The 57,671-nt window shown below is 45.8% G+C and carries 44 protein-coding genes and 2 tRNA genes (1 of these 46 running past the window's edge); 35 read left to right on the plus strand and 11 right to left on the minus strand.

Annotation, left to right across the window (positions count from 1 at the left end; translation table 11 throughout):
- Window positions 1-804, plus strand: the 3' portion of a protein-coding gene (gene pstB / locus GZK95_RS03175) for a phosphate ABC transporter ATP-binding protein PstB (protein ID WP_075710083.1). It extends 15 nt beyond the left edge of the window; only the last 804 of its 819 coding nucleotides appear in the window; its start codon lies off the left edge, out of view; the stop codon is at window positions 802-804.
- Window positions 805-870: 66 nt separating this feature from the next.
- Window positions 871-1,569 (plus strand): phosphate signaling complex protein PhoU, encoded by a 699-nt coding sequence (gene phoU, locus GZK95_RS03180; RefSeq protein WP_075710085.1) that lies wholly within the window; start codon window positions 871-873, stop codon window positions 1,567-1,569.
- A gap of 60 nt (window positions 1,570-1,629) precedes the next feature.
- Here the strand turns inward: phoU and GZK95_RS03185 are convergent, their stop codons facing one another.
- The 3 genes from GZK95_RS03185 to GZK95_RS03195 all read right to left on the minus strand — a co-directional run bounded on the left by GZK95_RS03185 (window position 1,630) and on the right by GZK95_RS03195 (window position 2,820).
- Entirely contained in the window at window positions 1,630-2,382 is a 753-nt protein-coding gene (locus GZK95_RS03185) for a copper homeostasis protein CutC (RefSeq protein ID WP_075713637.1), read from the minus strand.
- A gap of 188 nt (window positions 2,383-2,570) precedes the next feature.
- Window positions 2,571-2,655: transfer RNA gene (locus tag GZK95_RS03190), tRNA-Tyr, on the minus strand.
- A gap of 80 nt (window positions 2,656-2,735) precedes the next feature.
- Window positions 2,736-2,820: transfer RNA gene (locus tag GZK95_RS03195), tRNA-Tyr, on the minus strand.
- Window positions 2,821-3,228: 408 nt separating this feature from the next.
- Here GZK95_RS03195 and GZK95_RS03200 point away from each other — a divergent pair.
- The 5 genes from GZK95_RS03200 to GZK95_RS03220 are packed head-to-tail and all read left to right on the plus strand — an operon-like array spanning window position 3,229 to window position 6,801.
- Complete coding sequence (locus GZK95_RS03200) at window positions 3,229-3,621, plus strand: PTS sugar transporter subunit IIA (RefSeq protein ID WP_075706249.1); 393 nt, start codon at window positions 3,229-3,231, stop codon at window positions 3,619-3,621.
- Window positions 3,622-3,639: 18 nt separating this feature from the next.
- Window positions 3,640-4,110 carry a PTS system mannose/fructose/N-acetylgalactosamine-transporter subunit IIB gene (locus GZK95_RS03205; protein WP_075714946.1) on the plus strand — a complete coding sequence of 157 codons (471 nt, stop codon included), beginning with the start codon at window positions 3,640-3,642 and terminating at the stop codon, window positions 4,108-4,110.
- Between the two features lie 11 nt (window positions 4,111-4,121).
- A complete protein-coding gene (locus GZK95_RS03210) occupies window positions 4,122-4,916 on the plus strand; it encodes a PTS mannose/fructose/sorbose/N-acetylgalactosamine transporter subunit IIC (protein ID WP_075706251.1) in 795 nt (264 codons plus the stop codon).
- Complete coding sequence (locus GZK95_RS03215; protein ID WP_083626211.1) at window positions 4,909-5,757, plus strand: PTS system mannose/fructose/sorbose family transporter subunit IID; 849 nt, start codon at window positions 4,909-4,911, stop codon at window positions 5,755-5,757. The genes GZK95_RS03210 and GZK95_RS03215 overlap by 8 nt, the downstream gene beginning before the upstream one ends.
- Before the next feature lie 21 nt (window positions 5,758-5,778).
- Entirely contained in the window at window positions 5,779-6,801 is a 1,023-nt protein-coding gene (locus tag GZK95_RS03220) for an SIS domain-containing protein (protein WP_139315058.1), read from the plus strand.
- 72 nt (window positions 6,802-6,873) lie between these two features.
- Here the strand turns inward: GZK95_RS03220 and GZK95_RS03225 are convergent, their stop codons facing one another.
- Window positions 6,874-7,599 (minus strand): GntR family transcriptional regulator, encoded by a 726-nt coding sequence (locus GZK95_RS03225; protein ID WP_083626209.1) that lies wholly within the window; start codon window positions 7,597-7,599, stop codon window positions 6,874-6,876.
- A 180-nt stretch (window positions 7,600-7,779) separates the two neighbouring features.
- Here GZK95_RS03225 and GZK95_RS03230 point away from each other — a divergent pair, with 180 nt between their 5' ends.
- Window positions 7,780-8,832: an efflux RND transporter periplasmic adaptor subunit gene (locus GZK95_RS03230; RefSeq protein ID WP_075714942.1), complete on the plus strand. Its 1,053-nt coding sequence runs from the start codon at window positions 7,780-7,782 to the stop codon at window positions 8,830-8,832.
- A complete protein-coding gene (vexH, locus tag GZK95_RS03235; RefSeq protein WP_075706254.1) occupies window positions 8,832-11,951 on the plus strand; it encodes a vibriobactin export RND transporter permease subunit VexH in 3,120 nt (1,039 codons plus the stop codon). Before GZK95_RS03230 ends, vexH begins: the two co-directional genes overlap by 1 nt.
- A 61-nt stretch (window positions 11,952-12,012) precedes the next feature.
- Here vexH and GZK95_RS03240 read toward each other — a convergent pair whose 3' ends face one another.
- Together GZK95_RS03240 and GZK95_RS03245 are read right to left on the minus strand one after the other, a co-directional pair.
- Entirely contained in the window at window positions 12,013-12,318 is a 306-nt protein-coding gene (locus GZK95_RS03240) for a YebG family protein (protein ID WP_075706255.1), read from the minus strand.
- 127 nt (window positions 12,319-12,445) lie between these two features.
- On the minus strand, window positions 12,446-13,336 hold the full coding sequence (locus GZK95_RS03245) for a LysR family transcriptional regulator (RefSeq protein WP_075714940.1): 891 nt from the start codon (window positions 13,334-13,336) through the stop codon (window positions 12,446-12,448).
- Between the two features lie 109 nt (window positions 13,337-13,445).
- Between GZK95_RS03245 and GZK95_RS03250 the strand changes: the two genes are divergently transcribed.
- From GZK95_RS03250 to GZK95_RS03265, 4 genes are all read left to right on the plus strand, one after another.
- Complete coding sequence (locus tag GZK95_RS03250) at window positions 13,446-14,420, plus strand: TDT family transporter (RefSeq protein ID WP_075706257.1); 975 nt, start codon at window positions 13,446-13,448, stop codon at window positions 14,418-14,420.
- Window positions 14,421-14,751: 331 nt separating this feature from the next.
- A complete protein-coding gene (locus GZK95_RS03255; RefSeq protein ID WP_075706258.1) occupies window positions 14,752-15,951 on the plus strand; it encodes an MFS transporter in 1,200 nt (399 codons plus the stop codon).
- A gap of 20 nt (window positions 15,952-15,971) precedes the next feature.
- The gene (locus tag GZK95_RS03260) at window positions 15,972-17,762 is read left to right on the plus strand and encodes an ABC transporter ATP-binding protein (protein ID WP_225624000.1); all 1,791 of its coding nucleotides are present in this window, start codon (window positions 15,972-15,974) and stop codon (window positions 17,760-17,762) included.
- Window positions 17,759-19,546, plus strand: coding sequence for an ABC transporter ATP-binding protein (locus GZK95_RS03265; RefSeq protein WP_075714938.1), 1,788 nt, complete (start codon window positions 17,759-17,761; stop codon window positions 19,544-19,546). The genes GZK95_RS03260 and GZK95_RS03265 overlap by 4 nt, the downstream gene beginning before the upstream one ends.
- A 13-nt stretch (window positions 19,547-19,559) precedes the next feature.
- Here GZK95_RS03265 and GZK95_RS03270 read toward each other — a convergent pair whose 3' ends face one another.
- The gene (locus tag GZK95_RS03270; protein WP_075706261.1) at window positions 19,560-20,576 is read right to left on the minus strand and encodes a helix-turn-helix transcriptional regulator; all 1,017 of its coding nucleotides are present in this window, start codon (window positions 20,574-20,576) and stop codon (window positions 19,560-19,562) included.
- A gap of 279 nt (window positions 20,577-20,855) precedes the next feature.
- Here GZK95_RS03270 and recC point away from each other — a divergent pair, with 279 nt between their 5' ends.
- The 3 genes from recC (at window position 20,856) to recD (ending at window position 30,408) form a co-directional block, all read left to right on the plus strand.
- Entirely contained in the window at window positions 20,856-24,332 is a 3,477-nt protein-coding gene (gene recC, locus GZK95_RS03275; protein ID WP_075714934.1) for an exodeoxyribonuclease V subunit gamma, read from the plus strand.
- 290 nt (window positions 24,333-24,622) lie between these two features.
- The gene (recB, locus tag GZK95_RS03280) at window positions 24,623-28,240 is read left to right on the plus strand and encodes an exodeoxyribonuclease V subunit beta (RefSeq protein ID WP_075714932.1); all 3,618 of its coding nucleotides are present in this window, start codon (window positions 24,623-24,625) and stop codon (window positions 28,238-28,240) included.
- On the plus strand, window positions 28,237-30,408 hold the full coding sequence (gene recD / locus GZK95_RS03285) for an exodeoxyribonuclease V subunit alpha (protein ID WP_225623999.1): 2,172 nt from the start codon (window positions 28,237-28,239) through the stop codon (window positions 30,406-30,408). Before recB ends, recD begins: the two co-directional genes overlap by 4 nt.
- 175 nt (window positions 30,409-30,583) lie before the next feature.
- Here recD and GZK95_RS03290 read toward each other — a convergent pair whose 3' ends face one another.
- The gene (locus GZK95_RS03290) at window positions 30,584-30,763 is read right to left on the minus strand and encodes a hypothetical protein (protein WP_075706264.1); all 180 of its coding nucleotides are present in this window, start codon (window positions 30,761-30,763) and stop codon (window positions 30,584-30,586) included.
- A gap of 232 nt (window positions 30,764-30,995) precedes the next feature.
- The gene (argA, locus tag GZK95_RS03295; protein ID WP_075714930.1) at window positions 30,996-32,333 is read right to left on the minus strand and encodes an amino-acid N-acetyltransferase; all 1,338 of its coding nucleotides are present in this window, start codon (window positions 32,331-32,333) and stop codon (window positions 30,996-30,998) included.
- 208 nt (window positions 32,334-32,541) lie between these two features.
- On the opposite strand from argA, the gene GZK95_RS03300 reads away from it, so the two are divergent.
- The 13 genes from GZK95_RS03300 to GZK95_RS03360 all read left to right on the plus strand — a co-directional run bounded on the left by GZK95_RS03300 (window position 32,542) and on the right by GZK95_RS03360 (window position 45,667).
- Window positions 32,542-32,961, plus strand: a complete 420-nt coding sequence (locus tag GZK95_RS03300; RefSeq protein WP_083626207.1) for a DUF2850 domain-containing protein — start codon at window positions 32,542-32,544, stop codon at window positions 32,959-32,961.
- Between the two features lie 83 nt (window positions 32,962-33,044).
- Complete coding sequence (mltA, locus tag GZK95_RS03305) at window positions 33,045-34,145, plus strand: murein transglycosylase A (protein ID WP_083626205.1); 1,101 nt, start codon at window positions 33,045-33,047, stop codon at window positions 34,143-34,145.
- A 112-nt stretch (window positions 34,146-34,257) separates the two neighbouring features.
- Window positions 34,258-35,067 (plus strand): tRNA cyclic N6-threonylcarbamoyladenosine(37) synthase TcdA, encoded by an 810-nt coding sequence (tcdA, locus tag GZK95_RS03310; RefSeq protein ID WP_075714928.1) that lies wholly within the window; start codon window positions 34,258-34,260, stop codon window positions 35,065-35,067.
- A gap of 9 nt (window positions 35,068-35,076) precedes the next feature.
- Window positions 35,077-35,505, plus strand: coding sequence for a cysteine desulfurase sulfur acceptor subunit CsdE (csdE, locus tag GZK95_RS03315; protein WP_075714926.1), 429 nt, complete (start codon window positions 35,077-35,079; stop codon window positions 35,503-35,505).
- A 184-nt stretch (window positions 35,506-35,689) separates the two neighbouring features.
- A complete protein-coding gene (locus GZK95_RS03320; RefSeq protein WP_075706269.1) occupies window positions 35,690-36,814 on the plus strand; it encodes a bifunctional tRNA (adenosine(37)-C2)-methyltransferase TrmG/ribosomal RNA large subunit methyltransferase RlmN in 1,125 nt (374 codons plus the stop codon).
- A gap of 440 nt (window positions 36,815-37,254) precedes the next feature.
- Window positions 37,255-38,223, plus strand: coding sequence for a cytoskeleton protein RodZ (gene rodZ / locus GZK95_RS03325; protein ID WP_075714924.1), 969 nt, complete (start codon window positions 37,255-37,257; stop codon window positions 38,221-38,223).
- An 8-nt stretch (window positions 38,224-38,231) separates the two neighbouring features.
- Complete coding sequence (ispG, locus tag GZK95_RS03330) at window positions 38,232-39,350, plus strand: flavodoxin-dependent (E)-4-hydroxy-3-methylbut-2-enyl-diphosphate synthase (RefSeq protein ID WP_075706271.1); 1,119 nt, start codon at window positions 38,232-38,234, stop codon at window positions 39,348-39,350.
- A 35-nt stretch (window positions 39,351-39,385) separates the two neighbouring features.
- Window positions 39,386-40,654 carry a histidine--tRNA ligase gene (gene hisS / locus GZK95_RS03335; RefSeq protein ID WP_075714922.1) on the plus strand — a complete coding sequence of 423 codons (1,269 nt, stop codon included), beginning with the start codon at window positions 39,386-39,388 and terminating at the stop codon, window positions 40,652-40,654.
- A 66-nt stretch (window positions 40,655-40,720) separates the two neighbouring features.
- On the plus strand, window positions 40,721-41,335 hold the full coding sequence (locus tag GZK95_RS03340) for a YfgM family protein (protein ID WP_075706273.1): 615 nt from the start codon (window positions 40,721-40,723) through the stop codon (window positions 41,333-41,335).
- 11 nt (window positions 41,336-41,346) lie between these two features.
- Complete coding sequence (gene bamB, locus GZK95_RS03345; RefSeq protein WP_075706274.1) at window positions 41,347-42,507, plus strand: outer membrane protein assembly factor BamB; 1,161 nt, start codon at window positions 41,347-41,349, stop codon at window positions 42,505-42,507.
- Window positions 42,508-42,682: 175 nt separating this feature from the next.
- Entirely contained in the window at window positions 42,683-44,170 is a 1,488-nt protein-coding gene (der, locus tag GZK95_RS03350; protein WP_075714920.1) for a ribosome biogenesis GTPase Der, read from the plus strand.
- Between the two features lie 79 nt (window positions 44,171-44,249).
- A complete protein-coding gene (locus GZK95_RS03355; protein WP_075714918.1) occupies window positions 44,250-45,137 on the plus strand; it encodes a metal-dependent hydrolase in 888 nt (295 codons plus the stop codon).
- 302 nt (window positions 45,138-45,439) lie between these two features.
- Window positions 45,440-45,667, plus strand: coding sequence for a zinc ribbon domain-containing protein (locus GZK95_RS03360; RefSeq protein ID WP_075714916.1), 228 nt, complete (start codon window positions 45,440-45,442; stop codon window positions 45,665-45,667).
- On the opposite strand, the gene xseA is transcribed toward GZK95_RS03360, so the two are convergent.
- The gene (gene xseA, locus GZK95_RS03365) at window positions 45,664-46,995 is read right to left on the minus strand and encodes an exodeoxyribonuclease VII large subunit (protein ID WP_075714914.1); all 1,332 of its coding nucleotides are present in this window, start codon (window positions 46,993-46,995) and stop codon (window positions 45,664-45,666) included. The genes GZK95_RS03360 and xseA overlap by 4 nt on opposite strands.
- A gap of 229 nt (window positions 46,996-47,224) precedes the next feature.
- Between xseA and guaB the strand changes: the two genes are divergently transcribed.
- The 3 genes from guaB (at window position 47,225) to GZK95_RS03380 (ending at window position 51,368) form a co-directional block, all read left to right on the plus strand.
- Window positions 47,225-48,688: an IMP dehydrogenase gene (guaB, locus tag GZK95_RS03370; RefSeq protein WP_075706279.1), complete on the plus strand. Its 1,464-nt coding sequence runs from the start codon at window positions 47,225-47,227 to the stop codon at window positions 48,686-48,688.
- 223 nt (window positions 48,689-48,911) lie between these two features.
- Window positions 48,912-50,465: a glutamine-hydrolyzing GMP synthase gene (gene guaA / locus GZK95_RS03375; RefSeq protein ID WP_075714912.1), complete on the plus strand. Its 1,554-nt coding sequence runs from the start codon at window positions 48,912-48,914 to the stop codon at window positions 50,463-50,465.
- A 303-nt stretch (window positions 50,466-50,768) separates the two neighbouring features.
- Window positions 50,769-51,368 (plus strand): acetate uptake transporter, encoded by a 600-nt coding sequence (locus tag GZK95_RS03380; protein ID WP_075706281.1) that lies wholly within the window; start codon window positions 50,769-50,771, stop codon window positions 51,366-51,368.
- 116 nt (window positions 51,369-51,484) lie between these two features.
- Here the strand turns inward: GZK95_RS03380 and GZK95_RS03385 are convergent, their stop codons facing one another.
- Window positions 51,485-53,035, minus strand: coding sequence for an alanine/glycine:cation symporter family protein (locus GZK95_RS03385; RefSeq protein WP_075706282.1), 1,551 nt, complete (start codon window positions 53,033-53,035; stop codon window positions 51,485-51,487).
- A 448-nt stretch (window positions 53,036-53,483) separates the two neighbouring features.
- Here GZK95_RS03385 and GZK95_RS03390 point away from each other — a divergent pair, with 448 nt between their 5' ends.
- The 3 genes from GZK95_RS03390 (at window position 53,484) to GZK95_RS03400 (ending at window position 57,644) form a co-directional block, all read left to right on the plus strand.
- A complete protein-coding gene (locus tag GZK95_RS03390; protein WP_075706283.1) occupies window positions 53,484-54,752 on the plus strand; it encodes an O-acetylhomoserine aminocarboxypropyltransferase/cysteine synthase family protein in 1,269 nt (422 codons plus the stop codon).
- A 219-nt stretch (window positions 54,753-54,971) separates the two neighbouring features.
- Window positions 54,972-55,886, plus strand: a complete 915-nt coding sequence (locus GZK95_RS03395) for a DUF808 domain-containing protein (RefSeq protein ID WP_075716230.1) — start codon at window positions 54,972-54,974, stop codon at window positions 55,884-55,886.
- Window positions 55,887-56,132: 246 nt separating this feature from the next.
- Complete coding sequence (locus GZK95_RS03400; protein ID WP_083626402.1) at window positions 56,133-57,644, plus strand: PTS transporter subunit EIIC; 1,512 nt, start codon at window positions 56,133-56,135, stop codon at window positions 57,642-57,644.
- Window positions 57,645-57,671 lie beyond the last annotated feature (27 nt).

The following is a 57,671-nucleotide window of genomic DNA, read 5'->3' on the forward strand; positions in this document are numbered from 1 at the left end:
CAAACATTGGGCTACCCAGCTCCATTAGATGTGAACAATCTAAGTGATGAGCAAACTGCTATCGCCATTGAAGGGCTGAATCTGTTCTATCAAAACAGCCAAGCATTGAGTGATATTTCGATGCGAATTCCGAAAGGTCAAGTGACGGCCTTTATCGGTCCGTCTGGTTGTGGAAAGTCGACATTGTTACGCTGCATTAATCGTATGAATGATTTGGTGGAAGGTTGTCGAGTGACGGGGGAAGTGAAGTTACACGGCAAAAATGTGTACCAGCCAGATGTCGATGTAGCAACCTTGAGACGCCGTGTCGGTATGGTGTTTCAACGTCCGAATCCATTTCCTAAATCGATCTATGAAAACGTGGTGTATGGCTTGCGATTGCAAGGAATTAAAAACAGCCGCGTACTCGATGATGCCGCAGAAAGTGCGTTGCGTGCTGCGGCACTTTGGGATGAAGTGAAAGATCGAATGCATGAAAATGCCTTTGGGCTTTCCGGTGGTCAGCAGCAGCGTTTGGTGATTGCTCGGGCGATTGCGATCGAGCCTGAAGTTCTGCTACTTGATGAGCCCACCTCGGCACTGGATCCCATCTCTACTCTCACGATTGAAGAGTTGATTAACGAGCTTAAAACGCAATATACGGTTGTTATTGTCACCCATAACATGCAACAAGCAGCTCGTGTGAGCGATCACACCGCGTTTATTCATATGGGCAAATTGATCGAGTACTCAGATACCGATTCTATTTTTACTTCCCCATTGAAAAAACAGACAGAAGACTATATTACAGGACGATATGGTTAACGTTTCCTGCGCTATGCGGAATCGTTCTATCTCGATTGCAATCTACAAGGGAGTCACACTTTATTCATGAACTTTGGACGCCACATTTCAGGCCAGTTTAACGTCGAACTTGAGTCGATTCGTACTCATGTCTTAACCATGGGTGGCTTGGTAGAGCAACAGCTTTCCTTTGCTATGCAGGCACTGCACAAAGATGATATTGAGTTGGCGCGTAAAGTGGTGCGTGATGATCATAAAGTGAACTCAATGGAAGTGTCGATTGATGAAGCGTGCACACGTATTATCGCGAAACGTCAACCGACCGCCAAAGATCTGCGTTTGATTATGGCGATCATCAAAACTATCACCGACCTTGAGCGTATTGGTGATGTTGCGACTCGCATTGCCAGAGTGGCGATTGAGAACCCATCGTCGAAAGATAAACCCTTCAATGTCTCTTTAGAGCCCCTTTGCCGCCAAGCCGTTAATATGTTGCATCAAGTGCTTGATGCTTTTGCTCGGATGGATGTGGATGCAGCCGCAGCGGTCTATAAGATGGATGATCGCCTTGATGCTGAGTATGAGGCGGTGATTCGTCAATTGATGACGTATATGATGGAAGATCCAAAAAATATCCCGCAGATCTTACAGGTAATGTGGTCTGCCCGTGCGATTGAGCGTGTTGGCGACCGTTGTCAAAACATCTGTGAGTACATTATCTACTTTGTTAAGGGCAAAGATGTGCGTCACCTTGGTGAGCAGAGTATTGATGACGCACTGCGTTAAAGAGAAAGGGCGTAGGGAACTACGCCTTTTTTGTGCGTAAATAGCACCACTTTGGCGATATTAACTCAGCGATTTTAGTGCTGTGACTACCTGAGCAATTGTTGCAGTTGCGGTCACCGGCACGATGAAATCATCCAGATCTTGATTGCCCATTTTCGCTTGTTCGGCGATAAGCTTCATACCACTGGCGCGCGTAGTTTTACCCGATAAATGCAGTTGAGTGACACCTGTCGTTGTCGCAATGGTTTGGGCATTGTCTGGGGTCACACCTGCGCCAGCCATAATCGCGAAGCGGCCATTGGCAAGCTCAACCATCTGTTTTAGTACCGCAATGCCTTGTTCTGCGTTGGGGGCGAGTCCTGAAGTTAGAATACGTTCACAACCTAGCTCGGCAATGAGCTCAATCGCTTGGGCAAAATCGCGGCACTGATCGATCGCACGGTGGAAGGTAATGCCTAAATTGTGTTGATGGGCACGCTCAGCCAATCGCTTGGCGTGAGTCATATCAATATCACCCATTGCGGTTAATGTTCCAAACACCACGCCCTGAAGACCAGCTTGGGCGGCGGCATCAATATCAAGCAGCATGGATTCAATCTCTTCCTCACTATAAAGGAAGTCGCCTTGACGAGGGCGAATCATGGCATAAACCGGAATCTTAGAAACTCTGCTTGCTTGTTGCATAAAACCAAAACTGGGTGTTAAACCACCTAGGGCAAGCGAAGAGCACAGCTCAATACGATCTGCTCCTCCTGCCATTGCATAGTGCAGAGACTCTAGGTTATCGATACACACTTCGACTTGGAATGTCATGACTTATTCTCGTATAGATATGGACAAGACTATTCTAGCTGACTGGGTTGTGCAGAATAGGGTAAAAATCACGAGATTGTTTTCCACGATTGGTGAAATGACTCTGCGCTGGGTAGGAAAATAGGCGCAGAGAGTAACATGGAGCTTAGAAACGAAAAAAGCCAGCTCGATGAGCTGGCTTTTCAATATGGTGGAGGGGGACGGATTCGAACCATCGAAGGCGGAGCCGGCAGATTTACAGTCTGCTCCCTTTGGCCACTCGGGAACCCCTCCAGGGTGTTTTTATACTTAAGTGATGTTTTCCCAACACAGAACTCAAGTTGTTTCTCACGATAATCTCGTAAGAAGAAAGATGGTGGAGGGGGACGGATTCGAACCATCGAAGGCGGAGCCGGCAGATTTACAGTCTGCTCCCTTTGGCCACTCGGGAACCCCTCCAGGGTATTTTTATACTTAAGTGATGTTTTCCCAACTCATCCCTCAAGTGCGGAGCGCATCATAGCAAACTCATAAACACTGTAAAGAGTTTTTCTTCTAATTTTGAGTTGAATGGTGTCTTTTTGGACAAAGAGCTTTGTAATTAATCATTTTAAGGCAGATTTGGGCGCTTCTTATTACGCCAGTCCCCTCTTTTGACTTCGCAAATCACGGCAATGGCAACGGTCAGCTAAACCTACCGCCAAACATAATTACTTTTATTGAGCTAAATGTCGATACGATCACTTTTTAACTTTGCATTGTGGTTAATTCGTGAACGTTATCACTTTCAAATTAGGTTTATTTTACTAATATGCTCTCAACCTGTACATACAGATGCAGGTTGTGTACAGGTTTGTGAGGAATAGCATGATTGGAATTATCGTTACAGGTCATATTCATTTCGCTTCAGGAATGAAAAGTGCAGTTGAAGCAATTGTCGGTCAACAGCAAGATATTGAATATATAGACTTTATTGAAGGTACGTCTCGAGAAGATTTAGAGGCGTTGTTAATCGAAGCCTATCAAAAAGTTGATCAAGGTGATGGCGTGCTGTTTTGTACAGATGTGCCATCAGGAACCCCATTCCAAGTTTCTGCGCAAATCTGTACAGATAGAAAACCATCGGCTGCATTGACAGGGTCCAACATCAGTATTCTTACAGAAGCGGCGATGGAGAGAGACTCGTTCACAAATGTTGCGGATTTGGTGTGTCATCTCACTGAGGTGGGTAAGTTGGCGATTCAGAGTATTTCATTTTAGAAAATTACGGAGCTCAATATGATTAAACATTTACGCATTGATCATAGGTTACTACATGGTCAAGTTGTCTACTCGTGGCTTAAAACGATTGATTGCAATGCCATTATTATCGCCAATGATCTTGTCTCGGAAGATGAAACTCGTTCGAAATTATTAATGATGTCGGCACCTTCTGATAAGAAAACCATCATTCGTCCCGTTGAAGCGACAGCAAAAATACTCAATGACGAACGCAATGAGAAAGTGAAGTTCTTTGTTATCGTCGAAACGTTAGCGGATGCCGCTAAATTGGCGGAACTCGTCCCATCGGTAAGCAGTATTAACGTAGGCTCAATTCGTAAAACCGACGGTGCAGAAGCCATCAATAATGCGGTGTTCTTGAACAGTGAACATAAGGACATGCTGCGCAGCTTGGCGGAAAGAGGCGTGGAAATAGAAGCGCGTCAAATTGCTGATGATGTGAAGATTGACCTGACTACCAAGTTATAGGGGAGAGAATTATGGACGCAGTAACGTTACCTCTTTGGCCCGCATTTTTAGTTTCATTGGTTACCTTGTTTGGTTACATGGATTACATGTTTGGTTCTCCAATGATCAACCGCCCTATTGTTCTCGCGCCTCTCGTAGGTTTGGCATTGGGGGATATCGAAACAGGTATTTTGATGGGCGCGGCACTTGAACTCGTGTTTATGGGCGTGGTCACTATTGGCTCGGCAACGCCACCCGATACGGTGACAGGTTCTGTGATGGGCACTGCTTTGGCGATGATGACCGGTCAAGGCGTCGAAATTGCCTTAGCGTTGGCACTGCCGATTGCGATGTTAACGCAGTCGCTAAAAATTACCGTTAACACAGTCAGAGCGACTCGGATGCCGAAGGCTATGGAACTGGCTGAAAAAGGGGATACAAAAGCACTGGGAAGGCTGCACTGGTTCCTTTTCACTTGGATGGCTATTCCAATGATGTTCGTGACTTTTATATCGGTATTGGTTGGTGTTGATGCCGTTAAAGGTGCGATTGAAGTGATTCCACAAGTCGTTCTGGATGGTATCGCGGTATCGGCAAAAATATTGCCTGCAGTTGGTTTCGCACTATTGCTTAAGTTGTTGTGGAACCGAGAAATAAAAGTCTTCTTCTACTTAGGTTTCTTGTTGGCAACATTGTTCAAACTATCGATTCTAGGTATCGCGCTATTAGGAGCAATCATTGCGCTGGTGCTGACTGAACGCATGAACTCAAACAATAGCAATAATAGTGACGATAGTGACTCTGATGAGGTGGTGATTTATGAGTAGTTTTCAAGCAACAAATCCATTGAGCCCAAGTGAAGCTATCGATCAAATTGATAAGCAGGTGCTACGCGATATTTTCCTTCGCTCAAATACGTTGGAGTTGTCCTTCAACTACGAAAAAATGCAGGCTCTAGGCTTTTGTTATTCAATCACGCCTGCGCTAGAAGCCTATTATCGTGATTCGAAGCCGCAGTTGTCAGATGCCTTAGTGCGAAATATGGCGTTATTTAATATTACGCCGGCTATGTCGCCATTTGTTCTAGGCGTGGCGGCTTCGTTGGAAAAAGAAGTCAGTAAAAACCCTAAAATGCAATCAAGCATGGTGAACAACATCAAGTCTTCATTGATGGCGCCGTTGTCAGGGATTGGTGATTCATTCTTCTGGGGAACATTCCGCATTATCGCCGCTGGTATTGGTATTAGTATGGCTCAACAAGGCTCAATTATGGGTATGTTGATGTTTCTACTTTTGTTCAATATTCCTAACTATGGTGTGCGTTGGTTTGGTCTTAATTTAGGTTTTAAGTTAGGTACAAAACTTATTGACCAAATGGCTTCAGGTAACGTGATTGACCGGATAAACAAGATCTTCGGTATTGTTGGTTTAATGTGTGTGGGTGGTATGACCGCCACAATGGTTAAACTCAACTTAGCCACTGAAATAGAAGTGTCCGGTGCGATTGTTAACTTCCAAAATATTCTAGACCAAATATTACCGAATATCTTGCCGTTAGGGGCAACGCTGCTGTGTTATAAGCTGATTCAAAATGGACACTCAGTAAATAAGATTTTGGTTGGAATTATTGTTGCCAGCATTGCTGGTAAAGCAGTTGGTTTATTGTAGAGGGATTTTCCAGTGAATAATATGATGACATATATCAATCAGCAGCCTGAGATTTTGAGCTTAATCGCTTCGGGTGAAAATTTGCCTAGTATTCGAGCGGCTCTGGCAAAAGTGCTTTCTGGTCAGGTTGCGCAATTGAAAGTAGTTATGGTCGCTTCAGGGACTTCTTTAAATGCGGCTCGTGTTGCGGCTGAGCATTTTCCTTGTCCGGTTGAGTATTATTATCCCTATGACTTTACCACCTACAATAATCTGGCATCTTATGATGAAAACACATTATTTATCTTTATTTCTCAAGGTGGTTCGAGCCTGTCTACCTATGCGGCATTGCAACATGTTAAAGGTAAGTTTAAGACACTGGCGTTAGTCGGTGACGCAACAAAACCTATTGCATTAGAAGCTGATGCAGCGATTGAGTTTGGCTGCGGGTTAGAAACGGTCATCTACCGAACGAAAGGCTATACATCCTCACTGCTAACTCTGTGTTCTGTTGCTGCAGAACTCGCGGGTAGTGGCAAATTAGAGCCTTATCAACAACAAGCACAAAGTCTTCCATCGTTTATGCGTTCTAGCGAAGCATTTGTTGAAACACATTTGTGCGAAATGTCGGAGTGCTCTGCTTGGATGGTTGCGGGTTCAGGTATCAACAATGTTACTGCTGTAGAAGGGGCTTTAAAGATCATTGAAACGATTCGAGTTCCCTCCATGGCATTTGACTTGGAAGAGTTCATTCATGGTGCACAAAACTCAATCGTTGATACGACTCGAGTGGTGGTGATTGAAAACTTTGATGATCAGGAAAATAAAGCATTCAACTTGTTTAGAGCATTACGCTTAATCGGTATTAAAGCTTATTTAATCGCCGCTAAACCTCATCAAGAGTTGCAAGAATTTATATTAGTTCGACCTGAGCACCTGATCGATGAAGTGACAGCAGTAATACCACTACAACATATTAGCTTCTTAGTTTCTCAAGCTAGAGGGGTTGATTTAACTAAGCCGGGGTTGCCTAAGTTATCAGAGCATCTGGCTAAGTCATTATAATATCCGACACCCCCTGTAGGATATTTAGGAGCCTTACATTAAGTACGGCTCCTTTTTTTGTATTTTAAGCGGCTATTCTGAGCGTTTAGCGACTTGATTAATTTCAATCAATTTCGAATTGGAGATAGAGGTGTTTACTTCAAACGGCGTTCCGTCTTTAAGGTATGTCACTTCTCGTACACACATTACGGGTTGGTTTGGTGCTAAGTCTAATAAATTACGTACGTTTTCATCTTCGACAATGATAGGTTTGAGTTGTTGCAAACTCTCATTCACTTTTTGTTTTGTCGTGGTTTCGACGTACTTGTATTTAGATTTTTCAAGGATCGATACGTTTAAATTAGGAAACATAGAGACAGGCATGAAAAAGTCTTCAAGCGTAATAGGGATACTGTCAAACTGCATTAAACGAACAATATGATAAACATAATCTGATGTCTTAATATGCAGTTCCTGAGCAATTTGCTCGTCAGGTTTCTCAATATTTATCGATATGACTTTTCGCTTTGCCAACATCCCTTGCTGTTTTGCGCGTTCGTTAAACGAGGTCAGTTCATGATAATGGGTTTGTTTGACTAATTTAGGTTCGCCAACAAATAGCCCAGAGCCATTTACGCGATAAATTAAACCTTCATCAATCAGCGTTCGAGTCGCTTCTCGAATTGTCATCCGGCTCATATTAAATTGCTTAGCGAGCGCACTTTCAGAGCCGAGCTTATCTCCTTTGCGAAGTTGATTGTTCTTAATAAATCGAACAATGTGTTCGCAAACCTCTTGCTTCTTCGTTTTTGCCATCATCAGAACTGCTAGTAACCTGTATAGACATATTATGAGGCAATCGAGGATCACCTTGCAACTCTATCCACAGTGTTACTCCGTATTAAAAGGAGAATCGAATCTAGGATTTACATTCCTTGACGTTATTCGAGGATTTTTGAGGTTAAAATATCGGTAGATATAAATGGATGACTACAAACGATGAAAAACAAACTGATTTTAAGCTTACTGACGGTTGCCATATTGAGTGCATCGCCGGCTGTTTTGGCGAAACGCCCGCAGGGTCCTCAAGCAGTCACTGTCGTGACTGAGCAAGTTCAAACTCACCAAGTCTCTCAATCGCTCTCATTGGTGGGTAAGTTGGAAGCGGCACAATCGGTGATGGTTTCACCTGAAACGACAGGTAAAGTCGAGCAAATTGCTGTTTCGGCTAATCAAACGGTGAAAAAAGGGCAGTTGCTGATCCAGCTAAATGATGACAAGGCGCGTGCTGCGGTGAAAGAAGCTAACGCTTATCTGAAGGATGAACAGCGCAAGTTGAAAGAGTTTGAACGTCTTGTTACTCGTAATGCGATCACCCAAACTGAAATTGACGCGCAAAAAGCCAGTGTCGAAATTGCCCAAGCTCGTTTAGACGCCGCGAACGCCGACCTTAAAGATCTTCATATTAGTGCACCTTTTGCTGGTACGGTCGGCTTTATTGATTTTAGCCGCGGAAAAATGGTTTCTGCTGGCACAGAACTGCTGTCATTAGATGACCTCTCAGTGATGGAGTTGGATCTGCAAGTCCCTGAGCGTTATTTATCGCAAATCTCTAAGGGGATGGAAGTAACGGCGACGACCAGTGCTTGGGATGACGTTGTTTTCAGTGGTGAGGTGATTGGCATCGATTCTCGTATTAACCAAGAGACACTGAATTTACGCGTGAGAATTCATTTTTCCAATCAAGACCTTAAGCTAAAGCCGGGGATGCTTGTGCTCGCGGATATGGACTTCCCAGCTATTAATGCCCCGATTATTCCGGTCCAAGCTTTGGAATACTCAGGAACTAAGCGTTATGTGTACGTCATCGGAGATGATAATGTTGCGCAGCGTACTGAAGTGATTCTTGGTGCCCGAGTGGAAAATCAAGTGGTGATCAATAAAGGCTTAAAGATTGGTCAGCGTATTGTTGTGCAAGGTATCGTTAACATGCGTGATGGCGCGAATGTCATCGAGCAGGGCAGCAAGCCAGCGGTAAAAGGTGACAAGTAATGTGGTTATCTGATGTATCGGTGAAGCGACCGGTCTCAGCGTTGGTGCTGAGTTTGCTGCTGTGTGTGTTTGGTATTGTTTCCTTTTCGAAACTCGCTGTGCGTGAAATGCCAGATATCGAAAGCCCAGTGGTCTCGGTAAGCACTCGCTATGAGGGCGCGTCAGCGACCATTATCGAAAGCCAAATTACCTCGGCATTGGAAGAGCAACTGTCGGGCATCAGTGGTATCGATGAAATTACCTCTACCACGCGCAATAGCATGTCGCGTATTACCATTACCTTCGAACTTGGCTACGACTTAAACACCGGTGTCAGCGACGTTCGTGATGCGGTGGCTCGTGCTCAACGCTCGCTACCGGAAGAAGCTGATGATCCGATTGTTTATAAAAACAATGGTTCGGGTGAAGCCTCACTTTACATCAATCTAAGTTCGTCAGAGATGGACCGTACGCAATTAACGGACTATGTCGAACGCGTATTAATCGACCGTTTTAGCCTTCTAACTGGCATCAGTTCTGTTGATATCTCCGGTGGGTTGTACAAAGTTATGTACGTGAAACTCAAACCGGATTTGATGGCAGGGCGTGGCGTAACAACCGCCGATATTACTCAAGCCTTGCGCAGTGAAAACCTCGAAAGTCCTGGAGGACAGGTTCGTAATGACCAAACGGTGATGTCGGTGCGCACTGCTCGTACTTATCAGGATGTAGAAGACTTTGAATATTTGGTTGTGCGCCGCGCCAGTGACGGCACGCCGCTCTACCTGAAAGATGTCGCCGACGTGTACATTGGTGCTGAAAACGAAAACTCGACGTTTAAAAGCGATGGTGTGGTCAACGTTAGCTTAGGTATTGTTCCGCAGTCAGATGCCAACCCGCTAGAGGTGGCGAAACTGGTACATGCTGAAGTAGATAAGATTCAAAAATTCTTACCCAAGGGCACTCGCTTGGCGATCGATTACGACTCAACCGTATTTATTGAGCGTTCGATAGAAGAAGTCTACAGCACTTTATTTGTTACCGGTGGCTTGGTCATTCTGGTTCTGTATGTGTTTATTGGGCAGGCTCGTGCAACGTTGATTCCTGCCGTTACCGTGCCGGTTTCTTTGATTTCAGCCTTTATCGCCGCGTACTTTTTTGGTTTCTCGATTAACTTGATCACCCTAATGGCATTGATTCTATCCATCGGTCTGGTGGTGGATGATGCCATCGTGGTGGTAGAGAATATTTTCCACCATATTGAACGGGGCGAGAAGCCGTTGCTGGCAGCCTATAAAGGGACGCGAGAAGTTGGATTTGCGGTTATCGCAACCACCTTGGTTCTTGTGATGGTGTTCCTGCCGATTTCATTTATGGACGGTATGGTTGGCTTATTGTTCACCGAGTTTTCTGTACTGCTTGCGATGTCAGTGATTTTCTCATCGCTTGTTGCGTTGACCTTAACGCCTGTACTGGGTAGCAAACTGCTTAAAGCCAATGTAAAGCGTGGGCGTTTCAACCTGTTTGTTGAACGAATCTTCCAACGTTTGGAAGGTGGATATCGCAAACTGCTTGGCTATGCACTTAAAGCCAAGTGGGCGGCACCCTTAGTGATTCTCGCTTGTCTGGGTGGTAGCTATGGATTGATGCAGCAAGTGCCAACACAATTGGCTCCAAGTGAAGACCGCGGGGTAATTTTTGCCTTTGTTCGTGGTGCTGATGCGACTAGTTACAACCGTATGGCTGCCAATATGGATGAAGTGGAAGAGCGTTTAATGCCTTTACTTGGGCAAGGCTTCCTAAAATCATTCTCGATGCAATCTCCGGCCTTTGGCGGTATGGCGGGTGACCAAACTGGCTTTGTGATTATGATTCTAGATGACTGGAATGATCGCAGTGTGACGGCACAGCAAGCGCTTGGTGAGGTGCGTAAAGCGCTAAACGGGATGGCCGATGTTCGTGTATTCCCATTTATGCCAGGTTTTAGAGGGGGCTCTAGCGAACCTGTACAATTTGTGCTTGGCGGCTCAGATTACCAAGAGTTAAAAGGTTGGGCTGAGAAGCTGCAACTATTGGCTGAAGAATCTCCTTATATGGAAGGGGCGGAGATTGATTACTCGGAGAAAACCCCTGAACTTCTCGTCACTGTTGATAAGCAACGCGCTGCCGAGTTGGGGATTAGCGTGGCTGATATTTCTGATACATTGGAGATTATGCTAGGCGGTAAACGTGAAACGACCTTTGTTGAGCGTGGTGAAGAGTATGATGTTTACTTACGTGGTGATGAGAACAGCTTCAATAACGCGGCTGACTTAACTCAGATCTATATGCGTACCGCTTCTGGTGAGTTGGTTACCTTAGATGCCATCACCAAGATTGAAGAAGTGGCCTCAGCGGTGCGTCTATCGCATTACAACAAGCAAAAATCGGTAACTGTGTCGGCCAACTTGTCAGATGGTTATACCTTAGGTGAGGCATTGGATTACCTCGACCAACAGGCCATTGATAATTTACCGAGTGATATCAGCGTGAGCTACTCCGGTGAATCAAAAGATTATAAGGAAAACCAGTCAAGCGTGCTGGTGGTGTTCGCATTGGCACTCTTGGTGGCATACCTAGTATTGGCAGCGCAGTTTGAAAGCTTTATTAACCCACTGGTGGTCATGCTGACTGTACCTATGGGCGTGTTCGGTGGTTTCCTTGGTTTGTTTGTGATGGAACAAGGTTTCAACGTCTACAGTCAGATCGGTATGATTATGCTAATCGGTATGGTGACCAAAAACGGTATCTTAATCGTGGAGTTTGCCAACCAACTGCGTGACCGTGGTTTAGAGTTTGAAAAAGCAATTATCGATGCGTCTGCGCGTCGTCTGCGTCCAATTATGATGACAGCGTTTACCACACTCGCAGGAGCTATTCCGTTGATCATCTCGACAGGAGCAGGCTATGAAGGGCGTGTTGCGGTTGGTACAGTGATTTTCTTTGGTATGGGCTTTGCCACCTTAGTGACGCTGTTTGTGATTCCAGCGATGTATCGATTGATTTCAGGCAGTACGCAAGCTCCGGGGCATGTTGAAGCAGAGCTGAAACGTGAGCTTGAACATGATGTGAAAGGGCGAATCTCTCACGGAGAGATGTAACAACAAAAACCGAGGCAATAGCCTCGGTTTTCTTTGAGCGGTCAAACAAGAATGGGCTAGCTTATGCCGCGTCTTCTTGTTGCTCTTCAGCGTTGTCGGTAACCGCTTCGACTTTTTTCGCTTTCTTCGGAGCTGGGCGACGTTTTGCGCCGAGAGCGTAAAGTACTTCTTCTTTGTTCTGTGCCAAGAACATTGCCAAGTCTTCTTGCTTCGCTTCGTCTTCTAATAATTCGCTTTTACCTAGCAGTCCGAATAGTTCGTCTGCCATATCCAGCATTTTGTCGTATGCGTCAGCGTCCGCTTTAGAGGTAAAAGTCATTTTCTCTTCTCCGTTGCGTTCTACCACGTACTTAACGATTACAGCCATGGTTATTCCTCTAGCTCGAATGAATAATTAATCACTGGCTTTTTATACAGTTTTTGAGCGAGCAAGTCTAGGACGGGCAGCAAAACTGCGACCCGAGTGCTCAGTGAGTATCCTCTCTTCACCCAATTTATTGCTGCCACTGATAGCAAAATTTGATAAACGCTTTTAGTAACGGGCTCTGATATTTCTCTTTGTGTACCAGCAACCAAAAACGACGTTTCATATCGAGGGGGAGTTCGATGGTGACAACCCGTCCATCTCTTATCGCAGGTGCCGCTGCTAAGCGTGATAAACAGCCAAGTCCTAACCCTGCGGAAACACAGTTGATGAGAGCTTCGGTGGTATTGAGCTGAAATGCCTCATGCCAATGTTCTATACGTGGCGCGATAGCTCGGAGGAAAAATTCGCGAGAACCAGAGCCTGCTTCACGTAAGATCCACTCACTGGCTTCCAAATCGCCTACTTTGGGCGAAACTAAGCTAGCTAATGGTGAGTTTGGACTACAGATAATGCACATTTCATCTTGGCTGAACTGAGTTGAGATCAGTTCTGGGTGTAGTGTTTTCCCTTCAATCAGAGCGATATCCAGTTCATAGTCGACCAGTTTTTGGCAAATGAGTGCCGAGTTGGAGATGAATAAGCTCTGTGCATGGTGAGCAGTTTGTTGTCGAAAGTCACTCAGTAAGTAAGGTGCGACTTGATTACCAATGGTATCACTCGCCCCGATTCGCAACTGTCCCGTGAGAGTAGAATCATCATCAAGCAGCAGTTCAATGTCTTCCACTCGATGCAGTAACTCATCCACCAATGGCAACAGCTTTTGCCCTTCTTGATTGAGTATTAGGCGTTTATTGACGCGATCGAAGAGCGAGTGACCCAGCTGTTTTTCTAACTCCGCAAGCGCCATACTGACTGCCGCTTTGGATAGAAACAGAGCCTCAGCCGCTTCGGTTAATGTATCGTAGTGATTAATAGTGGCAAAAACTTTGAGTTGTTTAAGTGAGATGTTCACGGCGATAAGGTTGTTTTATTTTATTGAACTAATGTTCTAAATAATTAGATATAACTAAACAAAGTGCAAGAGTAGAATCATTGCCAGAACAGAAAGAAAGTAAAGAGTGTGAACCATGATCAAAGCAACTAAAGCAAAAGTATTCGGCGCGCCAACACCAATGGCTGGTCTTGCGCTTGGTATTGCCAGTCTTGGCTGGTGCTGGGAGAACGGTGCAGCGCTAAATGGTTATGGACAAATGTTCGGAGCAGTGATCGCTTCAGTGCTGCTGGTTATCTTAAGTGTTAAATTTCTATTTCATCGTCATCTATTAGCGCAAGATTTAGCGCACCCTGTGGTGGGTAGTGTCGTTCCGACTTTTGCGATGGCGACGATGGTGGTGTCCAACTGTTTGGGTAAATGGTCAGCCCTCGTTGGGGATACGTTGTGGCTGGTTGCGGTTGTCTTGCATATTAGCTTCCTAGCCAGCTTTGTTTACCACCGTGCGAAAAGTTTTGAACTGTCGCATATGGTTCCAAGTTGGTTTGTTCCACCTGTGGGTATTGTTGTTGCCGATGTGTCATTTTCTGGCAATCCACAGCTTGCATGGATTGCACAAGCGACTTTAATTTTTGGTTTGGTTGCTTATGCGGTAATGCTTCCTGCGATGATTTACCGTTTGATCTTTGCCGGTGAGATCCCTGATGCAGCAAAACCAACGTTAGCAATTATGGCTGCGCCAGCTAGCCTTTCATTGGCAGGTTACCTAAGTGTCACCACTGATCCATCTCCAGTAATTGTGGGTGTGTTGTTTGGCATTGCGGTGCTAATGACCATGGTGATCTATTTGGCTTTTATTAAACTACTTCGACTTCCATTTAGCGCAGGCTTTGCGGCATTTACTTTCCCAATGGTTATCGGCTCTACCGCATTGTTTAAACTCAGTGCTTGGATGGTCGAGCTTAATGTTGCAGACCGCTATGTGGATCAAGTGCACGCGCTTGCGGTGGGTGAATTGTGGATTGCAACCTTAGTTGTGGGCTATGTTGCTGCGCGCTACTTCCATTTCTATCAACCACACCGTGTTGTTCTTCAACCCGTCACGCAATAAAACCAACAGAGAAATCGCAGCGTAAGTTAACTTGCGCTGCGATGGTTGCGAACTGCCTCAAACCTATTGATATCTTTTCTTTTCTCATCTATCAAATTCCTTTTTCCGTTATAAAAATTCCCATTTCTTGTATTTGAATAATTGATAATCATTATCATTAATAACTCTAAAATACGTTATAAGGGAATGAAAATGTCATCTCTTCACGCACAGTATTGGCCCAAGCATGCTGTGTGCGTTTCTGTTATTGAACCAACGCGAACATTGTGGTGGTCGGTTTTGGTTATTGGCTTTCTTCCTATTGCGATTTTTAACCTAGCAGGGAGAAAGTATGAGTAAGTTAAATGTCTGGACTTTATTGATTGGCTTGGCTTGTGTGGGCGCAGGCCAATCGGTGTTGTTCTCGGTACTGCCACCATTAGGGAGAGATATTGGTCTTGCCGATCATCAAGTTGCCTTAATCTTTACCTTAGCGGCGATTGCTTTTATGGCTTCTGCTCCTTTTTGGGGACGAAAAAGCGATGAGTGGGGGCGGAAACGTCTGATTGTTCTCGGTTTCTTTGGCTATGCCATCTCTATGGCGGTGTTTGCTGTGTTCGGCGATCTAGGGCGTTTTGGTCTACTGTCGGTGACGGTGACATTTTGGTTGCTGACATTGTCGCGTTTGGCGTATGCCTTGCTTTCTAGCGGGGTTTTTCCTGCGGTACAAGCCGCGATGGCTGAGTCGAGTCCGATCGAGAAACGGGCATCCGCCATGGCGTCAATTCAAGCAGCCTTCGGTTTGGGAATGATTGCCGGCCCGGCGATAGCGGCGGTGTTGGTGGTTGTTTCGATAACGTTACCCTTGTACGTCTCTGCTGCGGTTTCTCTAGTCGCTGCCAGTTTAGTTTTATTGGTTATGCCCAATAATGCGCCATCACAAACGGTCACGACGACCAAGAGTAAATTGCGAGTGACCGATGTTCGAATCCGTATCTATTTACTGATTGGCTTTGTGTTTTTTGTCGCTTTTGCCGGCTTAATGCAGTTAACCGCCTTTCGCTATCAAGATCTATTTAGTTTGACGGCAGAACAAGCAGCCGCCGAAACCAGTATTGGTTTTCTTTGCTCTGCTATCGCGACGCTATTAATACAAGTCTTGGTGATTCGTCGTTTTTCTCCTCACGCATTTACCCAACTGCTATTTGGTCTTCTGTTTGGTGCCACAGCTTTTGGGTTACTTGTTTTCCCTTCGGCAAGCTGGCAAATGCATATCCTGTTTGCGTTGTTTGGCTGTTCGATGGGGTTAGTGTCTACGGGCTTTAATACTGCGGTGACACTCGCTGTTAATGAGCATGAGTTAGGTGCTGCATCTGGTCTTGCCGCTGGTGCTCAAGCTGGGGGGTATATAGTCGGTCCACTGTTAGCAACGTCGCTTTACCACCTCAACACAGACTTACCTTTCGCATGTTTTGCCCTAGTACTGGCGGTGTGTGGCGGTTTTCTATTGCTTCGGAAAAATCAAATTTATCTCGAGACATCGCCTCAATAAGTACTTTAGGAGTTTTGACTATGGAAGAAACACGTTCAGCAAAAAGTGCTTGGCAGATAATGGCTCCAGTTAAATGGCAAATTCGATTTGCAATGTCGCTGTCTGTCTTGAGTGCGCTGTTTGCTTTGGTTGGCTTGTATTTACTCGCTCTTGCGCTGCAAAGTTTACAGCAGAGCCAGACGTGGCCAGTTGAGCAGTTCGGATTGGCAGTAGTGTGTGCGGTTGCAGCATACCTAGGTCGATTGCAATCATTATCACAGTCTCACTACGCAGCCTTTAAACTAGAAAGATTGTTAAGAACGCAGCTATCGCAACATCTTGGCGACGTTTCGATGGGCTTTGTTCAGCAATTTGGTGCCAGTAAGATCAGTAAGGTGATTCAAGAGGATGTCAAAGAGCTGCATGTTTTTGTGGCCGATAGTACCCCCCTATATGCAAGAGCCTATATCGCACCAATTCTCACATTAATCGGACTGTTGTTACTCGATTGGCGTTTGGCTTTCGCTGTTGTCGCGTTGATTGTCGTGGGCATGGCTATTTTGGCCGTTGCTATGCGAGGTCATAACGATTTATCGAAACATTATATGGAAACCAGAGAGGAAGTGAGTGCAACGATTGTTGAGTATGTGCAAGCAATGCCTGTGGTCCGCACGTTTGAAACTGGCAGCAGCAGTTTTCGTCGCTACTCAGATGCGCTGGACAAATTTCGCGATATTGTGGTGAGTTGGTATGAAAGCGTGAGCTTCTCATCGCGTTTTTCTCTTGGTTTGCTTCATGCTCTGCCAACGATGTTAGTGCTTATGTGGGTCGGCTCAGCACTGGTCTGGCAGCAGTCATTATCGATGATAACTTGGGTGGCGGTGCTATTGATTGGTACCGGTATGGTTGAAGCGATTACGCCATTGATCACCCTGATTCATTTGGTAGAAAAAGCCAAGATGAGCGTGATGCGCATTGAGCAGCTATTGGATGTTCCTGCGATGCCAATTCCACAAAATACTCAGCTACCTCAGGATCATAGTGTTTGCTTCGAACAGGTTGGATTTGCCTACGATGAGACACAGGGCAATGTCCTTCATCAGATTGATTTTTCGGTTGCGCAAGGCAGTGTTACTGCGCTAGTTGGCCCTTCAGGTTCGGGGAAAAGTACCATCGCACAACTGATCCCTCGGTTTTGGGATGTGACTCAAGGGGCGGTAAAGATAGGGGGTGTTGATGTTCGCTCGATGAGCAGTGAAACGTTAATGAACCAAGTCGCTTTTGTGTTTCAAGAGACGTTTCTTTTCGCGCATAGTATCGCTGACAATATTCGTCTTGGATGTCCTAATGCCACCATGGAAGATGTCATTGCGGCGGCGAAAGTGGCACAAGCCGACGAGTTCATTTGTCAGTTGCCCCAAGGCTATCAAACGTGCCCTGGAGAGCGAGGGGTATTTTTATCAGGCGGCCAAAAGCAGCGGATTACCATCGCACGCGCTGTGTTGCAGAACCGCCCGATACTGGTGCTTGATGAAGCCACGGCATTCTCTGATCCTGAAAATGAGGCGGCAATTATCGCGGCGTTATCGCGCTTGATGGAAGGTAAAACCGTCATCTTAGTTGCGCATCGCCTCAATACCATTCAAAACGTTGACCAGATTTTAGTCTTAGAGCACGGACGCCTTGTCGAGCAAGGTTGCCACAGTGACTTATTGGCGCAAAAAGGCGTCTATGCTCGTTTGTGGCAAAACCATCAACGGGCGCAATCATGGTGTTATCAGAGCCAGCAAGAAGAGATGTGTGGTGAGACAGTGCAAGGAGAATGGGTATGAAGCAGCACAATGCCACCGTTGCCGAGCAAGCAAATGAAACCGTGAACTGGTTTGATTTATGGCAGCGATTAAGCAATCTGAGTGGATCTTACCGCCAGCCGTTGAGGCTCGCGCTTTTGGCCACCTTTGCCGCTTCGGTATTACAAGGTTTAGCCTTTGCCTGCGTGATGCCGATTTTTGATGCACTGTTTGTCAGTCAGCAGCCGGAGCAGGTGTGGTACTGGTTAGTTGTCATGTCGCTTCTTGGTGGGGCTTGCGTGTTGGCTCGTTGGCGAGCGCAGGGTTTCGATTTTAAAGGTGATATGTCTAAAGTGTCGCATCAGCTTCGTGCTCATTTGGGACGGCAGCTACGCATTGTGCCGTTAGAGCGATTACGTGATAAACGCACTGGTGAGCTTACGGCAACATTACTGGGTAATGTCGATGAGAATCTCGCTTATATTCTTACGGTTGCCAATCTATTGCTGAGTGCTTTGGTTTGCCCTGTGGTGATTGCGCTATGCGCTTTTTATTATGATTGGCGGTTGGCATTACTGTTGATGCTTATTTTCCCCGCCTTGTTACCACTTTATCGCTGGTTAGCGCCTAAATACTCTCAAGGCATTGATGCGTATGTACGTATTCATCATCAAATGAATGCCAATATTATTGAGTATGTTCAGGGGCTGGAAATTATTCGTTCATCTGGCTGTGTTGGTGATAAAGCTCAGCAGTTGCAAGATAATTTCCGTCAGCTCGAACAGTTTCAAACTCAAGCACAGAAAAGTGCCACCAAACCCAGCATTTGGATCTCGAGCGTGTTTGAGTTGGGATTACTGTTGGTTTTTGCTGTCGGTGTCAGTTTTGTTTTGCTTGGCTGGACGCAACTGCCCATATTGGCGGCTATCGTTGTGATTGTTATGCGTTTAGCGGAGCCTTTATCTGCCTTTGTGGGCTATACAAAAATCATCCATCTGATTGAGGCGTCTTTATTGCGTATTGAAGCGCTACTTGCCATTCAAGCTTTGCCACAACTGCCAGCACAGGTGCCCAACCAATATGACATCGAGTTAAAACAGGTCGAGTTTGCTTATCATGATTCACCAAGACCAGATTTACAGGCATTAAACCTAACCATTCCGGCGCGTCAGTTAACCGCATTGGTTGGCCCCTCAGGGGCTGGTAAAACAACGGTAACTCGGATGATTACGCGTTATGCCGACCCGCAACAAGGTAGTGTGACTATTGGTGGTGTCGATGTACGAGCGATAGAGCCTGAGCTATTGAGTCAATTGGTTTCGGTTGTATTTCAGGATGTTTATTTGTTCGATGATAGCATCTTAGCCAATATTCGTATGGCTAAGCCTGATGCGACATTCGAACAGGTTACACAGGCGGCAAAGCTCGCCAATTGCCATGAGTTTATAGAGCAGTTGCCACTGGGATATGACACCCAAGTCGGTGATATTGGTGGCCGACTTTCTGGAGGAGAAAGGCAGCGTATCAGTATTGCGCGGGCGATATTAAAAGACTCACCGATTCTGATCCTTGATGAACCCACCGCTGCGCTTGATACCGAAAGTGAGGTGGCGGTGCAAAGTGCTATCGACAATTTAGTGAAAAACAAAACTGTGATAGTCATTGCCCATCGTTTATCGACGATCGTGAGTGCAGGAAAAATCGTCGTGATCGAAGATGGTCAGGTGATTGAGCAAGGGAAACACCATGATCTTCTTACTCAGCGTGGTCGATACTTCGATTTATGGCAGGCGCAAAGTGGTGCCAAACATTGGGGGCACAAATAGATTAGGAGCGGTATTACTTGGCTTGCAAGTGACTGGTTGGGTTTTTACGTAACTGTTTAAGCCCTCTTGGGCGGATGCCAAAATACTTGAAGAAAGTCGATGCGAAATGGCTGGTGTTGTTATAACCATGGTTTTGAGCAATGGTGGTGATCGGCAGATCGCTGGTTAAGATTTGTCGATAGGCCTTTTCCATTCTACGTTGAATAACGTAGGCGTAAGGGCTGGTATCAAACACCGCTTTAAACTCTTTTTTTAGACTGCATTCATTGGTGCCGACTAAATGAGCGAGATCGTGAATTTTAGGTGGGTGGAGCAGTTGCCTCTCTAAGATATCGCGGGCTTGGTGTACTCGGTTTAGCGCGGTATCACTGATGCCAGTTTTTCGTGGAATTTCACTAAACAGCGATTGCGCGCAAAGGGCGAGTAGCTCATAGCTCTTGCCCTGAATGTACATTGGGAGCAAGGCTTCACTGGTCAAGGGAGAAAAGAGAAGGTTGACACAATCTTGGATTGGGTGACTGGCATGGATATGCATATGTTGAAACCCGAACTGTTCCAATGCCTTGCTGTGAGTATATAAGGTGTCAAATTCCGGTATAAAGCCCTGTTTAAAGCAGATAAAAACCACTTTAAGCTGTTCACAGACATCATAGAGTTCTTGCCCTGAAAAGAAGCGATGGGAACAAAAATGGGCACTTCCTGATGTGGCGATGTTCTTGAAGTCGTACTGATGAGAGGTGGTGGTTATCTGGCCATTGACCACAAATGAGAGCGAGAGAAACTCGTGATTATTCTGAATTGGAATCGTAAATGCTTGGTCTATTTTCCCTTCGATAAATACGGTGCTAAAAGTACCAAAATTGAAAGATGTCAGAGAGAGTTTTGCATCCGGATAATCCAACACTTGTCTATTTACACGACACGCACTATCACTTTGCTGCATATTTTCTAGTGCAGCATTAATCGTATCCATTAACTCCGTGGTTGGGGAGGCTGTAATTGGTTGACAGGTGTTGGTGTGAATTTTCATTACAATCTTAAGTAAAAATGAGAATCAATTCTAACAAAGAGCGATTTTAAGCTTGATGGCTAAAATTTCAACAAGATAAGTATCAATAATGCGAACTAACAGCAGGGATTAAGCCAAATCATGGTGGCTAAACCTTGGTGTTTTTGGTGGTTGTTGCTTTTGTCGTCACTTGGGGTGATTGTGGTTGTAATTAACGCACCAGCCGCTTGGCAAAACTATGGCGAGTTAGGTAACTATGCTAATCTGAACGCTATTGAATCAATCAGTTGAGCATGCATTTTGTTTACCGTTTATCACTCCAATCAAGTTGATGTTTTAAAGTCGCTACTTGTTGAACTGGTCCGAATCGACCCACTGGAAAATCCATTCGATAAAGAGCAAATTTTGGTGCAAAGTCCTGGTATGTCTCAATGGTTGAAGATGGCTTTGGCGAAAGAGTTTGGCGTGGCCGCCAACCTTGAGTTCCCGCTACCAGCGACGTTTATTTGGAACATGTTTACCGAAGTTCTGCCCGATGTACCCAAACGCAGTGCCTTCAATAAAGAGTCAATGGGTTGGAAGTTGATGCAGATTTTGCCGAGCATGCTTGACCAGCCTGAGTTTGCTCCACTGCAACGTTATCTGAATGATGACATCGACAGTTCTAAGCTGTATCAATTGGCTGAGAAAATCGCGGATATCTTCGATGGTTATTTGGTGTATCGCCCTGAGTGGATCGCCAGTTGGGAGTCGGGACAAGCGGTTATCGAGATAGGCGATGAACATCCTTGGCAGCCGATGTTATGGCAAGCACTGTATGATCATACCGTCGCACTTGGCCAGTCTCCTTATCATCGAGCCAACTTGTATGAACACTTTATTGATAGCCTTGGGAGCTATCAAGGCAAACTGGAAGGTTTACCTAAGCGATTATTTGTGTTCGGTATCTCTTCATTGCCACCGCGTTATATGGATGCGCTCAAAGCGCTGGGTGAGCATATCGACGTTCATTTGATGTTTACCAATCCATGCCGTTATTACTGGGGGGAAGTGCGGGATAGAAAATTCCTTGCCAAACTCGCAGCCAAGCAACGTAAACACTTGGTATGGCGTGACGAGCAGTCTCATCACGAAGGTGAAACTGACCAGCTCAAAGGTTCGATTGAAGATAATCTTGCTTCCAGCGACTACGATGACGAACTGCATACCGATGTGGTGGGTAACAGTTTGCTTGCCTCGATGGGGAAACTGGGCCGCGACAATATGTATTTGCTGTCGCAATTGGAATCCCATGAAATTGAAGCATTTGTTGAGGTTGAGCGCGATTCCCTATTGCATCAACTTCAGGCTGATATTTTGAACCTTGAAGAGCATCAAGATGATCATCAGTTGATCGCTAGTCATCATAAGCAGGCGATAGATCCAAGTGATCACTCGCTGACGCTGCACGCTTGCCATAGCCCAATGCGCGAAGTAGAAGTGCTGCATGACCAACTGTTGGCGATGTTTGACGCTGACGCAAGCCTTAAACCACGCGATATCATTGTTATGGTGGCTGACATTAACGCCTACAGCCCTGCGATACAGGCGGTGTTTGGTAATGCGCCCGGTGAGCGTTATATCCCTTACTCAATTTCCGACCGAACCGCCGATCAAGAGAGTCCGATTTTGGCGGCTTTTCTGCAGTTAGTGAACCTTGCTAATACTCGTTGTCTCGCCTCTGAATTGCTTGAACTGCTTGAAACTCCAACCATATTAAGTCGCTTTGGTCTGAGTGAAGATGAGTTCTTACAAGCTAAGTTGTGGGTCGAAGAGTCTGGTATTCGCTGGGGGTTAAACCCAGCAACGGGCAGTGAGTTTGACTTACCAGCGACCGCGCAAAACACTTGGCAGTTTGGCATTGAACGGATGTTATTGGGGTATGCGATGCCCTCATCAGCCGGTTTATTTAATGATGGAGAGCAAAGCTTAGCCCCATTTAATGAAGTGCAGGGAATGGGGGCCGAACTTGCGGGGAAATTGGCACACTTTATCGAAATGGTGAGTCATTATCGTCAAGCTCTTGCTCGAACCCAAGATGTGGATAGTTGGCGTCAGCTGTTAACCAGCTTGTTGGATGATTTCTTTAAGGTTGAACTTGAAGGCGAAGTCGCATTAAAGTCGATTCGCGACACATTGGCGGCACTTAAAGAGCAGTTAGAGGATGCTGCTTTCAACCAAGATTTAGCCCCTAGCATCATCGCACAGTATCTCAACAACAAGCTTTCTGGCACACGAGTGAGCCAACGCTTCCTTGCGGGGCAAGTGAACTTCTGTACATTGATGCCAATGCGTTCCATTCCCTTTAAAGCGGTCTGCTTGCTCGGGATGAATGATGGCGTTTACCCGCGCTCGATGCCTCCGGAAGGATTTGATTTGATGAATGGTCGCACGCGTGCGGGGGATCGTTCGCGTCGAGACGATGACCGCTACCTGTTCTTAGAGGCGATTCTCTCTGCCCAACAAACCCTTTACGTTAGTTATGTGGGGCGTTCGATCCAAGACAATACAGAGCGAGTCCCCTCGGTGCTAGTGTCTGAGTTGATGGAGTATTGTCATCAAAATTACTGTTTGATGGGAGATGAGCAGCAGAGCGTCGATGACTCTGGCGACAAGCTATTAGCTCATCTACATCAGCACCATACTATGGTGCCATTTAGTCCTAACGCCTTTAGCGCCGATGAGACGAATTTGGATGCCGCAAGCTATGCCAAAGAGTGGCTTCCTGCAGCCAATCGTTCTGGACAACGTAGTGGTGAGTTTAATCGCCAATTGAGTGATTACTTGTTGGATGTGAGTTACCCACTTGAACTGGATATGGTTGAACTGCAACGTTTTTGGCGTCTACCAGTCCAGTACTTCTTTAATCGTCGCTTAAAAGTGGTGTTTGAACCACCGCTACCCATATTGCCTGATGACGAGCCTTTTGTACTCAATGGCTTAGAAAGCTACCAGATGCGTGATGGTTTGTTGCATCAACTCCTTGAAGGGCAAGCAGCCCCTGAGCATGTGGTCGAAAACTTTGTAACCGAGCAACGCGCACAAGGTAAGTTGCCCGTAGCCGCATTTGGTGAGATTGAGTTTGAAACCAATCGAGTTCAAGCCGAGCAAATGTTAGAAGTGTTAAGTTTTGTTTCGAATGCCCCTGTCGATGATATCGAAATTAACCTGAGCTTAGATGTTTTGGGTGAGGATAAGTTGGTGTATCTACAAGGGTGGTTAACTCAACATTATCAAGCCGGTTTAGTGCGTTATCGCAGTGGTAAAATTCGTCCTCAAGACTACTTAGCCGCTTGGATTGACCATTTGGCGATGTCAGCCATGGGGGTGGCAAAGCGTACTCATATGCTGGGGTATGATCGCAAAGAAGGTGTCGTGCACCTTATCTATCCTGCGATAGACGATCAGCAGATGGCGAAGACGTTGCTTGGTGAACTTGTACGTCTATTTTACCAAGGTATGACTCAACCTCTTGCTTATTTTCCCAAGACGGCATTAGCGGCGATTGAAGCGGGCTTTAGTCGTGGTGGTGAATGGGCGGATGATGAAGAAAAGTCACTGAAGAAAATGGCGGATGCGTTCAACGATAGTTTTATCGCTTCTGGTGAAGGTAGAGATGCTTACATTGCGCGTATTTGGCCGCAGTGGAACGAGCAGTTGGCACAAGAGGTACGCACATTGGCAGCATTGGTGATGCAAGCACCTAGATTACATATGCGAGATGCACAAGATGAGTAATGGGGAAAAGCAAAGGAATAAGTGGCCGCCAGAAAATCATTATTTTGTGTAGGGCGTTCGCTGTACGGCCACAGGTCAGAGGGACCATGATTCGGTTGGTTGCAGCATCATGTTGATTGCTGAACACGTGGCGCGGATAGTAAAGCCTTACTAGGGGATGTTCTGTGAGTCGAGTCTCATTAATCCCGAATGGTACCTGCAACATGCAGCTAAACCCTCAATATCACGATTGGATCACACCAAAGGGTGTGAACGAATTGATTTAAAAGTTACATAAAGGTTTGATTGTTATGACATCTTCATCAGTTGTCACACCGTTGGAAACAATGACGTTCCCCTTGCATGGCGCGAGATTGATCGAAGCTTCGGCGGGTACGGGCAAAACGTTTACTATTGCTGGTCTATATTTGCGCTTGTTGCTTGGGCATGGGAGCAAGGAGACTCGTCATCAAGTGCCTTTAACGGTCGATCAAATCTTGGTGGTGACATTTACTGAAGCGGCAACAGCGGAATTGCGAGATCGAATTCGTGCGCGGATTCACGATGCTCGTATCGCGTTTGCTCGTGGTGAAAGTCGTGATCCTGTGATTGAACCGCTATTGAATGAAATTGATGACCATCAGCAAGCGGCTGCTATTTTGCTCCAAGCTGAGCGGCAAATGGATGAAGCGGCCGTGTATACCATTCATGGTTTCTGTCAGCGTATGCTCACGCAAAATGCCTTTGAGTCGGGCAGTCGTTTTGATAATGAGTTCGTGACTGATGAAAGCCATCTTAAAGCACAAATTATCGCCGACTACTGGCGACGTAACTTCTATCCGCTACCACTGAAATTAGCGGGTGAAGTCCGCTCGATTTGGGGTTCACCGGCCGCATTGCTCAAAGAAGTGTCTGGATACCTAACCGGTGCACCGCTGAAACTGTCTGTTCCTGCGATGCAAGGTGATCTAGCGGCGTTGCATCAAACGAATCTTGAGCAAATCGACCAGTTAAAAGCATTGTGGCGGAGTGAGCAAAAAGACTACCATGATCTTATTGCTAATTCGGATGTGAACAAACGCAGTTATAGCAAGAAATCATTGCCAACTTGGCTCGCTGCAGTGGACCAATGGGCAAGCCTTGAAACCACAGGCTATGACTATCCGGAGGCGTTGGAGAAGTTTGCGCAGAATGTATTGCGCGACAAAACCGCAAAAGGTACTGCGCCAGAACACCCTGTGTTTGCTGCTATTGAGCAGTTTATTGCTGAGCCTATCAGTCTACGAGCCCCATTATTGGCTCATGCAATTGAACATTGCCGAATCATGCTCGCAAAAGCAAAGCAACAAAAGCAGTGGCTCTCATTTGATGATCTGTTAACTAATTTATCAGCCGCACTCGACAATGATGAGATTGGCTTACTCGCGCAGCGCATTCGCGAGCTTTACCCTGTTGCTATGATCGATGAGTTCCAAGATACCGATCCACTGCAATACACTATATTTAGCCGTATCTATCTACCACATCCTGAATGTGGTCTGTTTATGATCGGCGATCCCAAACAGGCAATCTACGGTTTTCGTGGTGCGGATATCTTTACCTATATTAAAGCGCGCAATCAGGTTTCTTCGCACTTTACTCTCGGAACCAACTGGCGTTCTAGTGCAGATATGGTCGCAGCGGTTAACCAAGTGTTCGCCCTGCCAGACAGCGCATTTATTTATGACCAAGATATTCCGTTTACTCCCGTTGCTGCCAGCCCAAATGCAGAGTTACGTACTTGGCAACTCAATGGGCAGGTTCAACCATCTCTGACTTACTGGCTGCAAGAGGCTGAGGATAAGCCATTAGCGAAAGGGGAATACCTTGATGCAATGGCGCAGGCGACAGCGGATCAAATTCAAACCATTTTAACGGCTTCCCAGCAAGGTGAGGCTTACTTTACCCATGCGAAAGGTCGCGCTGGGATTCAAGCGGGTAACATTGCCATATTGGTTCGTACCGGCAGTGAAGGACGATTGATCAAACAAGCGTTAGCAAAACAGGGTATTGCCAGCGTTTACCTTTCTAACCGAGATAGTGTGTTTAATGCCAATATTGCCCAAGATGTGCAGCGTCTATTACAGGCGGTATTAACACCAGAAAATGACCGCGCGCTACGAGCAAGTTTAGCCTCTGAACTGTTTGCACTGGATGCCGGAAGTTTAGATGCGTTAAACAACGATGAAAGCGTGTGGGAAAATGCGATCAATGAGTTCAAGGAGTATCGTAAACTTTGGCTACAACGTGGCGTGTTGCCTATGTTACGTGCAGTGATGAGTAAACGACATGTCGCAGAACGATTGCTCGAAGAAGAGAATGGTGAGCGTCATCTGACTGACTTGATGCACTTAGGAGAGTTACTGCAACAAGCCAGCGGTGAGTTGGAGAGCGACCACGGTTTATTACGTTGGTTAGCACAAGCGATCAGTGATGCACAAAACGGTTTAGGTGGTAGTGAAGACCAAATTCAGCGTTTGGAATCCGAACGTAATCTGGTGCAGATCGTTACCATCCACAAGTCAAAAGGTCTGGAATATGACCTCGTCTTTTTGCCATTTGTGCTCGCCTATCGACCGGCCAGTGAAGCGAAATATTATGATGTAGCGGCGGATGCCACCATCCTTGATATCAGCAAGAATGAGGCGGCACTTGCTCAAGCAGACAAAGAACGCTTAGCCGAAGATTTGCGCCTTATTTATGTTGCATTGACGCGAGCTGTTTATGGCTGCTTTATTGGGGCAGCGCCGTTGCGTAATGGGCGCTCAACCAAAGAGCCCACTGGTGTTCATCACAGTGCAATGGGCTACCTGCTGCAAAATGGTCAAGCAGGGACAATCAATGATTTAACTCAAGCCATTGAGCGACAAACCCAAGGGCTGAGTTGTGTCGCATTAACCGATTTACCTAAATCCCATGACTCGGGGTTTATTGCCAGCGAGCCCCATGTCGAGAATTTGTATGCCAAAGAGTTAGCTCAGCCGATCGACCGTAGTTGGCGCATCACCAGCTATTCAGGACTTGTCAAACAAGGCTCACACCATAGCAGCGCCGATGATGATTTATTGAAACTGGATGTTGATTCTTCTCAAGAGGAAGATGATCAAGAACTGGTTGAACCGGAACGCTCGATTTTTACTTTCCCTCGCGGTGCGCGGCCGGGTACGTTTCTACACAGCCTATTTGAAGAAGTGGAGTTTACCGAGCCTGCCAATAGTGAGGCTAATCAGCAAGTGATTCTCGGCTTGATGGAGAGTGAGCAACTTGAAGCTGAATGGTTGCCTATTTTGCAGCAATTGGTGGATACCGTATTGGCGACACCATTAGATGGGAAAGCATTACGTTTAAACCAAAAGTCATCTGCCCAACGCTTGGTAGAAATGGAATTCTTGTTACCGATAGAGGTATTGGCGTCATCAGAGCTTAATCGTGTGATTCAGCGTAATGACCCCTTATCCGCTAAAGCGGGTGATCTCGGATTTCAGACCGTACAAGGCATGTTAAAAGGCTTCATCGACTTAGTGTTTGAACATCAAGGCAAATATTATGTTTTAGACTGGAAGTCGAATCACCTTGGTGATCGGATAGAAGATTATCATGGTGAAGCTTTACGCCAAGCAATGGCAGATCATCGCTATGATCTGCAATACCAAATTTATGCCCTTGCGTTGCACCGTTTTCTGCGCAGTCGCCTTGAAAACTATGATTACCAACAACATTTTGGAGGGGTTTATTATCTGTTTTTGCGTGGCATGGATGGAGAGGGCGAGCATGGCATATTCTCTGCAAAACCCAGCTTGCAGTTTTTGACCGAGTTAGACCAACTGATAGAAGGTAAAGCAATTGATGTTCGTGGTAATTCAGCAGGCCAAATGGCGTTAGATTTATGAGTAATACTATGACCCCTTCGCTAACCCCAGCCTCAATGACACAGGCTCCGTTGCTCGCTACGCTTCAACGTTTGGCGCAAAAAGGCTCGCTACGTCAACTAGATTATCAACTGGCACGGTTTATATTTGCTAAATCTTGCAGTGACGAGCTTGCGTTTATTGCTGGCGTGGTCAGCAGTGAGCTAGGTAAAGGACATATTTGCTTGCCACTGACTGATGCGCAGTCTCAACCCACTGACTTGGCGGCGAAGCTCGGCATGTATGGTGACGCGGCATTAGAGTTAAATCAGCGTTTAGTTGCGATTGACTGGCCGTCGTTACTTGGGCAGTCGGTCTGGGTGGCGAAACCGATAGACAATCAAGCTCAAGCCTTGCCTTTGGTGTTTGATGGTGAACGCCTCTACCTCCATCGTTATTGGCATTATGAAGTGACTCTCGCTGCGCGTTTAAATAGCTTTGGGACACCGATGAGCTTAAAGCCTACGGAAGTACAAAAGCTTGCTGACTTGCTTGATCATCTGTTTGCCCGTAATTATCAGTATCTATTTTCTGCCGTGAGTCGCGGTGAGCAAAACTCTGGTTTGACGCAAGTGCAACGCCAACAATTAGTTTGCGATCACTTAGATGTGGTTGATTCCAACTCGTTGAATTGGCCTGCGATTGACCAAGTCTTACTCCAGGCTACGCGTGTCGAGCATTTAGCCAGCCTTGAACAATTAGTTCCACAAGCGGCGTGCGTAAACTGGCAGAAAGTCGCGGCGGCGATTGCCTTGAGTAAACGCTTTGCCGTGATTTCGGGTGGACCGGGAACCGGTAAAACTACCACGGTGACAAAACTGCTGGTAGCCCTCATTGAGCAGGCCAAAAGCAATGGTGACAAATCACAAATACCCACGATTAAGCTGGTGGCGCCGACGGGCAAGGCGGCTGCGCGCTTAACTGAATCGATTGGTAAAGCGATTGCCGAGTTGCCGGTGAGTCCAGAACTCAAAGCCGCGATACCGACAGAGTCGAGTACATTACACCGTTTATTGGGAGCTTTGCCAAATAGCGTCGAGTTTCGTCACAACCACGCGAATCCACTGCACTTGGATATTCTTGTCGTTGATGAAGCCTCGATGGTGGATTTGTCGATGATGTACAAGTTAGTCGATGCGCTCCCTAAACACGCTCGGTTAATCTTACTGGGTGATAAGGATCAGCTCGCCTCTGTTGAAGCCGGGGCTGTTCTGGGGGACATTTGCTCCTTCCAGCAATATGGTTACAGCAGTAGCCAAGCGGAGTTGATCGCTCAACTGTCAGGTTATCACTCTTTAACCCAGAGCAGTCAGAAAGGCAGTCGAGTTGGCGACAGCCTTTGCATGCTGCAAAAAAGCTATCGATTTGATGCCCGCTCGGGGATTGGTCAACTTGCTAAAGCTGTCAATGCAGGATCCGGTTTTAACTATGATGCCGTTTGGCAGCGTGACTTTGCTGATATCGCTCAATACCCACTCGACATGCAGCATTATGATCAGCTTATTCAAACCATGGTCAATGAATACAGTGTTTACCTTAAGCGTATTGCGGTGCGTCAACGCGATGTTGATACCGAACAGTTGGAATCAGTGACTCAACTTGCTAAATCAGGTTTGGATGCTTTTGCTCGTTGTCGTCTTTTATGTGCTATTCGTGAAGGTGATTTTGGCGTATCGGGATTAAACCAGCGAATTGAGCGCGCTCTAATCGCGCGTAAGCGAGTACAAACTCAAGACGAGCTTTGGTATCACGGTCGACCTGTTATGATCACGCGCAATGACCATGCCTTAGGGCTATATAATGGTGATATCGGTATTTGTATTTGGGATGACTCACTGCAAGAACCACGCTTAAAAGTCTTTTTTGAACTGCCTGACGGTAGCGTGAAATCCGTATTGCCAAGCCGAGTACCAGAGCATGAAACCGCTTATGCGATGACCATTCATAAATCTCAGGGAAGTGAGTTTGAGTTTACTTTATTGATTTTGCCTAAGGAGTTTAGCCCGATATTAACTCGAGAGTTGATCTATACCGGCATTACGCGTGCGAAAAAGCGTTTGGCTATGTATGTTCAGCCGGAAGTTGTGAAGCGGGGGATCAAAGTTATGACCGAGCGCGCGAGTGGCTTGGTTGATAGGTTAAAGGAGTAAAGGAACCATCCTTGGTTTACCCATTTGACGACGATTGTTTTGTTAATGACTCTTGTTAGAAACTGGGCTGACATGCTCTTGCCTGTCAAAGGTTTCGATTGCGGTCATCTCGCAACAATACTTGTGAATGGGTAACTCTGCCCTCCATGGACTCGCCAGCAAGCAAAGGCGATATTTAGTTGAAAACCGAAGTAAACGAGATACTGTGGATCTTATACTCGGCTTGATGGGTCAGGATAAAGTTTTTTAGACTATCTGAAACAGGAAACACGCAATGAACACTCAAGTTAGTTAGAAGTTCATTTTCAGCCATGTCCCAGAAGCTTTGCAGCGAATTACAAATAACGGTTTTCATGATAGTTGCTCTTAGTTGACGTTGTCGTTATCTACTTAAAGCAATCCATGCGATCTAGTTAAACTAGTGAGGTGATTCCAATTCTACTCGTTTGCGAGTGGATGAATAATATACAACTGTATTTGTGAAATAAAGCTCATAAATGAGACAAATGCAAAAAAAGACCACTTAAATTGGTGGTCTTTTGTACGATATCGTTTGCGTATTCAGTCATACAAACGGTTTAGTGATGTTATGTATTTATCGCCAAAATTTTTGAGTTTCTTTGGTAGTTGTAGAGATTCTTTTTCTGCGAAGGGAGAGACTCAACCCCCATTTCATAAAAGCCTTGCTCACGGAACCAGTGCAAACTATGGGTCGTGAGAACGAATAACTGCTTTATTCCTTGCTGTTTGCACTGCTGACGCATGTGATTGAGCAGAATTAAGCCACGGTTACCATCGCGATACTCATGATGAATGGCGACACACGCCATTTCAGCCATACTTTCTTCTACGTATGGATAAAGCGCGGCACAGCCGATGATCAAACCATCCTTTTCGATAATCGTAAACTGGTGGATCTCTTGCTCCAATTGCTCGCGGGAGCGGCGCACAAGGATACCTTGCTCTTCGAGCGGGCGAATCAAATCCAAAATACCGCCAATATCATCGATCTTCGCTAAGCGAACACGTTCAGAGCTGGCATAAACGATTTGCGTACCAATACCATCTAAGGAGAACAGCTCTTGGATCAGCGCGCCATCGACTTTATAGCTGACCAAGTGACTACGTGGAACCCCTGCGCGGCATGCTGTTATAGCGGCACGTAAGAACCTTAAGCTGCCAGATGTGTTGTCATTGGATTGGTCGACATCTTGCTCCAGCTTTTGCAGGATTTGTTCTGCTTCTCTTGGCACTAGCTCAGCGATTACATTGCCGAGCTCATCCAAAATACCTTGTGCTGAACAGAAACCAATTAACTTATCGGCATTTAAACGAATAGCGACTTGAGTCGCGACTTCTTCTGAGGTGAGGTTAAAAGACTCGCCTGTCACTGAACTGGCGATAGGGCCAAGCAACACGATCGAGTCTTGCTCTAACATCCGGTTTATGCCAGCAATATCAATACGGCGAATTTTACCGCTATGGCAATAGTCAACACCGTCATCAACACCGAGAGGCTGAGCAATGACAAAGTTACCACTGACAACATTAAGTTGGGTTCCCGCCATTGGCGTATTACTTAAACTCATCGATAGCTGGGCGGTTATGGCGAGTTGCAGCTGTCCTGCTGCCTGCATAACTAATGGTAAAGATTTTTCATCAGTCACACGAATGCCTTTGTGATAGGCATTGGAAATCGAGTTTGATGACAGAATAGAATTAATCTGAGGTCGTGCACCATGAACCAGAACGACTTTTACACCCAAACTATGAAGTAAAGCTAAATCACTGATTATGTTTTTAAAGTTCTCGTCAGCAAACGCTTCACCCCCGAGCATGATCACCACGGTTTTCCCTCGGTGAGCATTCACATAGGGGGCAGATTGACGAAATCCTTTTACTAATGCGGTACTACGTATTTTCACATCAAGTCCATCTTAGGTGAATTACTATGTAATTATAGTGCAAATTTATTCTAATTTAAGCAAGTGTTTTTTTGGAATAGATATCCAATATCAATCACCACAAATTGAGCCTCTGGTGGGCGCATGGTATATAGCGAAGTTGTACTCACTTAACCAAGTAGCTTGGGGTTATTTGAGGGTAGAGGTGTGTTCTGTGAGGTAATCGTGGATGAACGTACGAGTAAAAAACAAGCCTGATCAGGGGAAAAAAACGCTGAGCTTTCCATATCAATTTAGCTGGTTACGCGGTCTGATGTGGTTGAGTGCGATGGTAGCGTTATATGCGCTATTGCAAGGCATGATGTTATTAAATGTCAAATATCAGCAAGCGACCCACCCTGAGTCATTGATATACGGCAGTTGGGTTGAGCAAGATGTCGCCCCTTATCGAGCGGATCGTATTGTGATCAGTCAACATGGCGTCGCGATTGATGGTCGTGTTGTCGCCACCGACTTTCAATTTGATGGTGAGTTCCTAACGTTCCATCAGGGGAGCGAAGAGCGCCACTTTAAGTTTCAGAATGAAAACTGGAATGAGATGACACTGCAAACCGACAAATCTTATCAGCCCGTTTTCGTCAAAATTTAACACTCAGACACACCACGAGCATTGACGACGGCAATGAGAGTTTGTCATGCTCGGGCTATCTCGTTAATGGACTTCTATACATAATGAAAAAAATCATCCTGCTAGCAGTCGTCACGCTGCTTTTTGGTTGTGCTCAGCCAACTGATCGTGCGCAACAATATTTTGACCAAGAGTTTGATACCACGCTCAATAAAGTGGAAAACGTACAATCAAACACAACGCGAGATTTTACCGAGTTCCATAAACAAGCCGAGCAAGTTGTGATTAATTCGCCGTCGATGGCGAAGGTGTATCAGCCGTTGTATGAAACACTCAATGAATGGGTACTGCAAAGCGGCGATCCGAGTGAGCTAGGCAATTTTGGTATTGAAACTGCGCAGCTCGGGGGCGGTGATAAGCAAGGCAATGTGCTGTTTACTGGTTACTTTTCGCCAGTTATGGAGCTTCGTCACCAAGCAAATGAAACCTTTAAGTATCCTGTTTATGCTAAGCCTGACTGCACACAAGATTGTCCAACACGCGCTGAGATTTATGCCGGAGCGCTCGAGGGTAAAGGCCTTGAGTTAGGCTATGCCGCCAATATGATTGACCCATTTTTAATGGAAGTGCAAGGCAGTGGTTTTGTTCACTTTGAAGATGACGATACGCTTGAATACTTTGCTTATGGCGGCAAAAACAACAAAGCGTATGTCAGCATCGGACGGGTTTTGATCGAACGCGGTGAAGTGCCACGTGAAAAAATGTCGATGAAAGCGATCAAAGAATGGGTACTGGCTAATGATGAAGCGACGGTACGTGAGGTACTTGAGCAAAATCCATCCTTTGTCTTTTTTGCGCCGCGAGCAGATGCTCCAGTGACAGGATCGGCGGGAATTCCACTGTTGCCAATGGCTTCAGTGGCTGGTGATCGTTCCATTTTGCCTATGGGAACCCCAATCCTTGCTGAAGTGCCACTATTGAACGCAGATGGCACTTGGAGTGGTGCGCACCAGTTGCGTCTACTTATCGTGTTGGATACGGGGGGCGCAGTGAAACAGAACCACCTTGATCTTTACCATGGTATGGGGCCTAGAGCGGGCACAGAAGCGGGTCACTACAAGCATTTTGGCCGTGTCTGGAAGCTAGGTCTACAACACTCAGCGACTCAAGCTCCTTGGGCAATGCCGCCTGAGAAGCAAAACTAACGGTTTTCCGTTCAAGCCGCTTATCGGTGTAAAGAGCGAGTATAGACATTTCGATAAAGAGTGCGTATAAATCGCACTCTTATTTTTTGTAACCGATTTACGGACTAGAGTTATGCGTGAATTAGACACTCCAGCTTCAGATAACTACAACCAGCGTTTTGGTGGTACTCGCCGTTTATACGGCAATAGCGAAGTGGAAATACTCCGTGCTGCACACGTGTGTGTGATTGGCATTGGTGGTGTAGGTTCATGGGCGGTGGAAGCACTTGCTCGTACTGGTATTGGTGAGTTAACGCTGATCGATATGGACGATGTGTGTGTGACCAATATTAACCGCCAAATTCATGCGATGAGTGGTACCGTTGGTCAAAGTAAAATTGAAGTGATGGCTGAACGGGTTAAGTTGATTAACCCAGAATGTAAAGTGAATTTGATTGATGACTTTATTACACCAGACAACCAGCATGAGTATCTAAGCAAAGAATACGATTACGTGCTCGATGCGATTGATAGCGTGAAAGCGAAAGCGTCTCTGCTGGCATACTGCCGTAGTAATAAAATCAAAGTCATTGCAACCGGTGGTGCTGGTGGTCAAGTTGATCCGACTCAAATCCAAGTCGCTGATTTGACAAAAACTATTCAAGACCCATTGGCGAAAAAGATTAAAGATACCTTGCGTCGCCATCATAACTTCCCAAAAAATCCACAACGTAAATTTGGTATCGACTGCGTGTTTTCCACCGAGCAACTAAAATACCCTCAAGCGGATGGCAGCGTGTGTGGTGTTAAAGCAACCGCTGAAGGCCCTAAGCGTATGGATTGTGCGAGCGGGTTTGGCGCCGCAACCGTGGTCACGGCGACATTTGGTTTTGTTGCTGTCGCACGTATCGTCGAAAAACTGATTCAAAAGCACAGCAAGTAAGGTGGCATGATGTCGAACTTTCCAGTCAATCCATTTGGTACTCAAATTACCGCCACCGAGATCGTTGAAACCATGCAAGGTATGCGTGGTTGGGAAGACCGTTATCGTCAGGTGATTCAATGGGGTAAAAAACTGCCAGTGATGCCTGAAGAATTGAAGTCGCAGCAAGTGACTGTCTCGGGTTGTGAAAGCCAAGTATGGTTAGTCAGTGAGCAAGTAGGAGATACTTGGTCATTTTGCGCAGACTCAGACGCACGTATTGTTCGTGGGCTTATCGCTTTGGTGATGGCGGCGTACAACCATAAAAGCAGTGAGCAGATCCAACAGTTTGATATTGATGGATACTTTGCACAGTTAGGTTTAATTGACCATCTTAGTCCTTCTCGTGGCAATGGTTTAAAAGCGATTGTTGAGCAGATCAAACTGCTGAGTGCTTAAGCCAAAACCTAGCTAAGTCCCGCTGTTTAGCGGGATTTGTTATGCCCGAATATGGCGGTGGTTAATTTTTAATCACTTCTTTTTTAATGTCTTAGCAAAAACAGGGCTTTGTCACACTTGTTGTCCTTAGCTAAAGGCTGTAAAATTCGCGCCCTTATTTATTGTTCCGTTGTTGAGAGGCTTCATGACTACTGAAAAAATCAACCTGCTTGATTTTGATCGCCAAGGATTGCGTAAATTCTTTGCAGAAGAATTAGACGAAAAAGCATTCCGCGCAGAGCAGGTGATGAAGTGGATCTACCATTTTGGTGTTGATGATTTCGACAACATGAACAACATCAACAAGAAATTGCGTGAGAAGTTGAAGCACCGTTGTGAAATTAAAGCGCCGGTGGTTTCTGAAGCTCAGCACTCATCTGATGGCACCATCAAATGGGCAATGCGCGTTGGTGACCAAGACGTTGAGACGGTTTACATCCCTGAAGATGATCGCGCAACACTGTGTGTTTCTTCGCAGGTGGGTTGTGCATTGGAATGTAAATTCTGTTCAACGGCTCAACAAGGCTTTAACCGTAACCTAAAAGTGTCTGAGATTATCGGTCAGGTTTGGCGTGCAGCACGTGAAATTGGTCTAGAGAAAGAGACGGGTCGTCGTCCAATTACTAACGTAGTAATGATGGGCATGGGTGAGCCGCTTCTGAACATGAAAAACCTGCTTCCAGCACTTGATTTGATGCTTGATGACCTTGGTTTTGGTCTTTCAAAGCGTCGCGTAACGGTATCGACTTCGGGTGTGGTTTCTGGTCTTGATCAGATGACAGGCAAAATTGATGTCGCATTAGCGATCTCTCTTCATGCGCCTAACGACAAGCTACGTAGCCAAATCATGCCGATTAACGACCGTTGGGATATTCAAGAGTTCTTAGCCTCAGTACGCCGTTACATCGCGTCTTCAAATGCTAACCGCGGTAAAGTGACGGTAGAGTACGTGTTATTGGACCATGTTAACGATGATATGGACCACGCACGTGAATTGGCTGAACTGATGAAAGATACGCCGTGTAAGATTAACCTGATCCCATTTAACCCATACCCAGGTTCTCCTTACAAGAAGCCAAGCAACTCACGTATTGATCGCTTCCAAAAAACATTAATGCAGCTTGATCACACCGTCACAGTGCGTAAAACGCGTGGTGACGATATCGATGCGGCATGTGGTCAGTTGGTGGGGGATGTTATTGACCGCACTAAGCGCACCGCAATGGCAAAAGTTGCCAAAGGTGAAGCAATTGACATCAAAGCGGTATAATTAAATAGTTATCTATCGAAGCCAGAGCAATGCTCTGGCTTTTTTGTTGCAACTTATTACTGATAAAAATAAAGCTATCTCGCAGTTTATTGGTTTTATCTTGGCTAAAAATGTCAGTTTTTAGAAAAACCTTGAGCTTGCTGTAATTTATCTAACCCGATTGTGTTGTTTCATGCTTTATATCTATTAGAATTAATAGTCATACTTAAGTATCTCAGAAGACTGAGTACGTTCCTGAGTGATTGTTCAGACAACAACCTCATATACTTAGGGAAGGTCGCAACAAATTTATCAGTGACATCTCCTTATCTTGTGTGCAAGATGTTTTCACTTCACTGATAAATACGTTAGTAAATTTAAATACCTTGGTTTGAGACGACAACAAACAAAAAAGAATAAAAAGTCGCGAGAGCCAATCGGAAAACAAGAGACACGACATAATGAATACAGAGCAACCGACGGCTGTCGTAGAAGAGAATACAGAAAACAATCACATTCAACCGGGCACTATTCTTAAACAGAAACGCGAACAAGCCGGGTTAAGTCAAAAGCAAGTTGCGGATCGTTTGCGTCTGCGAGTGGCGATTATTGAGCAAATTGAGCGCAATGAGTTCGAGCCGGATCAGGTTGCAACCTTTACCCGTGGTTACCTGCGATCATACGCGAAAGTGGTCAATGCGGACGAAGGTGAAGTATTGGCGGCTTTAGATGCCACCATGGGCACTCAGCCCCCGCAAGAACAAAAAATGAAGAGCTTCTCGCGTAAAACCAATCGAGAAAAACACGACAATCGCATCATGGCTTTGACCTGGGGGATTGTGATTGTGATTGTGGCTATCTCCTCGGTTTGGTGGTGGCAGAACAAGCAAAAAGATGCCCTTGAAATCACCAATGAAGACGAAGCGGCACTTGTGGTTGAGTCTGAGTCAACGCCGCTACTGGATACCTCCGTTGATAAGCTAACGGCAGAGCCTAGTAACGAGAACAGTGACGAGAACGCTCCGGTATCTCCTGTGGCAGAAGATAGCCAAGCTGCAAATGAGCTTACTCCGCTTGAAGCAAACGATGATCTGAGCCAAAACAGTGCCGAAACCGCACCATTGGCTCCAGTGACAGAAACCCAAACGGCACAACCGCAAGCGGATGACGCCGTCTCTAAGCCAGCAGTGAGCGCTAACCACCTTGAGTTAAGCTTTAACGATGAATGTTGGGTGCAAGTGAAAGATTCGACGGGCAAAACCCTACTAAGTGGCATTAAACGTGGTGGAGAAACGGTAACATTAGACGGTAAAAAGCCGTATAACGTTATTTTGGGTGCGCCAGAGAACGTTTCTATCACATTAGCGAGTGAACCTGTCGACCTTTCTGGGTATACTGCAGGCAAAGCAGCAAGATTCACCTTACCTTAGAAAAGATTATGCAACACGAATCTCCTATTAAACGTCGCCCATCGACTCGAATTTATGTGGGCGATGTGCCTATTGGTGATGGCGCACCGATTGCGGTGCAGTCAATGACCAACACCAGAACAACAGACGTCGATGCGACTGTTGCACAAATTCGAGCATTGGAAAATGTCGGTGCAGATATCGTGCGCGTATCTGTGCCAACCATGGATGCCGCAGAGGCATTTAAGCAAATCAAACAGCAAGTGAACATTCCACTCGTGGCGGACATTCACTTTGACTACCGTATTGCGCTAAAAGTGGCGGAGTATGGTGTGGACTGTTTACGCATCAACCCGGGCAACATCGGTAACGAAGAGCGTATTCGTTCAGTCGTAGATTGTGCACGTGACAAAAACATCCCGATTCGCATTGGTGTTAACGGCGGTTCTCTGGAAAAAGATATCCAGATGAAATATGGCGAACCAACGCCTGCAGCATTAGTGGAATCTGCGATGCGTCATGTTGATATCCTTGATCGCCTCAACTTTGACCAATTCAAAGTGAGCGTAAAAGCGTCAGATGTGTTCCTTGCCGTCGATTCATACCGTTTGCTGGCGAAGAAAATCGATCAGCCGCTCCATCTCGGTATTACTGAGGCGGGTGGTGCTCGTGCCGGCGCGGTTAAATCATCGGTTGGCCTAGGTATGCTATTGGCAGAAGGTATTGGTGATACATTACGAATTTCATTAGCAGCGAACCCAGTTGAAGAGATCAAAGTCGGCTTTGATATTCTAAAATCACTGCGCATTCGCTCACGTGGCATTAACTTTATTGCTTGCCCTAGCTGTTCTCGTCAAGAGTTTGATGTGATCGGCACCGTCAATGCACTCGAAGAGCGCCTAGAAGACATCATTACGCCGATGGATGTATCGATCATCGGTTGTGTGGTGAATGGGCCGGGTGAAGCTGAGGTTTCACACCTCGGTCTTGCTGGTAGCAACAAGAAGAGTGCATTTTACGAAGATGGCAAACGTCAGAAAGAGCGTTTTGACAACGACGATCTGATCAATCAGTTAGAAGCGAAAATTCGTGCGAAAGCGGCCGTTATGGACGAAAGCAATCGCATTGAAATTAAAGTGCAAAACTAAATCTCAACGAAGTAATTACAATTACGGTAAATATTGTGGCAAAACCAATTCAAGCAATTCGAGGCATGAACGATTGTCTCCCTACTCAATCACCACTGTGGCAGAAGCTAGAAAACACAGTGAAAAACGTAATTAGCGCATACGGTTACAATGAAATGCGCATGCCAATCGTTGAGATGACGCATCTATTTAGTCGTGCTATTGGCGAAGTAACGGATGTAGTAGAAAAAGAGATGTACACCTTTGAAGATCGCAATGGTGACAGCCTAACTCTACGTCCTGAAGGCACCGCAGGTTGTGTGCGCGCAGGGATTGAAAACGGCTTGCTTTACAACCAAGAGCAACGTGTATGGTACATGGGACCAATGTTCCGCCATGAGCGTCCACAAAAAGGTCGCTACCGTCAGTTCCACCAATGTGGTGTTGAAGTGTTTGGTCTAAATGGCCCAGACGTTGACGCTGAACTTATTATGATGACGGCGCGTCTATGGCGTGAGCTTGGCATTGATCAACATGTGCGTCTTGAGCTGAACTCAATTGGCTCTCTTGATGCTCGTGCTAACTACCGTGAAGCATTGATCGCATTCCTAGAACAACATATGGATGTTCTGGATGAAGATTGTAAACGTCGTATGCATACTAACCCGTTACGTGTATTGGATACTAAGAATCCTGATGTACAAGCGATCTTAGGTGACGCACCTCGCCTGTCGGATTACTTAGATGATGAGTCTAAGCAACATTTTGCAGGTTTGTGTGAACTTCTTGATGCTGCGGGTATCGAATACACAGTAAATGAGCGTCTTGTTCGTGGTCTTGACTACTACAACCGCACAGTATTTGAATGGATTACCGAAAGCCTTGGCTCACAAGGTACCGTTTGTGGCGGTGGTCGTTATGATGGTCTTGTTGAGCAACTCGGTGGTAAAGCGACCCCTGCGGTTGGCTTTGCGATGGGACTTGAGCGTCTAGTGTTGATGCTAGAAACCCTTGAATTAACTGAAGTTCGTCGCAGCGTAGACGTCTACATGGTGACGGCGGGTGAAGGTACGATGATGGCGGGTATGAAGCTGGCTGAACAGCTACGCGAACAAGTACCGGGTCTCCGTGTCATGAACCACTTCGGTGGCGGCAACTTCAAGAAGCAATTTAAGCGTGCAGACAAAGTGGGTGCAGTGGTTGCTTTGGTTCTTGGTGAGAACGAAGTTGCTGATAACAGCGTGGTGTTGAAAGATCTGGTTGGCGGTACGCAAGAGACGTATAGCCAAGCGGATGTGATTGCCAAACTCGCTGAGCTAATCTAACCAAATTTGAATTTAGCAAAGTGGCGATGTGAGTCGCCACTTTTGTACTGTTTAAGAGGACAGGAAGTGGAACTCTACGATACCGAAGAACAACAAGTTGAAGCGATTAAAGATTGGTGGAAAGAGAACGGTAAAGCGGTCATTTTTGGCGCTGTGATCGGTCTAGGCGGTCTATTTGGCTGGCGTTACTACCAAGATTCAACAATTGCAGCTCAAGAAGCGGCCTCTATTAGCTACACCAAAGCAATTGAAAGCCTTGCCGCGTCAGGTGCGCAAGCAGAGCAACAAGTTCAAAGCTTTATCGATGCCAATGGTGAGACGGAATATGCGGTACTTGCTGCGTTACAACTTGCGAAAGTTCAGGTTGAAGCAAACCAGTTAGATGCAGCGATTGAGCAGCTTCAATGGGCAGTGACCACAACAAAAGATCAAGCACTACAAGCCGTGATTAACTACCGCTTGGCGCGCCTACAATCAGAGCAAGGTAAGTTTGATGCAGCGATTGCACAGCTTGATGCGATTACTGATGAAGGTTGGGCTGGTCGCGTTGACGAGCTACGAGGTGACATCTTACTGCGCAAAGGAGATGCAGAAGGTGCTTACGCTGCTTACACCGAAGCACAGCAAGCGGGTGATGCAAGCGAAGCGCTACAAATGAAGTTGGATGATCTAGCCAAGTAAGGGCAAGTTGCATGAAGAAATTGCTGAACAAGGCATTGACGACAGTTGCAGTACTGAGTGTGTTGGCTGGTTGTGCCAGTGAAGAAGACACCATTGTTATGGCTCCTGTGCCGCAAGTTGATAATGAATTTACTGCTTCATCGGTATGGAGTCGCTCAGTTGGTGATGGCGTCGAACACTATTTTTCCAAGCTAACACCAGCTTACGCTTATGACAAAGTGTTTGTCGCGAGCCGTCAGGGCGAAGTGACAGCGCTAAATCCGGAAACCGGTGATCAACTGTGGAGCACCGACCTAGAGCAAGATGTACCAGCTCGCCTAGCGGGTGGTATTGCGGCCGCTTATGACAAACTGTTCATCGGTAGTGAAAATGGTGAAGTGATTGCACTGAACCAAGAAACTGGTGAGTTACTGTGGCGCGCAAAGGTTCAGGGTGAAGTGTTATCTGTCCCTGCGACAGATGAAAACCTAGTGATGGCTCATACTAGCGAAGGCGTTCTTGTTGCTCTTGATCAGCAAAGCGGTGAGCAAAAGTGGGCAATCAGCACTGAAGTACCAACCTTGACACTACGTGGAACCAGCGCACCAATGGCTGTTTCTGGCGGTGTATTCTGGGGTACTGCGAATGGTCGTTTAGCTGCGGCTATTGTTCAGCGTGGTCAGCTAATTTGGCAACAACCAATCGGGACGCCAAAGGGCGCAACAGAGATTGACCGGATTGTCGATGTTGATGCATCGCCAATGCTAATGGGCAGCACGCTGTTTGTTATTGGTTACAATGGTCAATTAACGGCAATCGACTTGCGTTCAGGTCAACCGGGCTGGAAGCGTACTTATTCGTCTGCGACTGACTTAGCCAATGACGGTAGCCGAGTATTCCTTGTGACAGACAAAGATCACTTGGTAGCCGTTGACGCACGCAGTGGTACAGAGCTTTGGAACAACAAACAGCTTGAGCACCGCCTGTTAACTGCACCGAAAGTACTGGGTGACTATGTCGTGGTTGGTGATAGTGAAGGTTATTTATACTGGATCGATCGCAGCTCTGGTGAGTTTGTTTCGATGCAAGAAGAAGGCAGTGGCGGTTTCGCTGTAGGGCCTATTCTGCTTGATGATGGCATTGTTATTACTACGCGCAATGGCAATGTAAAGAAACTGACGCTCAGCGAATAATTTCGTGATATAATTCACATTCGGCTCCTGGCTGGTGACAGTTAGGAGTCGTTTTGTTTATATAAAACAAAGATTTAAGTTTATTTGGTGTGGCTATAGGTAACAATTTGGCAAGAGGAAAACTTGTCAGTCGTTACCTATAACTACATAAGAAAAGAATATTGTAGAGGTTGTTATGGTTCCTGTTGTTGCTCTAGTAGGGCGTCCGAACGTAGGTAAATCTACGTTGTTTAACCGCTTAACTCGTACACGTGATGCGCTAGTGGCGGACTTCCCTGGCTTAACTCGTGACCGTAAATATGGCCAAGCTAAGCTTGGTGAACATGAATTTATCGTCATCGATACTGGCGGTATCGATGGTACGGAAGAAGGTGTTGAGACCAAAATGGCACAGCAATCGCTCGCGGCGATTGATGAAGCTGATGTGGTACTTTTCATGGTGGATGGTCGTGCTGGTTTAACGTCAGCAGATGAAGCCATTGCTCAACATCTACGTAAGCTAGAAAAACCAGCAATGCTGGTGGTTAACAAGATTGATGGTATCGATGCAGATGCTGCGAGTGCAGAGTTCTGGCAACTTGGTATGGAAGAGATGTACCAGATTGCAGCGGCTCATGGTCGTGGTGTTGCTGCATTGATCGATCTAGCGCTAAACCCATTTGCAGAAAAATTCGTTGAAGAGACTCAAGGTGAGATCACTGACCTAACTGACTTTGAAGACGAAGAACAAGAGCAAATTGATTTTAGCGAAGAAGAAGCGGAAGCTGAGTTCAAGCGTTTGCAAGATCAGCCAATTAAATTGGCGATTATCGGTCGTCCTAACGTAGGTAAATCAACCCTAACTAACCGTATTCTTGGTGAAGAGCGTGTGGTTGTTTACGATATGCCAGGAACGACTCGCGACTCTATCTACATTCCAATGGAGCGTGATGGTCGTGAGTATGTATTGATTGATACTGCAGGTGTTCGTCGTCGTACACGTATCAACGAAATGGTTGAGAAATTCTCAGTAGTTAAAACGTTGAAAGCGGTAGAAGATGCCAACGTGGTACTTTTGATCATCGATGCGCGTGAAAATATCTCAGATCAAGATCTAAGCCTACTCGGCTTTGCGCTTAATGCAGGTCGCTCGATTGTTTTAGCAGTGAACAAGTGGGATGGTCTGGATAACGATGTAAAAGAATCCGTGAAGAAAGAACTAGACCGTCGTCTAGGCTTCGTTGACTTCGCTCGTATTCACTTTATTTCAGCGCTTCACGGTACAGGTGTTGGTCACCTATTTGAATCAGTACAAGAGGCTTACAAGTCAGCAACGACTCGTGTAGGTACGTCAGTGCTGACTCGTATCATGAAGATGGCAACCGACGATCACCAACCACCTATGGTACGTGGTCGCCGCGTGAAACTAAAATACGCGCATGCGGGTGGTTACAACCCACCAATTATCGTTATCCACGGTAACCAAGTACGCGAACTACCAGATTCATACAAGCGCTTTTTGATGAACTACTACCGTAAGTCACTAGAGATCATGGGTACGCCAATTCGTATCCAGTTCCAAAACAGTGAAAACCCATTTGAAGGTAGAACGACCAAAATGACACTGTCTCAAGAGCGTAACCGTAAACGCCTAATGAGCATGGTTAAAAACCGTAAAAAGTAACCATTAACGATTTACTTGAAAAGCGCCTACAATGTAGGCGCTTTTTTTATCTCTAAAGAATAACCAAATTGAAATTACAATGAATGTAACGCCAACTATTACTCAGTTCTGCCATCAAACTTGGCAACTGACTGCACAAGTACAACTTAGCCAAACATCAGGTGATGTCACCTATATCGTTACCGATAGAACTCCTTTTCATCCTGTGAGTCATATTTGGCCCGATCATCCTGCCGATAGAGGCGCAATAACGTACAAAGATAAGCTTTATCCACTCGTCGACTGCTTGGTCGGTGCCGTTGAACTGTGTAGTAACACTCTTTATGTCGACAAAGCGATTCCCGTAAAACGCGATCAAGCTGGCTGGGCATTTGTAGTCGTTCATGTGGTTGAAAAAACAGAAGCCGTATTTTGTGCTAGTAACAGCCTGCTACTGAGTGTCGATAAAACTTACCAACAAGCACTAAGCCGAGGTCATAGTGCTGGCCACTTAGCTTTCTTGGCGCTCAACAAGGTGTTAACTGAGCAGGGGTATTGGCGCAAAGATGCCGATCGCAAAGACACATTAGGGAACTATGATTTCAATAGCTATGCTCAAGAGACCAGCTTTGTTAGCGAAGATAAATGTGTCGATAGTTACCGCTTAGGTAAAACACTGCGTAAACGAGGTTTAAATAGCGCCGATATGGTTGCACAGCTTAGCATGATAGAAAACCAAGTAAATCAAGTGGTTAATAATTGGCTACAGCAAGGTACTGAGGTTGTGATGCATTGTAATGGTGAGGCATTGACCGATTCACGCTATTGGCGTTGTGAGCTGGGCGAAACGAAACTGGCGGAGATTCCTTGTGGTGGCACCCATGTTCACAGCCTAAAAGAGTACACCAGCATTAGAGTGAGCCTGCAAGAAACGAGTCCAAATTACATTGAAATGCAGACCGATGTAACTCCAGCGACAGATAAATGAGATCTTTTTATTAAAATCTGAAAGTGGTGCGATATTAAATGTTTTGTGGAGTTTAATTCTTTTAGAAATCCAAAAACAGGATATGTAACTTATGCTTTCGGTATGTGGTTATATAAATATTCTTTTGAGGGCAGATCGCTGATCAAAATGGATTTAGCGGATGATCTTATGAAGATCATATTGGCAGATTGGTTGCTTTGTCGTCAATAAAACGTTTGCGCGATTGTGACGTGATAAAGATCATGGCGTGCAAGCAATCACAGCAACACAATAGGATCCATCGCAAGCATGAGGTAAAGAGAATGAGCGAGAATTTGTGTCCTCAGTGCCAACACGAACTCGAGTGGCAAGGTGATTATCATTGCCAACCATGTCAGCAGTCATTTAGTAAAGTTGGTTATTGTCCTGAGTGTCAGGCGCGGTTAGAAAAACTGCAAGCTTGTGGCGCGGCTAACTATTTCTGCAATAGTTGCAATGAGTTGAAGTCCAAGTCGCGAGTGCGTTTTGAGTTCGAGAAGAAGTCAGACTAATTGACGGTAGAGCGCAGTTCGCCATCGGCTAAGCGGGTGATCAAAGTATCGCCCGTTTTTACATCTTGAGCGGAGTGAACCACATTACCTTGGTCTGTTTGAGTAATCGAGTAACCACGTTTTAGGGTTGCCAGAGGACTCACGGTATCCAGTTTCTCTGCCGCCAGTGCTAGTTGGTGGCGGGAGGTCAGGAGTTTTCTGTCCATCGCATCTAATAGCTTTTGCTCAATACGAGCGAGCGCTGCCTGTTGCGAACTCAGGCGTTTAGCGGGCGAGTGCAGTTGAATACGGTGCAGCTGACGCTCAATTTTTTGCTGATGTTGAGTAATAAAGCGCTGCATTGCACGTTGAAGACGACCGTCGAGTTCATCAAGTTGCTGGCTTTGGCGTTGCAATTGTTGTTTCGGATGCTGTCGATCGAGTCGATGCTCCAACTGACGCAAGCTCTGCTTTTGCTCAGCGAAGTAGTAGCGCAGTGCAGCAAACAGTTTTTGTTCACGCGTCGCAAGACCTTGCGCTTTATGACTGTTATCACGGCTCACTAATTCGGCGGCGGCTGAAGGTGTTGGTGCACGCATATCGGCAACGAAATCAGCGATGGTGACATCGACTTCATGGCCGACCGCACTAATGATAGGGATCTGACTGGCTGCAATAGTGCGAGCCAATATTTCATTGTTAAAACACCAAAGATCTTCTAACGAACCACCACCACGACCGACAATAAGCACATCACATTCATTACGGCTGTTAGCACAACCGATCGCTTGTGCAATTTGGATTGCCGCTTCTTCGCCTTGCACCATTGTGGGATAGATAATCACTGGTAGTGAAGGGTCGCGTCGCTTAAGTACATCGAGAATATCAAAAAGTGCCGCACCAGTTTTGGAGGTGACAATACCCACGCATTTCGGGTGTTCCGGTAGAATTTGCTTATTAGTTTGAGCAAACAACCCTTCGGCTGCGAGCTTCATTTTTAACTCTTCAAATTGCTGCTGTAGTCTGCCATCGCCTTCTGGTTGCATACTTTCGATGATCAGTTGGTAGTCACCACGTGGCTCATAAAGAGAGAGACGTGCTTTAACCAGAACTTGGTTACCATTGGTTGGCTTAAAAGAGACATGACGATTGTTACCACGGAACATGGCACATTTGACTTGCGCACGGGCATCTTTAAGAGTGAAGTACCAGTGACCGGAAACGGGAGCGGAGAAGTTAGATATCTCACCAATCAGCCAAACAATCCCCATTTCGTTCTCAAGCAAAAGGCGCACTTCTGCGTTAAGTCTCGATACGGTAAAGATATTTTGATTGGTCAGAGATGACACAGCTAATCTCGTAGGCGTGAGTATGGAAATTAGCGGCAATATAATACATAGCAAGGGGGTAAATGCAAGAAAAAAATTAAAAAATTTGTGGTCAACCGTCACTCTTCACCGTATAATCCCACCGCAATATCTAATCCAAATGCAGCAAAGTTCTCCTACTTTCTGTACTCATTATGCGAAACGATGAGATTGGATTTTCTTTTTACCTATCTATTGTGAGATATTGCAAATGCTAAGAATTGCCAAAGAAGCGCTGACATTCGATGACGTACTACTCGTGCCAGCTCACTCCACCGTTCTCCCAAACACAGCTGATCTTCGCACTCAGCTTACTAAGAACATCACCCTAAACATCCCAATGATTTCAGCGTCTATGGACACTGTAACTGAAGCTCGTCTAGCTATCGCGCTAGCGCAAGAGGGTGGCATTGGCTTTATCCACAAAAACATGTCTATTGAGCAGCAAGCTGCTGAAGTTCGTGCGGTTAAGAAGTACGAATCAGGCATGGTGACAGATCCTGTAACAGTAAACCCTGAAGCAACCATCGCTGAAGTTGTTGCACTGACTGATAAGCACGGCTTTGCTGGCTTCCCAGTGGTAACAGATAGTAACGAACTTGTTGGTATCATCACTGGTCGTGATGTGCGCTTTGTGACTGACCTTTCTAAGAAAGTATCAGCAGTGATGACACCTAAAGAGCGCCTAGCGGCAGTTAAAGAAGGTGCAACTCGTGAAGAAGTGCAAGAGAAAATGCATGAAGCACGCGTTGAAAAAGTACTGGTAGTAAACGATGAGTTCCAACTTACCGGTATGATCACCGCAAAAGACTTCCACAAAGCAGAGACCAAACCAAATGCATGTAAAGATGCGCAAGGTCGTTTGCGTGTTGGTGCAGCAGTTGGTGCAGGTGCGGGCAACGAAGAACGTGTGCAAGCGCTAGTTGAAGCGGGTGTAGACGTTCTACTGATTGACTCTTCACACGGTCACTCTGAAGGCGTGCTAAACCGTATTCGTGAAACTCGTGCGGCTTACCCAAACCTTGATATTATTGGTGGTAACGTAGCAACAGGTGCAGGTGCACGTGCACTGATTGATGCAGGCGTAAGCGCAGTTAAAGTGGGTATCGGCCCTGGTTCTATTTGTACCACTCGCATCGTAACTGGCGTAGGTGTTCCTCAAGTTACAGCTATCGCCGATGCAGCAGAAGTGGCAAACGAATTCGGTATTCCAGTAATCGCTGACGGCGGTATTCGTTTCTCTGGCGATATCTGTAAAGCAATCGTAGCGGGCGCATCATGTGTGATGGTTGGCTCTATGTTTGCTGGTACTGAAGAAGCGCCGGGTGAAGTGATTCTTTACAATGGTCGTTCATACAAAGCATACCGTGGTATGGGTTCACTAGGCGCGATGTCACAAGGTTCTTCAGACCGTTACTTCCAATCAGACAATGCAGCAGACAAGCTAGTACCAGAAGGTATTGAAGGTCGTATCGCATACAAAGGTCTTCTAAAAGAGATCGTTCACCAACAAATGGGTGGTCTACGTTCAAGCATGGGTCTAACTGGCTCAGCAACAATCGAAGACATGCGTACTAAAGCTGAATTTGTTCGCATCTCCGGTGCGGGCATGGCGGAATCTCACGTGCACGACGTTCAAATCACTAAGGAAGCACCAAACTACCGTCGCGGTTAATTTTTACTAACTATTTCAATCAATAGCGGCATCGAAAGTGCTCAATGTATGTTTATAAACTGGCACTTTCTCCGTTCATTCGGTAGTGGCTTTCAACTGAAATAGTTTAGTAAGAATAAAAACTATATACCTGACGTAAACGTTTGCTTTTTTCCTTGAAGCATTGATAAGAGGCGGGTAAACTCGCCTCGTTTTCATAACCTAGCTTATAAGACTGCTCATTATGACTAAAAATATCCATGACCAACGTATTCTGATCCTAGACTTCGGTTCTCAATACACTCAGCTTGTTGCACGCCGTGTTCGTGAAATCGGTGTTTACTGTGAACTATGGAGCTGGGATGTAGAAGAAGCGGATATTCGTGAATTCAATCCAGACGGTATCATTCTATCTGGTGGTCCTGAAAGCGTAACAGAAGAAAACTCTCCACGCGCTCCACAATACGTATTTGACTCTGGCGTGCCAGTACTAGGTGTATGTTACGGCATGCAAACTATGGCAGAACAGCTAGGTGGTAAAGTAGCAGGTTCAACTGAACGTGAGTTTGGCTACGCACAAGTTAAAGTTTCTGGCGAATCTGCAATCTTTAAAGATCTTGAGCTAACTCAAGACGTGTGGATGAGCCACGGTGACAAAGTAGTAGAGATCCCAGCAGACTTCGTGAAAATCGGTGAAACCGACACTTGTCCTTATGCGGCAATGGCAAACGAAGAGAAGAAATACTACGGCGTACAATTCCACCCAGAAGTAACGCATACTAAAGGTGGCATGCAAATGCTTGAGAACTTCGTTCTTGGCGTATGTGGCTGTGAGCGTCTATGGACTTCTGAATCTATCATTGAAGATGCCGTTGCACGTATCAAAGAGCAAGTGGGTGACGACGAAGTTATCCTTGGTCTATCTGGTGGTGTGGACTCTTCAGTCGTTGCTATGCTTGTTCACCGTGCAATCGGCGATAAACTAACATGTGTGTTCGTTGATAACGGCCTACTTCGTTTAAACGAAGGTCAACAAGTAATGGATATGTTTGGCGACAAGTTCGGTCTAAACATCATCAAAGTTGATGCGGAAGAGCGCTTCCTTGAAGCACTAAAAGGCAAATCGGATCCAGAAGAGAAGCGTAAGACCATCGGTCACGTATTCGTAGAAGTATTTGATGAAGAATCGAAGAAATTGAAGAATGCTAAGTGGTTGGCGCAAGGCACTATCTACCCAGATGTTATCGAATCTGCAGCTTCTAAAACTGGCAAAGCGCACGTGATCAAATCACACCACAACGTGGGCGGTCTGCCAGAAGATATGGCGATGGGTCTAGTTGAGCCATTGCGTGAGCTATTTAAAGATGAAGTACGTAAGATTGGTCTAGAGCTAGGTCTGCCATACAACATGCTTTACCGCCACCCATTCCCAGGTCCTGGTCTAGGTGTACGTGTACTTGGCGAGATCAAGAAAGAGTACTGTGATCTTCTACGTCGCGCTGATGCTATCTTTATTGAAGAGCTTCATGCTGCAGACCTATACGACAAAGTATCGCAAGCATTTACGGTTTTCCTACCAGTTCGCTCTGTGGGCGTAATGGGCGATGGTCGTAAATACGATTGGGTTGTATCGCTACGCGCTGTAGAAACCATCGACTTTATGACTGCGCATTGGGCACACCTACCATACGACTTCCTAGGTAAGGTTTCTAACCGTATTATCAATGAAGTGAATGGTATTTCTCGCGTTGTTTACGATATCTCTGGTAAGCCACCAGCGACGATCGAGTGGGAATAATCCGCTGATTTAGCAGACATCAAAAACCAGCCTTAGGGCTGGTTTTTTTGTTTGTCTTGCTAGTATTTTGCACAAAAGTTGCTGGAAATTTCTCCATGAAGTTCGTGTGTGCTGTTTGGTTTTTCTCAGGAATTGCACCTATTTTCGTTGAAAATTAATAATTTTATCGACCAAGTTGGCTAAAGTTATGTCTGTGTTGATTTGTGCAATGTAAGTTTTCAGTGGATTAATGTTGTGTTTGTTTGGTGTATCACTAAAATCTGCGCGTAATTTTTATCACATTTTTTGAAAAGGTACGCGCCAATGTCTACAAAACTGGCTAACCCAGCACCATTAGGTCTAATGGGTTTCGGTATGACAACCATCCTGCTAAACATCCACAACGCAGGTTTTTTCCCAATTGACTCTATGATTCTGGCTATGGGCATCTTCTACGGTGGTCTAGGTCAAGTACTTGTAGGTATGATGTGTTTCAAACGTGGTGACACATTTGGTACAACTGCGTTTACTTCTTACGGTCTATTCTGGCTAACACTTGTTGGTCTACTTGTTCTACCTGAAATGGGTCTAGCGCAACCAAGCCCACACAGCTTCATGGGTTGGTACCTAACTCTTTGGGGTATCTTCACTGGCTTTATGTTCATTGGTTCACTTTGCTACCCAGTGGCTAAGCAAGTGGTATTTGGTTCACTTACTATCCTATTCTTCCTACTTGCAGCTCGTGATTTCACAGGCAGCACGTTTATCGGCACAATCGCGGGTATCGAAGGTATCTTCGTTGGTGCGAGCGCAATCTACTTTGCGATGGCTCAAGTACTAAACAGCGAATTTGGCCGCGTAGTTCTACCTGTTGGTGAGCGTCGCATTAAGCCAGTTGTTGCAGCTGAGCAAGTTACTGCTTAATTAATGCAGTAAACGGTTTATAAGAAAAGGGGTTAACCAATTGGTTAACCCCTTTTTTTCGCCATGCCGAACTTGTGTGGCGATTACCTACAGCTAGTTACCACTGCCTTTTCTTATTATGATGAAGTGTTGTTAACCACTTCTACGTCGACTTCTTTACTGGTGTTTACTTCTGGGTTGCCGTGTTCGCGGCGATAGCGATCTTCCCAGTAATCTGCGCCTTTAATCCCCAGTTTTACAGGGTTAAATGTGTACTCTTCAACCCCTTCTTTTTGCTGCGCTTCGTAATCTTTAAGCGCTGTTATTGCTGGCTTAGATAAGAAGAAGATGATCAGTATTCCGACAATGTTTAACCATGCCATTAAGCCAACCCCAACATCACCCATTGCCCATGCTAAGTTGGCGGTTTTCACCGTGCCGTAGAACACCGCAGAAATTAGCACCAGCTTAAGTACAAACATCAAACCGCTGACTTTAAATGTACGGCGAATGTAGGCGATGTTTGTTTCCGCAATGTAGTAGTAAGCCAAGATAGTGGTGAAAGCAAAGAAGAACAGAGCCACTGCAATAAACGGTTTACCAACACCCGGAAGGGCACTTTCGATTGCCATTTGAGTAAAGACAGGGCCGTTAGCACTGATCTCTGCAGCGACATTCTGAATAAGGAATGCTTCTCCCGCACCATGAACGTTGTATGCTCCAGTGATCAGAATCATAAACGCAGTTGCCGAACACACGAGCAGCGTATCGATGTAGATTGAGAATGATTGCACTAGACCTTGTTGAGCGGGGTGATCAACGTTAGCCGCTGCGGCTGCGTGAGGACCAGTACCTTGCCCAGCCTCGTTTGAATAAACACCACGTTTAACACCCCAACCAATTGCAGCACCAAAGCCTGCCATAGGTGAGAATGCATCTTCGATGATCATGGCAAAAATAACCGGTACGGCGCTGATGTTGAGCAGGATGATTACAAATGCGGTCACGATGTATGCGAGTGCCATAAACGGCACCACAATTTGAGTGAAATGCGCGATACGTTTCACGCCACCAAAAATGATGAAAGCGAGGATAATTGAGATGACGGTGCCGGTAAAGATTTTAGCAAAACTGAAGGTACCAACAGCGGTTTCAATCATTTGGCCTGAACCAAAAGCGGCTTCAACAGCATTACCAATGCTGTTTGATTGCACACCCGGTAGCAAGACGCCACAGGCAAAGATTGTTGCGATAGCAAAAATCCACGCATACCATTTTTGCCCCATCGCTTTTTCGATGTAATAAGCGGGACCGCCACGGAATTCGCCGTTATCGTCCTCTTTATAAATTTGCGCGAGAGTGGACTCTGCATAGGCGGTAGCTGCACCAAAAAAGGCTACCATCCACATCCAAAATACGGCACCGGGGCCACCAAAACCAATTGCCGCTGCAACACCTGCGATGTTACCTGTACCGACACGGCCAGAGAGTGAAACAGCCAGCGCTTGGAAAGAGGAAATACCTTTCTTAGAGCTTTTGCCTGAAAAGAGAAGTCGCCACATTTCAAAGAAGTGACGGATTTGAACAAAGCGAGTAATGACCGAATAAAATAAGCCCGCGCCGAGACATAAGTAAATCAGCACGGGACTCCATATGATTCCATTCAGAAAATCAACTATAGACTGCATAAGCATTTTCCCTGTTAGTAATGATTGTGAGCGAGATGTTGTGTTTGTTGTAATTTGTTTGCGTGCGAATATTAACCTTTGTGTAACGTAAATGTTAAATGATTTGTTTCGTTGATGTGATCTCTGTGATATTGAGCAATAAATCTTATCTATACCTTTGTGAGTGAAATGTAGTATGGCGATAGGTAAGTTTTATGGAGATAGTTAGCGGTTTTTGTTAACAAAAATAGTGACTTTATCTAGGTCGCAGTGGAAATTTATATAATTTTTATGCTTAAAAAGTGAGCATTCATAAAATATGCATCTGGTTTTTAGGTGTAAAGATGGGCGTTGGCGACGCTTTTTACTAAATAATTGTCGAGGTAAAGAATTTGTGTCTTATATGCTAGTGAAAAGGCGAAAAATTAGGCATGCTAGAACGGTGTCAACAACCCTTCATGGATGATTTATGAAAGACGAAACTCTTGCGATTCACTTCGGCTACGAAACGGACCCGACAACTAAGTCTGTGGCTACCCCAATTTATCAAACTGTCGCCTATGAGTTTGACAGTGCGCAGCATGGTGCAGATCTGTTTAACCTTGAGGTTCCAGGCAATATCTACACCCGTATTATGAACCCAACTAATGATGTGCTCGAAAAGCGTATGGCTGCCTTAGAGGGCGGAATTGCAGGCTTAGTTGTGAGTGCCGGTAGCGCAGCAATAAACTATGCCATTCTGACGCTTGCTGAAGCGGGAGATAACATTGTGTCAACGCCGCAGCTTTATGGTGGCACTTACACCTTGTTTGCACATATGTTACCAAAGCAAGGAATTGAAGTTCGTTTTGCCAAAGACGATAAGCCCGAGAGCTTAGCTGAGCTTATCGATGAAAATACTAAAGCCGTCTATTGTGAAAGTATTGGTAACCCAGCCGGTAACATCATTGATTTACAGCGTGTTGCGGACTTAGCCCACGCACAAGGCGTTCCTGTCATTGTTGATAATACGGTAGCGACACCTGCGCTGTGTAAGCCGATCGACTTTGGTGCTGATATCGTGGTGCATTCACTCACCAAGTATGTTGGCGGTCATGGCACAACATTAGGCGGTATTATTATTGATTCCGGTAAGTTCCCATGGGCTGAGCACAAAGCGCGTTTTCCTGTGTTTAACCAACCGGAGCCTTCTTATCACGGTGTGGTGTATACCGAAGCATTTGGTCCGGCTGCGTTTATTGGTCGTGCTCGTACCGTACCTTTGCGCAATACTGGCTCTGCTATGTCACCAATGAATGCGTTTATGTTGATGCAAGGTTTAGAAACCTTATCGCTGCGCATGGAGCGTCATACGGAAAATGCGCTTAAAGTGGCGCAATTTCTTAAACAGCATGACAAAGTGAGTTGGGTGAGTTATGCCGGTTTACCAGATTCGCCATTTTTCCCATTGGCTGAAAAGTATATGCAGGGTAAACCTTCGGCGATTTTATCGTTTGGTCTTAAAGAGGGTTATGATGCGGGAGTCCGTTTTTACGATGCGTTGCAGATCTTTAAGCGCTTGGTAAACATTGGTGATGCCAAATCGCTGGCGTGCCATCCTGCCTCTACCACGCATAGACAACTGGATGAAGCGGAACAGAAACAAGCGGGAGTCTCGCCTGAGATGATTCGTCTATCCGTTGGTATCGAACATATTGACGATATCCTGCAAGACTTAGATCAAGCGTTAAAAGCATAATCGCAGTGCTGTCGTTTGAGTTGCGACAGCGTAGATATGCAAACTAAGTTTTAACGAGCGAATTTGCTTATTTAGGCGCCTATTTGGGCGCCTTTTTGCGTCTCTAGCCATCTTGCCGTCTGACAACATTGATACCAACAATGAGTTTTTGGCTTATGATGATCTAAAAGCGATCTGAGCGTATTTGACTCAGAGAGATAGACAGTAAAGGGTAAAAAGATGGCCGGATTGAGCTTACTAACGCTGCTGGATGATATCGCAACGGTATTAGATGATGTGGCATTAATGTCTAAAGTGGCTGCCAGAAAAACAGCAGGGGTATTGGGAGATGACTTAGCGTTAAACGCGCAACAAGTGTCAGGTGTGCGTGCCGAGCGAGAAATCCCTGTCGTATGGGGTGTGGCAAAAGGCTCTTTCAAAAACAAGCTGATTTTGGTGCCGGCAGCGCTGTTGATTAGCTCGATTGCACCTTGGTTGATCACACCGCTTTTGCTGATTGGTGGCCTGTTTCTCTGTTTTGAAGGTGCGGAAAAAATACATGAAAAGTTCTTTCACCCTCACAACCCTGAGCAAGACCAAGCGATAGATGCTTCGCTAGAGCAAAGTGAAGAGGATTTGGTCGCGTATGAGCAGAGTAAAATTAAGGGGGCGATTCGCACCGATTTTATTCTCTCAGCTGAGATCATTGTCATCGCACTTGGGACTGTACAAGGCCATCCATTTATCACGCAAGTGTTGGTGATGAGCCTTATTGCGGTGCTGATGACGGTTGGTGTTTACGGGTTAGTGGCAGGCATTGTGAAAATGGATGACTTAGGTTTCTATTTACAGCGCAAAAGCTCAGGTCAGGGCATACTCGGCTCTTTGGGAAATGGCTTGGTTGCAACCGCGCCCAAGCTGATGAAAATCCTTACGGTAGTCGGCACTATTGCGATGTTTTTAGTCGGTGGTGGTATTGTGGTTCATAGTTTGCCATTTGTGCATCATGCGATTGAACATATCGTCGCTATGCTGCCTTCGATACCCTATGTATCAGCCACTTATTCGGTTGTCGGCAATGGTTTAGCCGGTTTACTTAGCGGCTACCTGATTCTGGCTACCATGAGTCTCTATCATAAGTTCATGGATAAATAGGACGAGCTTTTGCCCTAGGGGATTAATGCCCAAGCACCGTGAGGTGACTTGGGCCTATCAACATCAGATTGCGCAATGGACCGATGGTAATTTGATCATCATGTACCTAATACTTTTCTCATCGTTATCTTCACGGTCGCTTTGTAAGGGCGGGCTTACAAACCTATAGCAAAATGAAACCTTAGACTTGATTTCAATCGATAGAATTGTTGTTGGCAAAGTGTATAACAACAAATGGATATGATTATGATTGAAGGTCTAAAGGGTGGACTATCCAAGCTTTCCTCAATTGGTAAAGCTTTGATGTTGCCAATCTCTATTCTACCTGCCGCAGGTCTGTTACTGGCTTTTGGTGCAAAACTTGATATGCCCCTCATGATGCGTGCGGGTGGGGTTATTTTTGACAACCTAGCACTATTGTTCGCCGTAGGTGCAGCAGTAGGCTTAACCAAAGAATCCGGTATTGCAGCCCTTGCTGCTATCGTTGCAATGGTGGTGATGAATGCCACTATGGGGGTCGCACTAGGCATTACGCCAGAAATGGCAATGAGTGGTGGACGCTATGCAATGGTAATGGGGATCCCGACGCTACAGACGGGTGTCTTTGGTGGTTTGATAGCTGGTATCTTGGCGGCAACCATGTATCAGAAATTCTTTGATACTAAGCTTCCAGATTTTCTCGGCTTTTTTGCGGGTAAACGCTTCGTTCCTATTATCACCGCATTTTCAGCGTTTTTGATCGGTTTAATTCTTCCTTACATTTGGTCTTACATCCAATCAGGTATCGACTCGCTTTCTCACATGGCGAACAGCGGTAACATGTACGTCTCTACCTTTATTTACGGTTTTATGGAACGTGCGCTGATCCCAGTTGGTTTGCACCATATCTTCTACAGCCCTTACTGGTTCTCATTTGGTGAGTACACGACAGCGGCGGGTACTGTTGTAAATGGTGACCACACTATTTGGTTTAAGATGCTAGAAGATGGCGTGAAAACTTTCTCGACCGAAGAGTACGTTGACGCGGGTAAATTCTTGTCTGGTAACTTCGCTATCTACATGTTTGCTTTCCCTGCTGCGTGTTTGGCGATGTACCATGAAGCGAATGACAAAAACAAGAAGATCGCCGCCGGTATCTTGGGTTCTGCTGCCTTAACATCGTTTGTGACTGGTATTACTGAGCCAGTGGAGTTCGCGTTTATTTTCGTTGCGCCACTGTTGTATGTGTTCTCAGCGATTATGGCGGGCGTCTCGTACGCGGTGACTTACGCGCTGGATGTTCATATTGGTAAGACATTCTCCGCAGGTATTATCGACTTCGTTTCATTCGGTGTACTGCCTGCAATGGATGGCTTTAAAACCAACTGGGTGAATGTGCTGTTGTGGGGCTCTTGTAATGCTGCGATTTACTACACGGTGTTCCGCTTTGCGATTCGTAAGTTCAACTTTAAAACCGTTGGACGTGAAGATACCGAGCGTAAAGAGATCACGCTTGAAAACGATGAACTTGCCGCTGAAATTACTAAGTTGCTAGGTGGCCGTGGCAATATCACTACGGTTGGCGCATGTATTACCCGCCTGCGTCTAGAAGTGAAAGATCAGTCACTGATTGATGAAGATGGCATCAATGATCTTGGCGCAATGGGGGTGATTAAAGTCGGTAAGCACGGCGTCCAAGTGATTCTTGGGGCTCGAGCACAGTTTGTTGCAGACATTATGAATGGTGGCGAGAGTGGACACCAACCTGCGACGGCATAGTGCGAAAATAGAGGCTTAATTTAGTCA

Origin of the sequence: Vibrio panuliri (assembly GCF_009938205.1) — a bacterium.
Taxonomy (GTDB): Bacteria; Pseudomonadota; Gammaproteobacteria; order Enterobacterales; family Vibrionaceae; genus Vibrio; species Vibrio panuliri.

What these genes read in the sequence shown, in the direction of transcription:
- GZK95_RS03250 (WP_075706257.1), top strand. Translation starts at nt 13,446, where the DNA reads ATGATCAAAGCAACTAAAGCAAAAGTATTCGGCGCGCCAACACCAATG.
- GZK95_RS03240 (WP_075706255.1), bottom strand. Translation starts at nt 12,318, where the DNA reads ATGGCTGTAATCGTTAAGTACGTGGTAGAACGCAACGGAGAAGAGAAA.
- GZK95_RS03230 (WP_075714942.1), top strand. Translation starts at nt 7,780, where the DNA reads ATGAAAAACAAACTGATTTTAAGCTTACTGACGGTTGCCATATTGAGT.
- guaA (WP_075714912.1), top strand. Translation starts at nt 48,912, where the DNA reads ATGACTAAAAATATCCATGACCAACGTATTCTGATCCTAGACTTCGGT.
- bamB (WP_075706274.1), top strand. Translation starts at nt 41,347, where the DNA reads ATGAAGAAATTGCTGAACAAGGCATTGACGACAGTTGCAGTACTGAGT.
- GZK95_RS03270 (WP_075706261.1), bottom strand. Translation starts at nt 20,576, where the DNA reads ATGAAAATTCACACCAACACCTGTCAACCAATTACAGCCTCCCCAACC.
- recD (WP_225623999.1), top strand. Translation starts at nt 28,237, where the DNA reads ATGAGTAATACTATGACCCCTTCGCTAACCCCAGCCTCAATGACACAG.
- GZK95_RS03210 (WP_075706251.1), top strand. Translation starts at nt 4,122, where the DNA reads ATGGACGCAGTAACGTTACCTCTTTGGCCCGCATTTTTAGTTTCATTG.
- rodZ (WP_075714924.1), top strand. Translation starts at nt 37,255, where the DNA reads ATGAATACAGAGCAACCGACGGCTGTCGTAGAAGAGAATACAGAAAAC.
- guaB (WP_075706279.1), top strand. Translation starts at nt 47,225, where the DNA reads ATGCTAAGAATTGCCAAAGAAGCGCTGACATTCGATGACGTACTACTC.
- GZK95_RS03385 (WP_075706282.1), bottom strand. Translation starts at nt 53,035, where the DNA reads ATGCAGTCTATAGTTGATTTTCTGAATGGAATCATATGGAGTCCCGTG.
- GZK95_RS03215 (WP_083626211.1), top strand. Translation starts at nt 4,909, where the DNA reads ATGAGTAGTTTTCAAGCAACAAATCCATTGAGCCCAAGTGAAGCTATC.
- recB (WP_075714932.1), top strand. Translation starts at nt 24,623, where the DNA reads ATGACATCTTCATCAGTTGTCACACCGTTGGAAACAATGACGTTCCCC.
- der (WP_075714920.1), top strand. Translation starts at nt 42,683, where the DNA reads ATGGTTCCTGTTGTTGCTCTAGTAGGGCGTCCGAACGTAGGTAAATCT.
- GZK95_RS03255 (WP_075706258.1), top strand. Translation starts at nt 14,752, where the DNA reads ATGAGTAAGTTAAATGTCTGGACTTTATTGATTGGCTTGGCTTGTGTG.
- GZK95_RS03390 (WP_075706283.1), top strand. Translation starts at nt 53,484, where the DNA reads ATGAAAGACGAAACTCTTGCGATTCACTTCGGCTACGAAACGGACCCG.
- GZK95_RS03300 (WP_083626207.1), top strand. Translation starts at nt 32,542, where the DNA reads ATGAACGTACGAGTAAAAAACAAGCCTGATCAGGGGAAAAAAACGCTG.
- GZK95_RS03395 (WP_075716230.1), top strand. Translation starts at nt 54,972, where the DNA reads ATGGCCGGATTGAGCTTACTAACGCTGCTGGATGATATCGCAACGGTA.
- phoU (WP_075710085.1), top strand. Translation starts at nt 871, where the DNA reads ATGAACTTTGGACGCCACATTTCAGGCCAGTTTAACGTCGAACTTGAG.
- csdE (WP_075714926.1), top strand. Translation starts at nt 35,077, where the DNA reads ATGTCGAACTTTCCAGTCAATCCATTTGGTACTCAAATTACCGCCACC.
- GZK95_RS03260 (WP_225624000.1), top strand. Translation starts at nt 15,972, where the DNA reads ATGGAAGAAACACGTTCAGCAAAAAGTGCTTGGCAGATAATGGCTCCA.
- mltA (WP_083626205.1), top strand. Translation starts at nt 33,045, where the DNA reads ATGAAAAAAATCATCCTGCTAGCAGTCGTCACGCTGCTTTTTGGTTGT.
- GZK95_RS03205 (WP_075714946.1), top strand. Translation starts at nt 3,640, where the DNA reads ATGATTAAACATTTACGCATTGATCATAGGTTACTACATGGTCAAGTT.
- GZK95_RS03355 (WP_075714918.1), top strand. Translation starts at nt 44,250, where the DNA reads ATGAATGTAACGCCAACTATTACTCAGTTCTGCCATCAAACTTGGCAA.
- vexH (WP_075706254.1), top strand. Translation starts at nt 8,832, where the DNA reads ATGTGGTTATCTGATGTATCGGTGAAGCGACCGGTCTCAGCGTTGGTG.
- GZK95_RS03220 (WP_139315058.1), top strand. Translation starts at nt 5,779, where the DNA reads ATGATGACATATATCAATCAGCAGCCTGAGATTTTGAGCTTAATCGCT.
- GZK95_RS03200 (WP_075706249.1), top strand. Translation starts at nt 3,229, where the DNA reads ATGATTGGAATTATCGTTACAGGTCATATTCATTTCGCTTCAGGAATG.
- GZK95_RS03185 (WP_075713637.1), bottom strand. Translation starts at nt 2,382, where the DNA reads ATGACATTCCAAGTCGAAGTGTGTATCGATAACCTAGAGTCTCTGCAC.
- GZK95_RS03225 (WP_083626209.1), bottom strand. Translation starts at nt 7,599, where the DNA reads ATGATGGCAAAAACGAAGAAGCAAGAGGTTTGCGAACACATTGTTCGA.
- GZK95_RS03290 (WP_075706264.1), bottom strand. Translation starts at nt 30,763, where the DNA reads ATGAAAACCGTTATTTGTAATTCGCTGCAAAGCTTCTGGGACATGGCT.
- GZK95_RS03265 (WP_075714938.1), top strand. Translation starts at nt 17,759, where the DNA reads ATGAAGCAGCACAATGCCACCGTTGCCGAGCAAGCAAATGAAACCGTG.
- GZK95_RS03400 (WP_083626402.1), top strand. Translation starts at nt 56,133, where the DNA reads ATGATTGAAGGTCTAAAGGGTGGACTATCCAAGCTTTCCTCAATTGGT.
- ispG (WP_075706271.1), top strand. Translation starts at nt 38,232, where the DNA reads ATGCAACACGAATCTCCTATTAAACGTCGCCCATCGACTCGAATTTAT.
- GZK95_RS03360 (WP_075714916.1), top strand. Translation starts at nt 45,440, where the DNA reads ATGAGCGAGAATTTGTGTCCTCAGTGCCAACACGAACTCGAGTGGCAA.
- tcdA (WP_075714928.1), top strand. Translation starts at nt 34,258, where the DNA reads ATGCGTGAATTAGACACTCCAGCTTCAGATAACTACAACCAGCGTTTT.
- GZK95_RS03380 (WP_075706281.1), top strand. Translation starts at nt 50,769, where the DNA reads ATGTCTACAAAACTGGCTAACCCAGCACCATTAGGTCTAATGGGTTTC.
- GZK95_RS03320 (WP_075706269.1), top strand. Translation starts at nt 35,690, where the DNA reads ATGACTACTGAAAAAATCAACCTGCTTGATTTTGATCGCCAAGGATTG.